The 57,671-nt window shown below is 35.3% G+C and carries 45 protein-coding genes and 1 other RNA gene (1 of these 46 running past the window's edge); 23 read left to right on the forward strand and 23 right to left on the reverse strand.

The features are described from left to right. The 3 genes in view from GQN54_RS08955 to GQN54_RS08965 are tightly spaced (at most 3 nt apart) and all read left to right on the forward strand, a layout consistent with a single transcriptional unit that may run on beyond the window. Nucleotides 1–2,226, forward strand: partial view of a DUF7948 domain-containing protein gene (locus tag GQN54_RS08955; RefSeq protein WP_160633204.1) — the 3' portion only. The gene continues 1,767 nt to the left of window position 1, outside the view; only the last 2,226 of its 3,993 coding nucleotides appear in the window; its start codon lies beyond the left edge, outside the window; the stop codon is at nt 2,224–2,226. Beyond that, nucleotides 2,223–3,239: a PorP/SprF family type IX secretion system membrane protein gene (locus tag GQN54_RS08960; protein WP_160633205.1), complete on the forward strand. Its 1,017-nt coding sequence runs from the start codon at nt 2,223–2,225 to the stop codon at nt 3,237–3,239. The genes GQN54_RS08955 and GQN54_RS08960 overlap by 4 nt, the downstream gene beginning before the upstream one ends. Nucleotides 3,240–3,242: 3 nt before the next feature. Then, a complete protein-coding gene (locus GQN54_RS08965) occupies nt 3,243–5,414 on the forward strand; it encodes an Ig-like domain-containing protein (protein ID WP_160633206.1) in 2,172 nt (723 codons plus the stop codon). Between the two features lie 2 nt (nt 5,415–5,416). Here GQN54_RS08965 and GQN54_RS08970 read toward each other — a convergent pair whose 3' ends face one another. Beyond that, nucleotides 5,417–5,923 (reverse strand): transthyretin-like family protein, encoded by a 507-nt coding sequence (locus GQN54_RS08970; protein ID WP_160633207.1) that lies wholly within the window; start codon nt 5,921–5,923, stop codon nt 5,417–5,419. A gap of 267 nt (nt 5,924–6,190) precedes the next feature. Here GQN54_RS08970 and GQN54_RS08975 point away from each other — a divergent pair, with 267 nt between their 5' ends. Continuing rightward, the gene (locus tag GQN54_RS08975) at nt 6,191–11,842 is read left to right on the forward strand and encodes a fibronectin type III domain-containing protein (RefSeq protein WP_160633208.1); all 5,652 of its coding nucleotides are present in this window, start codon (nt 6,191–6,193) and stop codon (nt 11,840–11,842) included. Nucleotides 11,843–12,089: 247 nt separating this feature from the next. After that, entirely contained in the window at nt 12,090–19,307 is a 7,218-nt protein-coding gene (locus GQN54_RS08980) for a GEVED domain-containing protein (RefSeq protein ID WP_160633209.1), read from the forward strand. 55 nt (nt 19,308–19,362) lie between these two features. On the opposite strand, the gene rnpB is transcribed toward GQN54_RS08980, so the two are convergent. Next, an RNA gene (gene rnpB, locus GQN54_RS08985) (RNase P RNA component class A) lies at nt 19,363–19,712 on the reverse strand. An 11-nt stretch (nt 19,713–19,723) separates the two neighbouring features. Then, complete coding sequence (locus GQN54_RS08990) at nt 19,724–20,287, reverse strand: Smr/MutS family protein (protein WP_160633210.1); 564 nt, start codon at nt 20,285–20,287, stop codon at nt 19,724–19,726. A gap of 59 nt (nt 20,288–20,346) precedes the next feature. Here GQN54_RS08990 and GQN54_RS08995 point away from each other — a divergent pair, with 59 nt between their 5' ends. After that, entirely contained in the window at nt 20,347–20,901 is a 555-nt protein-coding gene (locus GQN54_RS08995) for an NUDIX domain-containing protein (protein ID WP_160633211.1), read from the forward strand. Here the strand turns inward: GQN54_RS08995 and GQN54_RS09000 are convergent. The 8 genes from GQN54_RS09000 to surE form a co-directional block, all read right to left on the reverse strand. Beyond that, on the reverse strand, nt 20,898–21,764 hold the full coding sequence (locus GQN54_RS09000) for a DUF2279 domain-containing protein (protein WP_160633212.1): 867 nt from the start codon (nt 21,762–21,764) through the stop codon (nt 20,898–20,900). The two genes, GQN54_RS08995 and GQN54_RS09000, sit on opposite strands and share 4 nt — an antisense overlap. 29 nt (nt 21,765–21,793) lie before the next feature. Beyond that, nucleotides 21,794–22,150: a Rieske (2Fe-2S) protein gene (locus GQN54_RS15440; protein ID WP_160633213.1), complete on the reverse strand. Its 357-nt coding sequence runs from the start codon at nt 22,148–22,150 to the stop codon at nt 21,794–21,796. Nucleotides 22,151–22,249: 99 nt separating this feature from the next. Beyond that, complete coding sequence (locus GQN54_RS09010) at nt 22,250–25,786, reverse strand: M4 family metallopeptidase (protein ID WP_160633214.1); 3,537 nt, start codon at nt 25,784–25,786, stop codon at nt 22,250–22,252. A gap of 97 nt (nt 25,787–25,883) precedes the next feature. Next, complete coding sequence (locus tag GQN54_RS09015; RefSeq protein WP_160633215.1) at nt 25,884–27,932, reverse strand: ComEC/Rec2 family competence protein; 2,049 nt, start codon at nt 27,930–27,932, stop codon at nt 25,884–25,886. Between the two features lie 35 nt (nt 27,933–27,967). Further along, nucleotides 27,968–29,110: a SpoIID/LytB domain-containing protein gene (locus GQN54_RS09020; RefSeq protein ID WP_160633216.1), complete on the reverse strand. Its 1,143-nt coding sequence runs from the start codon at nt 29,108–29,110 to the stop codon at nt 27,968–27,970. After that, nucleotides 29,111–30,229, reverse strand: a complete 1,119-nt coding sequence (gene lpxB / locus GQN54_RS09025) for a lipid-A-disaccharide synthase (RefSeq protein ID WP_160633217.1) — start codon at nt 30,227–30,229, stop codon at nt 29,111–29,113. Next, the gene (locus GQN54_RS09030) at nt 30,230–30,532 is read right to left on the reverse strand and encodes a hypothetical protein (RefSeq protein ID WP_160633218.1); all 303 of its coding nucleotides are present in this window, start codon (nt 30,530–30,532) and stop codon (nt 30,230–30,232) included. It abuts the gene before it with no gap. Then, entirely contained in the window at nt 30,522–31,301 is a 780-nt protein-coding gene (gene surE, locus GQN54_RS09035; protein ID WP_160633219.1) for a 5'/3'-nucleotidase SurE, read from the reverse strand. The genes GQN54_RS09030 and surE overlap by 11 nt, the downstream gene beginning before the upstream one ends. Before the next feature lie 99 nt (nt 31,302–31,400). On the opposite strand from surE, the gene GQN54_RS09040 reads away from it, so the two are divergent. Then, nucleotides 31,401–32,576: a BaiN/RdsA family NAD(P)/FAD-dependent oxidoreductase gene (locus GQN54_RS09040; protein ID WP_160633220.1), complete on the forward strand. Its 1,176-nt coding sequence runs from the start codon at nt 31,401–31,403 to the stop codon at nt 32,574–32,576. On the opposite strand, the gene GQN54_RS09045 is transcribed toward GQN54_RS09040, so the two are convergent. From GQN54_RS09045 to GQN54_RS09055, 3 genes are all read right to left on the reverse strand, one after another. Continuing rightward, nucleotides 32,553–33,704 (reverse strand): lycopene cyclase family protein, encoded by a 1,152-nt coding sequence (locus tag GQN54_RS09045; RefSeq protein ID WP_160633221.1) that lies wholly within the window; start codon nt 33,702–33,704, stop codon nt 32,553–32,555. The two genes, GQN54_RS09040 and GQN54_RS09045, sit on opposite strands and share 24 nt — an antisense overlap. A 120-nt stretch (nt 33,705–33,824) precedes the next feature. Beyond that, nucleotides 33,825–35,726, reverse strand: a complete 1,902-nt coding sequence (gene dnaK / locus GQN54_RS09050; RefSeq protein ID WP_160633222.1) for a molecular chaperone DnaK — start codon at nt 35,724–35,726, stop codon at nt 33,825–33,827. Between the two features lie 162 nt (nt 35,727–35,888). Next, nucleotides 35,889–36,908, reverse strand: coding sequence for a DUF4249 family protein (locus tag GQN54_RS09055; RefSeq protein ID WP_160633223.1), 1,020 nt, complete (start codon nt 36,906–36,908; stop codon nt 35,889–35,891). A gap of 86 nt (nt 36,909–36,994) precedes the next feature. Here GQN54_RS09055 and panB point away from each other — a divergent pair, with 86 nt between their 5' ends. Both panB and GQN54_RS09065 read left to right on the forward strand, forming a co-directional pair. After that, complete coding sequence (gene panB / locus GQN54_RS09060; protein ID WP_160633224.1) at nt 36,995–37,816, forward strand: 3-methyl-2-oxobutanoate hydroxymethyltransferase; 822 nt, start codon at nt 36,995–36,997, stop codon at nt 37,814–37,816. Further along, the gene (locus tag GQN54_RS09065; protein WP_394350982.1) at nt 37,803–38,501 is read left to right on the forward strand and encodes an RluA family pseudouridine synthase; all 699 of its coding nucleotides are present in this window, start codon (nt 37,803–37,805) and stop codon (nt 38,499–38,501) included. Before panB ends, GQN54_RS09065 begins: the two co-directional genes overlap by 14 nt. On the opposite strand, the gene arfB is transcribed toward GQN54_RS09065, so the two are convergent. Next, nucleotides 38,498–38,902: an alternative ribosome rescue aminoacyl-tRNA hydrolase ArfB gene (gene arfB, locus GQN54_RS09070; protein WP_160633226.1), complete on the reverse strand. Its 405-nt coding sequence runs from the start codon at nt 38,900–38,902 to the stop codon at nt 38,498–38,500. The genes GQN54_RS09065 and arfB overlap by 4 nt on opposite strands. A gap of 80 nt (nt 38,903–38,982) precedes the next feature. Between arfB and GQN54_RS09075 the strand changes: the two genes are divergently transcribed. Genes GQN54_RS09075 through GQN54_RS09085 form a run of 3 tightly spaced genes read left to right on the forward strand, consistent with a single transcriptional unit; the run spans nt 38,983 to nt 40,420 of the window. Then, nucleotides 38,983–39,450, forward strand: a complete 468-nt coding sequence (locus tag GQN54_RS09075) for a hypothetical protein (protein ID WP_160633227.1) — start codon at nt 38,983–38,985, stop codon at nt 39,448–39,450. A 22-nt stretch (nt 39,451–39,472) separates the two neighbouring features. Continuing rightward, complete coding sequence (locus GQN54_RS09080) at nt 39,473–39,946, forward strand: SixA phosphatase family protein (protein WP_160633228.1); 474 nt, start codon at nt 39,473–39,475, stop codon at nt 39,944–39,946. 30 nt (nt 39,947–39,976) lie between these two features. Then, entirely contained in the window at nt 39,977–40,420 is a 444-nt protein-coding gene (locus GQN54_RS09085; RefSeq protein WP_160633229.1) for a DUF1569 domain-containing protein, read from the forward strand. Between the two features lie 75 nt (nt 40,421–40,495). On the opposite strand, the gene GQN54_RS09090 is transcribed toward GQN54_RS09085, so the two are convergent. Genes GQN54_RS09090 through GQN54_RS09110 form a run of 5 tightly spaced genes read right to left on the reverse strand, consistent with a single transcriptional unit; the run spans nt 40,496 to nt 45,236 of the window. Next, entirely contained in the window at nt 40,496–41,275 is a 780-nt protein-coding gene (locus tag GQN54_RS09090; protein ID WP_394350984.1) for a (Fe-S)-binding protein, read from the reverse strand. A gap of 22 nt (nt 41,276–41,297) precedes the next feature. Then, the gene (locus GQN54_RS09095) at nt 41,298–41,729 is read right to left on the reverse strand and encodes an LNS2 domain-containing protein (protein ID WP_160633230.1); all 432 of its coding nucleotides are present in this window, start codon (nt 41,727–41,729) and stop codon (nt 41,298–41,300) included. After that, nucleotides 41,719–43,044, reverse strand: a complete 1,326-nt coding sequence (locus GQN54_RS09100) for a 4Fe-4S dicluster domain-containing protein (RefSeq protein WP_207554866.1) — start codon at nt 43,042–43,044, stop codon at nt 41,719–41,721. The genes GQN54_RS09095 and GQN54_RS09100 overlap by 11 nt, the downstream gene beginning before the upstream one ends. 51 nt (nt 43,045–43,095) lie before the next feature. Then, complete coding sequence (locus GQN54_RS09105; RefSeq protein WP_160633231.1) at nt 43,096–44,070, reverse strand: MlaD family protein; 975 nt, start codon at nt 44,068–44,070, stop codon at nt 43,096–43,098. Between the two features lie 5 nt (nt 44,071–44,075). Next, complete coding sequence (locus GQN54_RS09110) at nt 44,076–45,236, reverse strand: N-acetylmuramoyl-L-alanine amidase family protein (protein ID WP_160633232.1); 1,161 nt, start codon at nt 45,234–45,236, stop codon at nt 44,076–44,078. A 152-nt stretch (nt 45,237–45,388) separates the two neighbouring features. Between GQN54_RS09110 and GQN54_RS09115 the strand changes: the two genes are divergently transcribed. From GQN54_RS09115 to GQN54_RS09125, 3 genes are read left to right on the forward strand one after another with little or no spacing between them, the layout of a single operon-like run. Next, on the forward strand, nt 45,389–47,923 hold the full coding sequence (locus GQN54_RS09115; RefSeq protein ID WP_160633233.1) for a putative LPS assembly protein LptD: 2,535 nt from the start codon (nt 45,389–45,391) through the stop codon (nt 47,921–47,923). 5 nt (nt 47,924–47,928) lie between these two features. Further along, nucleotides 47,929–48,306, forward strand: coding sequence for a RidA family protein (locus tag GQN54_RS09120; RefSeq protein WP_160633234.1), 378 nt, complete (start codon nt 47,929–47,931; stop codon nt 48,304–48,306). Next, nucleotides 48,306–48,938 carry a WbqC family protein gene (locus GQN54_RS09125; RefSeq protein WP_160633235.1) on the forward strand — a complete coding sequence of 211 codons (633 nt, stop codon included), beginning with the start codon at nt 48,306–48,308 and terminating at the stop codon, nt 48,936–48,938. The genes GQN54_RS09120 and GQN54_RS09125 overlap by 1 nt, the downstream gene beginning before the upstream one ends. Here GQN54_RS09125 and GQN54_RS09130 read toward each other — a convergent pair. Beyond that, complete coding sequence (locus GQN54_RS09130; protein ID WP_160633236.1) at nt 48,935–49,408, reverse strand: DUF4293 domain-containing protein; 474 nt, start codon at nt 49,406–49,408, stop codon at nt 48,935–48,937. The genes GQN54_RS09125 and GQN54_RS09130 overlap by 4 nt on opposite strands. 145 nt (nt 49,409–49,553) lie before the next feature. Here GQN54_RS09130 and GQN54_RS09135 point away from each other — a divergent pair, with 145 nt between their 5' ends. Further along, nucleotides 49,554–50,483, forward strand: a complete 930-nt coding sequence (locus GQN54_RS09135; RefSeq protein ID WP_160633237.1) for a GNAT family N-acetyltransferase — start codon at nt 49,554–49,556, stop codon at nt 50,481–50,483. On the opposite strand, the gene bshB1 is transcribed toward GQN54_RS09135, so the two are convergent. After that, a complete protein-coding gene (bshB1, locus tag GQN54_RS09140) occupies nt 50,480–51,196 on the reverse strand; it encodes a bacillithiol biosynthesis deacetylase BshB1 (RefSeq protein WP_160633238.1) in 717 nt (238 codons plus the stop codon). The genes GQN54_RS09135 and bshB1 overlap by 4 nt on opposite strands. A 3-nt stretch (nt 51,197–51,199) precedes the next feature. Further along, on the reverse strand, nt 51,200–51,727 hold the full coding sequence (locus tag GQN54_RS09145) for a glutathione peroxidase (protein WP_394350985.1): 528 nt from the start codon (nt 51,725–51,727) through the stop codon (nt 51,200–51,202). 109 nt (nt 51,728–51,836) lie between these two features. Between GQN54_RS09145 and GQN54_RS09150 the strand changes: the two genes are divergently transcribed. The 7 genes from GQN54_RS09150 to GQN54_RS09180 are packed head-to-tail and all read left to right on the forward strand — an operon-like array spanning nt 51,837 to nt 57,588. After that, on the forward strand, nt 51,837–52,493 hold the full coding sequence (locus GQN54_RS09150; protein WP_160633240.1) for a heme exporter protein CcmB: 657 nt from the start codon (nt 51,837–51,839) through the stop codon (nt 52,491–52,493). 39 nt (nt 52,494–52,532) lie between these two features. Continuing rightward, nucleotides 52,533–53,180: a cytochrome c biogenesis protein gene (locus GQN54_RS09155; RefSeq protein WP_160633241.1), complete on the forward strand. Its 648-nt coding sequence runs from the start codon at nt 52,533–52,535 to the stop codon at nt 53,178–53,180. 2 nt (nt 53,181–53,182) lie between these two features. Next, nucleotides 53,183–53,386: a CcmD family protein gene (locus GQN54_RS09160; protein ID WP_160633242.1), complete on the forward strand. Its 204-nt coding sequence runs from the start codon at nt 53,183–53,185 to the stop codon at nt 53,384–53,386. Between the two features lie 11 nt (nt 53,387–53,397). Beyond that, complete coding sequence (locus GQN54_RS09165) at nt 53,398–53,805, forward strand: cytochrome c maturation protein CcmE domain-containing protein (protein ID WP_160633243.1); 408 nt, start codon at nt 53,398–53,400, stop codon at nt 53,803–53,805. Nucleotides 53,806–53,814: 9 nt separating this feature from the next. Further along, nucleotides 53,815–56,238: a cytochrome c biogenesis protein CcsA gene (ccsA, locus tag GQN54_RS09170; protein WP_160633244.1), complete on the forward strand. Its 2,424-nt coding sequence runs from the start codon at nt 53,815–53,817 to the stop codon at nt 56,236–56,238. Between the two features lie 6 nt (nt 56,239–56,244). Next, nucleotides 56,245–57,033, forward strand: coding sequence for a Rossmann-like and DUF2520 domain-containing protein (locus GQN54_RS09175; protein ID WP_160633245.1), 789 nt, complete (start codon nt 56,245–56,247; stop codon nt 57,031–57,033). Continuing rightward, a complete protein-coding gene (locus GQN54_RS09180; protein WP_160633246.1) occupies nt 57,034–57,588 on the forward strand; it encodes a KdsC family phosphatase in 555 nt (184 codons plus the stop codon). Nucleotides 57,589–57,671: the final 83 nt, after the last annotated feature.

Below are 57,671 nucleotides of genomic sequence, written 5' to 3' on the forward strand. Positions count from 1 at the left end.
CTTTCTACCAATATTTTCTCAACTACAGTAGGTAGTCGTTCTGGAACAGGTAAAATTGACTTCTCTCCTACTGCCTTTTTAGTGGATAGATGTCAGAATATTTATATTAGTGGATGGGGAGCTCGTAACTCCACCTTCCCCGGGCTTTCATTATCACAGGCACTCAATTCTTCCATGCCAATTACTCCTGATGCATTTAAACCTACAACCCATGGCGGAAATTTCTATTTTATGGTATTGAGGAAAGATGCCGACAGTTTAGTTTTTGGTTCTTTCTTCGGTGGAACATCTCCCTCAAGAGAGCATGTAGACGGAGGTACGAGTAGATTTGACCAAGACGGAGTAATTTACCAATCCGTTTGTGCAGGATGCGGAGGTAATAGTAACTTTCCCGTTAAAAATGCCTATTTCCCGACTAATGGATCTTCGAATTGCAACAATGCCCTGTTTAAAGTGTCGTTAACTGTAAATCCAGAGGCTAAACTTTATGTGGAAAAGGATAGTGTTTGCGCTCCTGCGAATATTGAATTCAAAAATACAAGTACCAATAGTAATTATTTCTATTGGCATCTTGGAAATGGAGAAATAGACTCCACCAACAAAGTTATTAGTAGAACTTTTTCCCAACCAGGAGTGTATTCTATCAAGCTTGTAGTTGGCGATTCTATTTGTGGGACTTCTGATACCTTAGTTAAAGAGGTTAAAGTGTTTAGTAACGATTTGAATATGGTGAAATTGAAAGACACCATATTGTGCTCAAGTGATAGCATTCTGCTTTACCCGAACTTTAATGGAACTGTACTTGATATCATTTGGAGTGATACTAGGGATTTTAAGGATAGATTAAATCCAATAGGAGACTATTTTATTAATGTTTGGACACCCTTCCAGAAAAAATACTATTTAGAATTAAGAGGTCCGGGATGCAGTATTTTTGACTCTATCACTGTTACAAACAATGTACTAGACAACAACTTTATCCTAAGTGATACCGCAGGTTGCAGTCCACTTAAAGTAGACTTAACCAACCTAAGTACCAATTTTGATTCGCTTGTATGGAGTTTCGATGGGCAAGTTGTTTATAATTTAAATTCCATTACTCATGCCTTCAACACCCCGGGCTCCTATTCCATTGAACTAAAAACCATAAGTCAGGTTTGTAATAAAGAATTAACCCAGACTAAAAACATTAACGTTTTCCAATCGATTCAAATAAAATCATTGAATGATACTTCAGTCTGTGAAGGAGAAAACCTCACAATTAATTTAAATGACTTTAATACAGCGAATCATTTTATCTGGTCATCTGATTCTAAATTCACTGATACTTTATCTACTACCAAACAATTAGTTTTAAACAATGTAACTATTCCACAACAAATTTATTTACACCTTTCCAATGACCATTGCGATACAATCGTTTCATTTTCAATTGCCGTTCCGATTGTGAATATATCCCTGCTAGATTCCATCAACAAATGTAAAAATGATACCATTGAAATTAAATCTAATACTGGTAATAGTTCCTCGAATTTAACTTACAAATGGACTCCTATGCAAAACATCATAAATGGAGCCAATACACCTCAAATTATAACTAATACGAACAACAACACCACCTATTACTTAGATGTCTCCAATAAATTAGGATGTCATTATAAAGATTCTGTATTTGTAAAAGTTACTACTCCTATAACCAATCAATTACTCCCCTTTAGTCTTAGCGATAGTGTTCCTATCGGTAAAACCATCGTTTTAGAATCAGATATTATAAAAGACAGTTTTATCTACCAATGGCAACCTGAACAACTAGTTGAATCTCCTCATTTACCTTTAACTAAAGCTGTCGCAAAAACAGATACCATTTATCGACTTTATATATTTGATCCTTCTTCAGGTTGCTCCTATCAAGGAAAGCTAAGAATTAGGGTTTATGACGATGAATGTAATTCTCCTCACATATTTGTACCCTCAGCATTTACGCCAAATAATGATCTTAATAATGATGTGCTTCAAGTTAGAGGAGACCTAATAGAAACTTTCACCTTTCAAATTTTTAACAGATGGGGAGAATTAATTTTTGAATCTAATGATCTAACCATCGGCTGGGATGGCACCTATAAAGGAGAAGAAGCTGCCGAAGGAGTTTATGTTTTTCAGCTTAAAGCTAAGTGCTACAGCGGCCAAGAATATTTCTTAAAAGGGGACGTAACGTTAATAAGATGATAAGGTGTTCTAAACATATCTTATTACTTCTAATAGCGTTTCATTCTCTACTATCAAACGGACAAGATTTGCACTTCTCACAATTTAATCAATCTCCATTGAACCTCAACCCATCTCTCACAGGAAACTTTAGCTCGTCCTACCGATTAATAGCAAATTATCGAAATCAATGGAGCAATGTTGGTGAACCTTATAAAACCTTCTCATTCTCTGCAGAGGCTCGTGGACTATTTGGTATTAAAAAGTTAAGCTATGGAGCTTTATTTTACAATGATAAAGCAGGAGCAGGAGAGCTCGCGAAATCAAATTATGGGATGAGTGTCAATTACAGTCAAAATTTGAATTATGACTCTAGTTTATCTATAAGCATTGGTGCGCTATTAGCATTCCAACAATATAAAATAGATTTCAACCAACTTTCTTTTGATCAGCAATATGATGGTTACTCATTCAATTCAAATTTGGGAAATGGTGAAAATTTCGAACAAAATAGTTTTGCTCAATTCAATCCCTCATTTGGTGTCCATTTGAATTATGTAATCAATTCTCGAAATGCAATAAAAATAGGTTATTCAATTCATAACCTGTTGACTCCTAGAAATTCCTTTTTTGATGAAGAGAGTGTAATTTTGCAACAAAGGAATACCATTCACTTTTCCTCTAATTTTGGAGTCAACCAATTGTTAGACATTCAACCATCACTATTGTATATGACACAAGGGAAGTATAGAGAATTCGTAATTGGGACTAACTTTCGGTATTACTTAGAGCGCACAAAATACTCCAAGAAAGCGCTAACTGCAGGAATATATTACCGAAATCAAGATGCGGCTTTTGCTTCGATTGGAATGGAAGTAGCAAGAACATCACTCGGACTGAGCTACGACTTTAATATTTCTGAATTAAATACCGCAACTAATAAAAATGGAGGCTTCGAAATTTCAATTGTTCATTTAATCTCCAATTATAAACCTTCTTACAAAAGAGGAACCAAGTGTCCTAATTTTATGTAATCCATGAGAGTATTTCTTTTTGCTTTTTTAATTGCTCTGCAACTTTCGGTCTATTCTCAAACTAAAAAACAGCTACTTCAAATAGCGAATAAGGCATACCTTCTACAAGATTACTACTCCGCCATAAACCTCTATCAAAATTATTTAGAAGCATACCCTTCCGAGATAGAAGTAAAATACAAATTATCAAAATCATATATTGAACTGAATGATTTTGATAAAGCGATTCCTCACCTATTGGATATCTATAAAACAGACAGAGATAAAAAGTTTCAAGAGACGAGTTTCTTATTGGCAAATGCTTATAAACAAACTGCAAATTATAGGTATGCTAAAAGATATTTTCGAAGAGCATTAATCCAACATAGAAGACATAAAGAGAGTTATGAATATAAAAAAATCAATCAAGAAATAAAGTCTTGCGATTTTGCCCAAACCAATTATAAACCTATTAAAACAAAAGAGTTGACCAATCTTGGAAGTTCAATCAACTCTACTAATGCTGACTTTGCATTTACACTTATCGATAACAATACCGCTATATTTGCTTCAACGGATACTTTTGGTACTGCTAATGGGACAATAGCTTATTCTAAACTATTTTGGGCCAATAAAATAAATGAGCAATGGAGCCGTGGTGGATTAGTCCAACTGCCAAAAAGTTATGCTGATCACAATGTCGTTAATCCATTTTATGATGATGAAAATCGACAATTATACTTTAGTGATTGTGACACCATGTTGAGATGCATGATCAAAAAAGGAGATATCGTAGGACAAAGTTTAACCAATATCATCACTTTAAATAATAAGATTAACCTTCCGTTTACAAATAATACTCAACCAACTATAGCAATTACTGACTCAGCAAAATACTTGATATTTAGTTCTGATAGAACAGGTGGTTTTGGAGGGATGGACATTTGGTACTCTAAAATATCAGAAAGCGGCTATGAGGAACCTATTAATATAGGTGAAAACATTAATTCTCCCGATCATGAAATATCTCCTTTTTATAAAAACAATACGCTCTATTTTTCAAGCAATTGGCATCTTGGTTTTGGAGGATTCGATATCTTTAAAAGTGAAGGAAATATAACCTCCCATAAAAAACCCGAAAACCTATTAAGTCCCATTAATTCGATTTCAAATGATTTATATTTCCAAGAATTTGAAGAGCATTTCTACCTAACTACCAATCGAACTGGTTCATTGACCTTTAAAAATGATAATTGCTGCAACGACATCTATTATTCTCCCATTGTTGCAGACACAAATAATACTATTGTAGAAAACACCTATCAAAGTATCAACAACTTACTCCCATTAGCTTTGTACTTTGATAATGATTCACCTAAAAAAAATAAAACTGACACTACTACCAATGCAATCTACACAGATCTGCTAAATGAATACATGAATAGAAAAGCAACCTATATTTCACAAAACCTAAAGGGCCTAAATAAAAACGAAGCGATGGATAAAGAGGATGACCTAATCGACTTCTTTGAATTTCAATTAATAAATGGGTCAAATCAATTAGACGAAATCACCAAATTTGTAGAAAAACAAATATCAAATAATGAACAAGTAAAACTAATTGTTAGAGGATATTCTAGTTCTCTTTCGAATTCGGACTATAACTTTAAACTAAGTCAAAGAAGAATAAATAGCTTACAAAATTATTTCAATAAAGTTATCGAGAAAACAAATGCGTTGGAAATATTAGCCCTACCAATGGGTGATTTGATTTCTACAGAAAAGAGTCAAGACAATAAGCGAGATCAAATTTATGGATTAGATGCTGTTTACCAGAGGAAGATAGAGATCGTTGGACTTGTAGGAAGAAGCATTTTTACTGAAAATCAATCAATCAGTCCGAAATTAGTTTTACCAAACCCAATAATTAACTTAGGTAAAATAAAGTCTAATGTGGTGAAATATAGCTTGACTATAAAAAATACGGGTAATACGGACCTACAATTAATTAAAATTGTAGGCTCCCATTTAAGTAATGCTATATTCCCTCAACTCATAATCCCCAATGAGTCGACCACAATAGAACTTCAATTTAATTTTGATAGCGAATTAGAAACGAGTAAATCTTCTGTTTACTTCATTTCCAATGAAACTGATAAGGTAAAAAGTATTGAATTTAGGTATCAATTTGAGTAACCTTAAAACTCAAATTTTAATGACAATTGCTCAATAACCTTATCTTGTTCTTTAGCCATAGATTTGGTGTAAGAAGAAACATATTCAAATTGGCCCTTTCTTTCGTTCAACTGAATAATTGTAATTGGAAAATCCAATTGAGAAGCGTCAATTCCATCTTTAAATGGAATAAGTTCACAAAAAAAGTCGAAATTCTCAACCCTTTCTTTAATCACTTTTTTTGAAGTTGCATTTACCGCTAATCTTTTCGTAATGTAACCTTCTTTTTCTACTTCAAAAGTATAACTATTCCCCAGTTCTATCTTTACTTCGAAATTCCCAGAAGCATTAGTAACAATTGTATTAACTAATTCGTTTCTTTTATACAATTTGATTGTCACGTCAGCCAGGCTGTTATCTTCGATAATAACTTTCCCTTTAAATTTTACTTCCCCTTGGTTAGACCCATAAGAAGATTGAACAAATAAGATTAAAGAAAGAATAACAAAAGTTTTAAATATATTTTTCATATCCGGATTGTTTTAGGTTTCGATTCAAAAGTAGCCTAGTCCATTTCCTAAAATTTCATGATTTATCCTAAATTATTAAAATAGGCAAAATACCTAAAGCGAAAGACTCACTTATTAACTCATTAAATCTCAATAATATTCCAAAAAATAACTCTGTTAAAAAATGTAAAACAATTAAATAATTCATTAGCTTTACGCTTGCCTATAAAAATTCCCGTTTTTATAGTCTTAGATAAGTAAACTATTATTCATTATAACCTCGTAATTATGAGAAGAAAAATTATCTCAGGATTGCTAATGGGCCTAGCTTTCTTTGGTCTCAGGCAATCATTAAGTGCGCAATGCACACAGGTCTCTCCATATTTGGAGACCTTTGCGTCCTACACTCCTAGTTGTTGGACAGAAGCACAAGGTCGACTTGGTTCATCAACCTCACTAACAGGCACTTCATCAGCATGGACCAGTGATGGTTTCTTAAACGCAGGAACTTCAGGTTCAGCTCGTATAAATATTTTTGGAACTTCTGCCGATGAGTGGGTAGTATCACCCATCATTGATCTAGGTAGTGGTGCCTCATCTTATCAATTGGAATTTGATGCCGGACTAACTGATTACTCAGGATCAGGAACTGATTTAATGGGAGTAGACGACTCATTAGCTGTAGTAATATCATTAGATAGCGGAGATACATGGTCCAATGCTAATATTTTAAAACTATACACCTCAGGAAATCAACCATCAAATAATGGAGAGTCAGTTGTCATTGATTTAACTGGCTATACTGGAAAAGTTAAAATTGGTTTTTATGCCGCATCTTCGATTAGTAATACAGATTATAATGTATACATCGATAACTTTGCTATTAACCCTTTAGCCACCTGTCCAAAACCAAATGCCTTCATTGCATCTGCAATTACTAGTAATAGTACTAGCTTAAATTGGAATGAAAATGGTTCGGCTACTTCTTGGCAAATTCAATACGGTGTAACTGGTTTCACATTGGGAACTGGCACACTAAATGTTGTTACATCTGACAGTGTAAACATATCAGGTTTAACATCAAACACAATGTACCAAGCATATGTTAGAGCTATTTGTAGTTCTTCGGATTCTAGCGTTTGGGTAGGGCCAATTTCCTTCACCACTTTATGTACTCCATTCACAGCTCCATATTTCGATGATTTTGAGTCAGCAGCAACAAGTTCAACTCCTGATTGTTGGACTGAATACAAAACGTATTCTTCCAGTTATGCTGAAGTAAGAGCAAGTAGCCCATTTTCAGGATCAAATGCTATAAACATGTATAGCAGTGGAGCTTCCACTACAGGAAATGACAGTTTAATTTTGGCTACTCCTCAATTTTCTGATTTAGTACTAGGCGACAAACAAATTTCATTTCAGGTGAGTTCTTCTAGTACTCAGAATGCCTTAATAATTGGTACGGTCGCTGCAACAGATCCGTCATCAATTTTCAACCCTATTGATACTATTACTTTTAGTTCAACAAATAGTTATTCAGAAGTTATCATTCCATTCACAACAGCAAATGGATATAATGGTACTGATCAATTTATTGTTTTCGCTAGCAATTTGGGTTCTACTTATACCTACATTAGAATTGATAATTTTAACTATACAATCATTCCTTCATGTCCTAAACCAAATGGATTAATGACATCAGCTGTCACTAATAGTAGCGTTAGCTTCAATTGGACAGAAAGGGGTTCTGCTACTTCTTGGCAAATTCAATATGATACTGTAAACTTTCCTATTGGAACAGGTACCAAAAGTGTTGTGGCTTCTGATAGTGTAAACGTTACTGGATTGATCGCTCAAACAGACTATGATGTTTATGTAAGAGCTATATGCGGTTCATCAGATACTAGTGTTTGGTTGGGACCAATATCTTTCACTACTTTATGTAACGCAGTTAGTACTTTCCCTTTCTTTGAAGATTTTGAATCAACAAATACGGCCTCTCTTCCTAACTGTTGGTCAAGTCAAGTAATCAGTTCAACTCAAGATTGGGCAGTAAGATCTGGAAGCACAGGAGATATTTCAGGGCCCTATGCTGGTACTAAATTCATGGAAAAAAATTATTCTAGTTCTGAATCAATTCTATTTTCTCCAGCATTAGATTTAAGTGCTATAGGTTCAGCAAGCAGACTTAATGTTTGGTTACATAGACATGCATCTGCACATGCAAATGATGAATATATCATTCTCATTAATAATGCTAAGACTTTAGTTGGTGCAGACACATTGTTACGTTTATATTCTAAAACAACTATTGCTCCTACTGAGCCTTCTACAGGCTGGTATAACTATAATATTTCTATTCCTGTTTCATATAGTAATAGCGCAGGCGCATATATCATGTTCCTTGGTAAAACATCAGCGGGCTTTTCATCCTATGATTTAGGTATCGACGACTATACCATTGAGGCTCTACCTGCTTGCGTTGCTCCAAGTGCTTTAACAACAGCTAATTTAACTCAGACATCAATTGATCTTTCATGGACTGAAAACAATTCGGCAACTGAGTGGGAAATTAGTTATGACATAACAGGATTTACAGCAGGACAAGGAATACAAAGTATCGTAACCAATAATCCTACTTCTATAAGTAGCTTATCTCCAAATACTACTTATGACTATTATGTAAGATCTATATGTTCTCCTGGAGATACAAGTGCATGGTCTACGAAAGGATCTTTCTATACTGGCTATTGTACGGTTTCTACTACTTATTCGGGTGATTACATTTCGTCTTTAACGAGTAATGGAGGAAACACTAACGTATCTTATACTGCAAGCTCTAATCCTGCAGGATCATACTCAGATGAAACGGCGCAAACACTTACTAGCTATGCTACTGGTACATTTGATATAACTACAACTTATGTAGGTGGTGCAAATGGAGTTAAAGTATGGGTTGATTGGAATAACGATCTAGTATTAGATGATGCTACTGAATTGGTTGGTGCGCAAGCTTCAAGTGCTGCCTCCAAAACTATAATAGGCTCAGTACCAGCTTCCGCAAATGTAGGAAACTATAGAATGAGAGTGAGAGCTCAGTACGGATCATCAGCCAATCCACCTCCATGCGGTAATGTTAGTTATGGTACTACCTTAGACTTCACACTTACCTTAGTTACACCACCTTCGTGCTTATCTGTTTCTAATTTTTCTAGTGCTGAAATCACTTCTAGCTCTACAGATTTATTCTGGATAGAAAATAACAGTGCAACTTCTTGGCAATTAGAGTATGATATTGCAGGATATACTCAAGGTTCAGGAATAAAAAGTGTAGTAATGTCTGATAGTATTACTTTAGGTAGCTTACTCTCAAATACTTCTTATGACGCATATGTTAGGTCAATTTGTAGTTCTTCTGATACCAGTTCATGGGTTGGTCCGATTACATTTACTACCTTATGTGCTCCATTTAGCGCTCCTTTTGTTGAGGACTTCTCAACTTTTGTGCCTTCTTGTTGGTTCGAGGCTGCTGACGGAACACCAAACTCGGGAGTAACCAACCTTAACTCTGGCGACTGGAGATCAACAAATTACCTAAACACAACAGGTATAGGAAAAGGTGCTGCCTTAAATCTATATTCTAATGTAGACAAGGAATGGATAATCTCTCCAGTACTTGACCTATCCGTGGGTGCACCTTTAGAATTGGTTATTGGTGCAGGAGTAACAGACTTTGTGAGCTCATCTCCAGCTACTATGGGGTCTGATGATGAAGTTTTAGTGCTTATCTCTGAAGATAACATGACAACATGGGATACCTTATACACCTGGAACTTAGCTAATCAGCCTACCAACACAGGTTCTGATTACAGAATCAGTTTATCAGGTTATAGTGCAAGCAATAGTATTGTTGCTATATGGGCTACAGATGGTTCTGTAGATGATCTAGAAGATTACGATTTCCATATTGGACGATTTGAATTAAGAACTGTACCATCTTGCTTAGAACCAACATCTTTAGCTACTGCAAATGCTACAGGCTCTACTGTTGATTTGTCATGGATAGAAAATAATTCTGCTACAGAGTGGCAAATTACTTATGACACAGTAAACTTTAGTCCATCAACAGGTAATAAAATAGTCGTTACATCTAACCCATATACCTTAACAGGTTTAAGTAATGGTACTAATTTAGAATGGTATGTTAGAAGTATTTGTGCAGTTGGAGATACAAGTACTTGGTCGAATGTATCTAGTTTAGCTACTATTTGCCCATCACCATCAACTGCAGCTGTACTGCCTTTTGTTGAAGATTGGGAGAATTATTCTGGCACTAATAAGGACTCTAGTATTGTACACTGCGACGCATCCTATAAATGGTACTTTAATACCAGCGATCCTAATGGTAGGGTTCGCTATGGTGCAGACTCTGAAACAGGTTCTACAGCCCCAGGTGCAGTTACTTTAGATAGAGATCCTTCTGGTTCTGTAGTAATTAATCACCTTGATCTTACTCTTAACCTAAGTAATTACACCACGGATAATATTCAGATGTTTTTTGACTACAAAGAACACGGGGAAGAAAATCATCCAAACGATAGTGTATGGATAAGAGGTAGTGATGCTGACACGTGGATTGGTGTTTATGATTTGTTTGCCAATAAATCAACAACCTTCAAAACAGTTGGCCCTATAAATATTGACAGTATCTTAGCGTCTAAAGGTCAAACTGTTTCGGCTACATTCCAAGTTAGATTTGGACAAGAAGATGATTATCCTGTTAGTTCAGATGGATTTACTTTTGATGATATCATCGTAGAGTTAGCTCCAACTCCACCTCTACCTTATTACCCAATTGGAACCATCAATACAGAAGATGTGACAACTGGTGTTGCTGACTCTTTAGGAGTTTTCTGTTGGACATCAGGAACCGTTGCAGGTATCGATTTAGATGGTAATGCTGGACTTTCTTTCACTATTATTGACCAGTCAGGTACTAATCCTGAAGGAATCAATATCTACAACTTTGCAGACGTTAGCAACTATGTGGTTAACGAAGGTGACTCCATTATGATTAGAGGAGAAGTTCAACAATTTAACGGGTTGACGGAATTATTCCCTGACTCTATTGCAATTATTAAAACTGGTGCTTCTTTACCCAATGCTGTTTTGGTAACTACTCTAGACGAATCTACAGAGTCTGCTCTAATTCGTATCGAAGACCTTACTGTTACCGCTGTTCCTACCGGAACTTCTATTAACATTAGTTTAACTGATGGTACGAACAACTTCATAATGAGAGTAGATGCAGATACCGATGTTTTGGATAGCTTAACATTCGTAGTGGGTGATAAACTTTGCTCTGTAAATGGTATTGGTGGGCAGTTTGATAGCTCTAACCCCTATTTAGATGGTTATCAAATCTTCCCTATGAGTTATGCAGATGTAGTTTTTGCTCCTACTGTTGATTTGGGTCCTGATACTATCGTTTGTGATACTAACAACTTTATGTTAGACGCAGGCAATTTCGCTTCTTATGTTTGGAGTACAGGTGCATTGACTAGAACCATCACTCCTACTACTGCCAACTCTGTTTACAGTGTTATAGTAACGGATGCCAATGGTTGTGCTGGGACAGACACTGTTAATGTAACTGTATCTGTATGTGTTGGAATTAATGAGAATAAGCAAAACAATGCTTCTATCAAGTTCTACCCCAATCCAAACAATGGTCAGTTTAAATTGCAAATTGACAATGTGAATGCGCCTAGTTCTAAACTTGAAGTAATGAACATCAAAGGGCAAATAGTTTATAATGAAAACCTAATTATTAATGGTTCTATCAGTAAAGACATCAACATCAATGTTGAAAAAGGTGTTTACTTCGTAAGATTGATTAATAAAAATGGGGTGAAAGTTGAAAAATTAATCATTGAATAATGCATTAATCTATTTCGACCAACCATAGATTAAGCCTGTTTCGTTTCGACGAAACAGGCTTTTTTTGTGACCAAAGTATCTTTTAAGACTCTTTTATTTAAAAAAGTTATTAACAAATAACTGTCATTAATTTTGAAAATCATTTTAAATACAATAGATTTGAGTTGTTCCTTCCCGGAATAGACTCCTGAATTCTGACTAGATAGGTTTATTAAATTGTAACTAATTATTTATTAAACTTTTATTTATGAAGAAATTATCCTTATTGATTTCAGCATTTATTCTTTCCATCATTATGTATGGTCAAGTATTAAATGAAGGCTTCGAAGGTACTTTTCCTCCCACAGGATGGACACTGGATACTATATCTGGTAATGCAAGCTGGGTGGCAAGTGCCAATAATAACAATTCAACGGTTTCTGCCCGAACGGGTAGTAATATGGCCTATTTTTATTCAGGAAATTATAACGACGACCAAACGTTATTGATTACTCCTTCATTTGACATTTCAACTACCTCCTCTCCGGAATTACGGTTTTTTCATACTCAAGTTGATTGGTCAGGCGATCAAGATTCTTTGAGAGTATTTTATAAAACCTCAGCTGCTGGCACATGGACACTTCTAGCTAGTTATACAAATGCACAGCTTTCATGGATAGAGCGAGTTCTTCCATTACCTGCTCCTTCAAACGATTATTATATCGCATTTGAAGGCACTTCTGGTTATGGTCGTGGAGTGACAATAGACGATGTTACTGTAGGTGCAGCTCCTAGTTGTCTTGCTCCTATGGCTAACTCATCTACGTATAGTTTGACTTCCAATTCAGCAGGTGTAAGTTGGATTGAAAATGGAACAGCAACTTCATGGAGAGTTGAATGGGACACTGCAGGATATGCTGCTGGTACAGCAAGAAATTCTATGGTAGTCGTTTCTGATACTTTTTTATTGATTACAGGACTTACCGCAGAAACCGGTTATGATTGGAAAGTAAAAGCCCTTTGCTCACCTACAGATTCAAGTGTGTTTAGTAACTCTTCGTTCTTTACAGGCTATTGTGCTGTAGGTTCTTCATCAGGAGATTATATTTCATCAATTACTAGTGTAGGTGCTTCACAAAATATTTCTTATACTGCTTCTAGTCAGCCTTCAGGGGCATATTCAAATGAAACTTCTCAACTTTTTTCTTCATTCCAAGGAGCTACGTTTGATGTCAATACTAATTATGTTGGTGGTAATAATGGCGTAAATATTTGGGTAGATTGGAACAACGATTTGGACTTTGACGATGCAGGTGAGATTATTGGTAATTCATCAGGAGCTTCTGCTCATACTATTTCAGTAACCATGCCCGCTATGGCACCTGTAGGTACATACCGTATGAGAATAAGAGCTCAATGGGGAGTAACAAGTCCTCCTTCTTGCGGAATTGTTAATTATGGTTCTACAGTTGACTTCGAATTAAATTTAACCGCTCCCCCTGCATGCTTAACTCCCTCTCCTGCAGCGGAAACAGGTTTAAGCGCTACAAGTGCAACTTTAAATTGGGTTGAGAATGGTTTTGCTACTCAATGGGAAATAGAGTGGGATACTGCAGGTTTTACTTTAGGAACTGGAAATTCTGTTATTGTAAATACGGATACCTTCACTACAATAATGGCTTTATCAGCTCAGAGCACATACAATTGGTATGTAAGAGCGATATGTGGATCAAACGATACCAGTGGTTGGACTTCAGTTTCCACTTTCAATACTCCATGTGCACCAATTTTGGCGCCATTTACAGAAAGTTTTGATAATACCACGGTACCGAATTGTTGGTCAAGATATCAAGTAACAGGTTCTGGATGGGTATTTGGAACACCAGGATTTTCATGGAATAACTCAGGTTGCCCTAGTTCAACACCAGCTGACCATACAGGAAATAGTGGAAATTATGCAGCTTTAGATTTTTCTGTACCTGATGCAGGTGTAGTATTGGAGTTGCCTACAATAGATGTTTCTGCCTTGAACAACCCGATGCTTAGTTTTTACTTTCAAATGTGTGGCCAAGGATATTCACCACTAAATGTTCTTTTTATTGAAGCGTATGATGGCACCAATTGGAATATTGTTACTACCATTCAGCAAGGAACCACAGGTTGGGAACTCTTTGAATTTGTTGTTAGCTCAGCAATTATAAATACTAACCAAGTTAAATTAAGATTTAGAGCCGAAGATGGCGGTGGAGTGCAATACTATGGTGATATGGCTATTGATGATGTTTCGATAATCGAGGCTCCATCTTGTCCTGACCCAACCAATTTATCTGCTTTAATTGCTTCAAATACAAGCGCAGATTTAAGTTGGACTGAAAATGGTTCTGCCACTACTTGGCGTGTTGAATATGGGGCTCCAGGTTTTACACCAGGAACTGGTACTCAAACTGGCTTGGTCGGAAATCCATTTACCCTAACAGGGTTAAATACAAATAATAGTTATGATTATTATGTTCGATCTATCTGTGGAGCTTCAGACTCAAGTCAATTAGTTGGACCATTTACATTTACAGTTGGAATGCCGCTTTCAGGTATTTATACTATTGATTCTTCAATGAGTACAAATGGAACTAATTTCCAAAACTTTACTGACTTTACTGCTGTAATTAATCACTTTGGTGTTGCGGGTCAAGTAACTGTGAATGTTGTTGCAGGTTCTGGACCATATAACGAGCAAGTTATTTTCAATACAATCCCAGGTGTTTCTGCAACAAATTCAGTGACGATTAATGGAAATAACAATACTATCAACTACGAAGCTGTTTCAGGCGATTATAGACAACTTGGTTTCGATGGTTCGGAATACATTACCGTTAGAAATTTAAATATAACAAGTTTAAGCACTACTTATGGATATGGAGTTCACTTTACAAACGGGGCTTCTAACATATTTATTGACTCTTGTAACTTTGATTTGAGTTCAATTACTAGTACAAGCTCTTCAAATTCTGGTGGCGCAATTAGTAGTTCTAGTGTAACATCTACTACAGGTGGTGCAGGATCTAACTACATTACAATTGCAAATTCAACCTTTGATGGAGGCTCTGGAGCAGGGATGTATTATGGAATGCGATTTAATGGAGCTAGCTCTTCTGCTATGGATAGCAATATTAGAATTATTAACAATCAAATTAGTAATTTTTATATCTATGGAATTGCTTTAGATGATGTTTCCGCTTCATATATTGAAGGAAATGATGTCAACAGAGCAAGTAAAATTTCAGTTAGTTCTTTTTATGGTTTGTATACCACAGGAGGATGTGAAAGAGATACTATAAATGCAAATGCATTTCATGACTCACACACCTCAGCTTCAAGCCTTACCGGACTTTCCTATGTTATCTATAATTCAGCTAACGATGCCCCAGCTAGCGGACCAAATATATTTGTTAACAATTTAATTTATAACATCAATAGCAACGGTACTACATATGCGATCTATAACTCTGGTAGTGATTACCAATATTATGTTCACAACACTGTTTCTTTAGATGATCCTAATGCAACAGGTGGTACAACAAGAGGTGTTTACCAAACTACTGCGGCAACTGGCGTCCTTGTCCAAAACAACATTATTTCTATTACCAAAGGTGGTTCAGGAGTAAAACATGGATTGTACTTTAACACATCGACGTCTAGCATTATTTCTGACTACAACGACATCTATGTAAATAGCTCTGGAACAGGAGCTCAATATTATGGTTACACAGGTGGAAATAAGTCTTCATTAGCTGACTGGCAAGCCTCTAGTTATGGATTAAATAGTTTAGATGTTGACCCATTATTTGTAAGCAATGTATCTGATTTAACTCCAGGTAATCCATTAATTAATAATATGGGTACTAATTTAGGTGTCCCTACTGATTTCTATGGAGTTGCAAGAACTGCAACACCAGACCTTGGAGCAATTGAATTTGTTCCTCCTGCATGTATTCAACCAAGTATGGCTTCTGCTTCTGCTATTGGAACAGATAGTGCCATTGTTTCATGGGTTGAAGGTGGAAATGCAACTAAATGGGAAGTTCAATTTGGAATTACTGGTTTCACATTAGGTTCAGGAATTTCAACTATTGTTAATGTCGATACTTTTATGATCATAAATGGATTGACATCAAACACTAGCTATGATTTTTATGTGCGTGCAATATGTGGGAGTAGTGATTCAAGCGCTTGGACAAGTGCAACCACTTTTTCTACTTTATTCCAAACATGTGGGCCTTCATCAGCAACTACTCTGCCATTTATCGAAGGATGGGAAAATTTAAATGATACTGCGACTGGTCCTGCAAATATTATTTGTAATCCAGATTATACTTGGTACATATTATCTAACGATCCAAATGGAAGAGCTAGATACGGAACTGCTGCTGTATTAGCTTCATCAGGTTCTGGTGCAATTACTCTTGATGCGATTACAACTTCAGCTGTTATTGCGAACGACCTAATTCTAACATTGGATATTGCTGCCTACAGCTCTGCAACTGATTTAGAGTTATTGTTTGATTACGCAAATCACGGAGAGGAAAATCAAGCAAATGATAGTGTTTGGATTCGTGGTAGTCAATCAGATTCATGGGTTGGAGTATATGATTTATATGCGAATAGACCGTCTACAGGTGCATACGCAAGTGTTGGACCTATTGATATAGATGCTGTATTAACGGCTGCAGGTCAAACCGTTTCCTCTACTTTCCAAGTACGATTTGGTCAGGAAGATAACTTTCCTGCAACTTCTCCAACTGCTTCAGACGGTTTTTCTTTTGATAATATCTCAGTAAGACAAACCCCACTCTGTTTGGCTCCAACTACTTTATTTACTTCGGTGATAACAGCAACCTCAGCTGACTTTAGTTGGACTGACCCTAATGCTTCTGCTGCTCCTAATTACCAATACAGTTATGGGCCAGTAGGATTCACAGCAGGACAAGGAACACAAATGGTTGTTGCTTCAGATTCAGTTACAGTTAGCGGATTGGCTGCTGCTACGACGTATGATTGGTATGTTCGTTCACTATGCGGTGGAACAGATACTAGTGCATGGTCTTCTGTTTCTACATTTACAACGAGCTGTGCTACTTTTACTGCTCCTTATACCCAAACATTTGACGGGAATACTACGCCTATATGTTGGTCGCAGTCTGCAGTATTAGATGGACCATGGGTATTTGGTGGACCAGGGTTTAGTTGGAACACACTTGGTTGTTCATTCGTACCAACTGATCACACAGGAAATTCTGGAAGTTTCGCAGCGCTAGACTTCTCTGGTTCAGGCGTTACCGATGTAGTTCTTGAAATGCCTGTGGTAGATGTATCTACTTTAACTAACCCATATTTAGAGTTTTACTTTGTAATGTGTGGAACGGGTTATACTCCAATCAATAAATTATATGTTGAAGCTTTCAATGGTACTTCATTTGTGGCCATTGATTCCATACAGCAAGGAACGAATGGTTGGAAGTCGTTTGGTTACGATTTAACGAACTTTAAATACAATACCAATGATGTTAAAGTTAGATTTAGAGCTTCAAGTGGTTCAAACACTGTGACTATGTATTTAGGAGATCAAGCTATAGATGATGTTTCTATTAAAGAAGCTCCTGCTGATAACTTAGCTGTAACTGCAGTTGTAAATCCTAACAGTGGTTGTGGCTTAAGTGCGACAAGTACCGTAGAAATGACAATTGCCAATTTAGGTGCAGTTGCACAAAGCAATTTCTCAGTTGGTTACGCTGTAAATGGAGTATCAATAACTCCTGAAACGTATACGGGTACAATTGCTCCAAATACATCAGCAAACTATACCTTCACTACTCCTGCAAACTTAAGTGCAGGTGGAACTTATGTAATTGATGCGTATACTTCTTTAGCAAATGACTATGATATGTCAAATGACACTATGACCAAAACAGTGATTAGTTTAACTTCTGTAAGCACATTCCCATATAGTGAAAGTTTTGAAACTAACGCTGGTGGTTGGATAGCAGGTGGAGTTAACTCTTCATGGGCTCTAGGAACGCCTACAGGCTCCCTTATTGATACTGCTTCAAACGGAACGCAAGCTTGGGTAACAAATCTGACAGGTAATTATGGTGCCTCTGAATTTGCATATGTAAATAGTCCTTGCTTCGATTTTACATCAGTAGCAAATCCATACTTGGAGTTAGATATTTTCTATGACATCGAATTTCAATGGGATGGAGCATTAATTCAGGCCTCTAGTGATCAAGGTGTGACTTGGAGCACTGTAGGAGCACAAGGTGATACAGTTAATTGGTATAATGATACGGCTGATGCAGTTGCGGCGGTAGACCCAACCGGTCAATCTTGGACAGGTGATGCTACTTTAGGTAGCCAAGGCTGGATTACTGCAAAACATGCTATTGATGGTATGGGAGGATTGCCTTCTGTACAAATTAGAGTATTGTTTATTTCTGATGGATCTGTATTTGCTGAGGGTTTTGCATTTGATAATGTGAAAATCTACGATAAAGCCCCTCCTGTTGCAACACTTCCATACTACCCTATTGGTACTATTAATACCGTGGATCCTATAACAGGTGTAGCTGACTCAATAGGTGTTAACTGTTGGACTTCAGGTACAGTTGCAGGTGTTGACTTGGATGGTAATGCAGGGTTGTCATTTACTATAATCGATCAGGTTGGATCATCTCCACAAGGAATCAATATTTTCAACTTTAACGATGTGAGTAATTATGTGGTTAATGAAGGTGATTCTATTATGGTGAGAGGTGGAATTCTTCAATTCAATGGATTGACAGAATTATCACCTGATTCAATTCGAATTATTGCCACAGGAAGATCTCTACCTCCACATCAATTGGTAACCTCATTGAGTGAGGCTACTGAATCACAACTAATTGAAGTGAGAGATTTTGTAGTAATTACTCCTAGCGGAAGTGGTTCATACAATATGACCGCAACAAATGGAACTGATACTATAACAATTAGAGTGGATGCCGATACAGACGTAAATGATAGTTTGTCTGTGGCAGGAAGAGCTCTTGTTGCAGGAGACACGATTTGTTCATTAAAAGGAATTGGTGGTCAATTTGACAGTTCAAATCCTTATACAAGTGGATATCAAATTTTCCCAATGCGATTCTCTGATATTGACACTACGTCGTGCTTAACAATAACAGGAATTGTTCAAAAGGATGAGACTGGTTCAACTATCAACTTCTATCCGAATCCGAACAAAGGACAGTTTAAATTGAGTATATCAGGAGTAAATGCAAACCATTCTACTTTAGATATTGTAAACATAAACGGTCAAATTGTTCATTCTGAAAACCTAATAATTAATGGATCTTTAAGTAAAGACATCAGCATTAATGTTGAAAAGGGTGTTTACTTTGTTAGATTAATAAATGAAAATGGTGTAAAAGTTGAAAAACTGATTGTCGAATAGATTCCGCTTTCTTTAAAATTAAAAGCCCTTCCCGCATGTGCAGGAAGGGCTTTTTTAATAAAACAAACCTATAAGCCGGGTTCTGTTTCCACCTAAATGGACTTCTATCATTTATCTAATCGGTCTACCCTCCGGGATCAGGCGAGCAACCCTCAAGCCCCGGTTTATTTGACTTTTCAACCCGCAAGGTTTACCTAGCTATCACCATTACTGATAATACTGGTGAGCTCTTACCTCACCGTTTCACCCTTAACTCGCCGAAACGAGACGGTCTACTTTCTGTTGCACTTTCTGTCATGCTTTATTTCGAAAGCATGCCCTTAGTTTCTCTAAGGTGCGGTGCTCTTTGTTGCCCGGACTTTCCTCTCTAATTATTTCTAATAGAGCGATAGAATAGTTTGCTCTGCAAAACTACATTATTTATGAAGATTTCTGATCGTTATTTCAGTGGCACCAAAACCATACTTTCGTGTATTGGCATCCATATACTCTATATTGGGGTAATTGTCTCTTAAGATGGTTCTTATATTCTGCCTTAAAATCCCTTCACCTACACCATGAATCACTACTAATTTTGAAATCTTAAAGGCAATAGCTTCGTTGATACAATCTCTAAAATGTCGAATTTGAGTCTCTAACATCTCGCCAGGAGTTAATTTCTTCGGTTCTTCCACAAGTTCCTCTATGTGCAAGTCAATTTCAAATGGTGCGTGATTTTTGCGAACATCACTATTATAAGGAATAGAAGAGGTGAACTTTTTTTTAGATTGCTTTAACGACTTACTTTCAATTACTGCTTCTCTCTTTTTGTAGGTTACCGTATTATCTTCATTTAACTTTAATAAGTCATCTTCGGAAAAAGGTAATTCCATACCCATATCGGTTTCTACCATTATTTGCGAAGGTGAAATAATTTCAACAATAATCCCTTCTCCAACTTCATTCAATAACCTAACTTTATCGCCAACAGTAAAAATCATTATTTATCTTTTCTGAACTGCAAATATCGAATTCATTTGCTTCAGATGAAAATATTCTTATGAAACAAAGAGGATCTTGGAAAATAAAATCATCAAAAGAAATCTATGACAATGCTTGGATCAATGTGACTGAGCATAGCGTTATTAATCCAGGTAATGCAGAAGGAATTTATGGTGAGATTCATTTTAAAAATATTGCCATCGGTATAATTCCATTAGATGAAGAATACAATACGTGGATTGTAGGTCAACATCGATTCCCTATTGACCTTTATAGCTGGGAAATAATAGAAGGTGGTGGTCAGATTGGCGTAGACCCAATAGAATCTGCAAAGAGAGAATTGGCAGAAGAAGCAGGTATTGTGGCTGAAAACTATGAATTAATTCTGCGCATGCACCTTAGTAATTCAGTCAGTGATGAATATGGATTAATTTACATTGCAAAAGGATTGAGCTTTCAAGAGTCTTCACCTGAAATAGATGAGGAATTAGTTATCAAAAAAGTTCCTTTCAATCAACTCTATAAATCTGTAATGAATGGAGATATGACAGACAGTCTAACTGTTGCAGGTGTTCTTAAAACAAAAATTTTAATCGATCAAGGAGTAATCTAAAAATAAATAGGATAAAATGTTATGCCCTTCTCCTCTTGAAAACGAAGGGTAGGCATAGGAATTTTGATAAAATTAAGTGTTCTAAAAGCGGTTTTCAATACTTTTGATTTCGTAGGAATTCGCTCCAAATCAATATCTAATGACAAATAATACTGTCGATATCGATTAACCAATGGTATAGAGTTACCTGCTGCGTTTATTGTTGGGTTACTTCCACCTCCAAACATTCCTGTGGCACTATACCCCCCACTTACACTTAACCATTCGGGAATATAAGTTAGATGTGTAACATCCTTTAAATTCAAAGATATCCAGTATGTTTGTCCGTTATAATCCTTTAGAATTGAAGCAGTAGCATTTTCTCCCAAAGTCTCAGGTCGATACTCAGGAAATTCTGTGGAATGATAGGAAAATTTCACAATCGCAATTTGCTTATGGAATAATAATTCTTGACTAATCGCTAAAGAGGCTCCGAGAGTGTTTGCAGCCATATCCCCCCAAGAAAAACCCCACTTGGACGAAAAACCATCTAAAACCTCTACCCCACTCAGAAATGCTAATCCCAGTACACCGCCATAATATGCCGCCTTTTTTTGATTTACTCCACTCCATTTTAATACATCAATCCCTAACTTTCCTGTTTGATAAGCCGATGCTAAATGACCTACCTTGTCCATTTGCAACCATTGGCGATTATCATTAAAGAAATGAAAATTCCCTTGTTCATTATCTGCATACCATTGAGTACTTAGGCCTGCCAATACTCCAACATACAAAACAGATTCGGTTAGGATTACCGCTTTTAATCGCTTCTTATTAATAGCAGTAGAGTCTTGACAATAACAATTTAATGTAATTGTCATACCTAATAAATATGTGAGAACTGACCGAATCAAAATCCTAAAAAATTCTTTTTGAAACCTATCCAATACTTGTCATCATGCAATATAACAGGGTAATTTTCTAAATAAAGTCCGTGTCCTCTTCCAGTTTTGAGATCAAATCCATACCTATGGATTGGACATACCACCTTCCCGTCCTTACATTCTGAGCGAAATAATGAAGCACCGGCATGTGGACATTTATCTTTAAACGCATAAATTTCATCATCGTACTTTGTTAAACAAAGCCATTCATCTTCAATAAAACACCTAATGATTTTCCCCTCAGCTAAATTATCCACAATGGATCTTTCTTCCGATGTATATATGACTTCCCAATTGTATTTATTAATCTCTATTTCTTTCACTTGATAAATATAGTCAGATTTATATTTGTATAAAAAACAAAAGCGTCTTACAAAATTATTGCAAGACGCTTCTATTCTATAAATAAAGATTAAATTGTATTAATCAATTACCACTAATTTCATAACTCTATTTATGTTTTCACTTTGAAAAGAAACAAAATAAATTCCTTTCTCAAAAGTATCAGTGCTAACACTTATGGTACTTTTACCGGCATTTATAGTTCCATTATGGATTTTCTTAACTAATTGACCATTAATATTCGTAATAAAAACATTTGCTTGCATCGTCATGTTTAAGTTCATATAAACCTTGACATCACCATTCGTTGGATTAGGCATCAATTTCATTGAAAGGCTATTCGTATTAGCTACAATTGAAGTCGCTATACAATTAGGATCGTAATAAGCTGTTACCGGTATTCTTGAAAACTTACAAACTTCTTGTACTTCCCAATCATAGAAGAAATAATAGTAATCTAACGCAGCTCCCGAAGCACTATTGCTAGTAATACTAACTATTCCGTTATCGTAGGGATACTTTGCACCAGCGTTATTCCTAAATAAATTAGGATTTGAATTTAACGCCACACCTAACTGATAATCAACCCCTACTGGAACATCAAAATCTAAAGTTACTCGTTGTGTTCCATTAGGAATGTTAACAACTTTACTTTCTAAAATAGCTCCATTACTATTTCTTAACTGGATAGTTCTGTTCCCTGCTCCATCAGCATAAACAAGAACTGATTTCAATTTAAAAGCTTTTAAAGCAGTAAAATTTAGATGCTGATTTCCTGCGAATGAAGCTCCCGTTCCAAATGAGTTGTTTTTTGGACCTACAGATACTCTTCCAGCAGAACTAGTTGCCTCTGCGTAATAGGTGACATCATTAGTTACCAATGGAGCAGTAAAAGGATTTCCGGTACCAACCAAATTTCCTCCAGAGGAAGCATCATACCAATTAATTGTTCCAGTACCCGTTACTGAAATCACTGCAGCTCCATTTGGACAAGCCGTATCAGACTTAAAGTTGGTGACTCTAGGACGCCTTACGGTTACATATGAATTTCTTACAGTTGAGTCTGTACCAAATGAATTGGAAGTAACTAATTTAACATTATAAACTCCATTAGTAGTATATGCTTTATTTGGATTTTGCTGAGTAGATTGAGTTCCATCACCAAAATCCCACGCCCATGTTGATGGACCATTTAATGAATAATCAAAGAATTGAACGCTTCCTGAGCAAGTTGTATCCTCACTCACATAAAAACTTGTGGTTGGTGCTGCTGTTGGTAAAATACACGTCCAATTAATTTCAAATCCTCCCTCAGTTTGACCTACATCAGTAATAAACCTTAAAGTAATTGCACTTCTTGTTGAGGTTATAGTCGTTGGAATATTATTATTACAGAAAACCCCTAAACTAGGGTTATTTACTGAAGGGCCATCAAAAACTTCTAAATAATCATAATTACACGAATTTCCTTGTCCGGCCTCCACATCAAAATTGATAAAATCTAAACGAACAGCACTTGCTCCTGTAGGTGCAATAGTTATTGTAGAATTGGTATTATCCTCATAATTTGCAGAAGAACCACCTGAGTCAAATAGCTTCCCACTACAACCAGTTTGAGTTACGTTTACTCCATTAGTTAATTTAGTATTACATAGGTTCATGGTATCAACTGAAATATAACCCAATTTCACTATGGAATCGATTCCACAAGTTCCTCCGTCGGTTATTAATGTAACATCAAAGTTTCCAATTGAAGTATAATTTTTTACAGGGTTGTAGGCTGTAGAAGAAGTACCATCACCAAATCTCCAAATAAAACTAGAACCATTATTACTGTTGTTTTGAAAAACAACTCGGTGTGGTGCAATACAAGAAGATGTATCTGTAGAGTTAAAGTCAGAAAGGACTCCTGGTTGATAAGCATTACCAACACCAACTGCATACCATGCGTTGGTTACAGATTCCACTTGACGTGAACAAGCTCCATATAAATCTATTGCAGAACGAATAGAATAAAACCTTGCATCTGCAAAATCAGAATTTTGTGATAAATACACTGTTAAAGTTCTAAATGCGATTTTACTAGCAGTATCAATTCCTAATCCATTCACGGAGTAGTTATTGGATAAATCATTCGTTCCAGTTCCTCCGTTTGTTAACAAATAAAACCAAAAATTTTGAACCCCACTATTGGAATGCACTCCACAATAATCATTTGATTGAAGAGGAGTACCACAATTAGGATTCGTCCAAGAATTTCCTCCATAAGTATCTGGATCACCAAACGCATTAGGATTTACCATACTTCGAATGGCATTTCCTAAATCGTCTCCTATTAACCAATCTGCATTAGTAGGACGCGCATAAAATTCAATCGCAGTACCAAAAATATCAGAGAATGACTCATTTAACGCGCCGGATTCTCTTTGGTAAATAAGGTCCGCTGTATTAGAGGTTAGTCCATGAGCAATTTCATGACCCGCAATATCAATAGCTGTTAAAGGTGAATTTAAGCTTGAATTAGGATTCCCATCTCCATAAGTCATACGTTGACCATCCCAAAAAGCATTGGCATAATTTTGATCATAATGCACATAACTATATAAGGCAAAACCATTTCCATCAATACTATTTCTATTGTGAATATTCAAAAAGTAATCATAGGTTTGCTCAGCTCCCCAGTGCGCATCTGTTGCATATTCGTCTTGCTGCGCATTCACATTATTCCAAACATTATCAGTGTCTAAAAAGTCAACAGCTGATCCATATGAAGTTCCGGTATTGCAATCTAATGTAATAATCCCATTTCCACGTTCTGCTTCTCTTAACCTGAAACTGTTTACTGCCGTACTGTCGGTAGTGATTACTCTTGTGCCACTATAAGCTGTATTAGCTGTACCTTTAGAATCGCCAGTATGAATTTGACCATTCATAAAAATCAATTCACCACTTGTAGCATCAATATAATATTCAGCTCTTGACATAGGTTCGTGGGCGTAAATATTAAATTTCCAAGCCGTTCTATAGTCCTTCTTTTCATAATCAATATGATGAGGAATAATTACCAATTCCCCGCTTGGGTAATAAGTGGCATCTGCATCATTCATAATTATTTTAAGATGCCTTTCCTCTTCTTCAACTTCCCATTTGTATCGATTAGCCCCGATATGGTTTAATGCAAAAAGTAATCCTCTCTTTTCTGATAGAGAAGTATTCAAATTATAATTAGATAACATTAATGCAAATCCATTAATTGACTCTATTCTGCCATTTTTTGAGTGAACAATGTATCTAGCATGTTCAACTTTAACACCTTTGTAAAATTGCTGATAGGTGGCGTGAGTATAACCAAGACCATCTCCTTCTGTCTTTAGGAGTTTAAATGTAGTACCAGGACTTCTCTTAAAAATAATTTTTAAGATAGACTCTAATTGAGTGTCAGATGGTTGACTAAAATCATTAAATCTGATATACGCTGGTGCTTCTGTTTTAGCGGTATACCTTATTTCTACTGCTCCGTTTATTTTAGCTTGAGCATCTGCACCTGTTAAGGTGTTTGCTGACAATGTAATGGATAAAACAAAAAGGAAGAATAGAGTTAAAAACTTATTATTCATATAATTAAACTATGTATGTGTAATTGCTTAATATAAAGCGACCCTAAATTAACAATTTATTTACGAAAGGGTTTTGTAAAGGGATTGACAAATGGGATTATCTCGTTATAATTACTCCTTTTTCTAACAGTGAATGAGTCATATTTAGATTGACTTCCCAATTTCTGGCATCCCATGGTTTTAAATTTGAAGAAAGGTATATCATCTTTGCGTTCTTAAATACCTGATTATTGTATTTTAAATCAATTATTTGTTCAAATTCATTGTCCAAAAAGTAGTTGAATAGCAATTCATTTTCATGTATAATAATAGAGCTAAAATCACTAATTACGATACTATTACCACTTATCTTATCAGCGTATACCCAATCTAATAAATTGGGAGAATTGATATAATATCTAGATACGCCAAGACTATCTAAAACCGGCTGAATGGAATAATTCCAATCTGACGAATTCTTTATGCTATCTACATCTGAATATAAAAAAGCCTCATCAGATCTGACAAGTGCGATGACATTTGCTTCTCGAATCGAGTAAAAAATAACATTCTCCTGATTAAATGAACGATACGATTTGTATAAGAATGAGGTAAAAAGCAGTACAACTAAAGTTAAACTTATAAAAATTCCCTTTTTCCAATACAACTGAAAAGCACAAATCATAAAAAATAGGATGAAATAAATTAGAAAAAGTTGTAAAGAGTCAATCCATAAACGATCTATAGAAGCATATGGTAATGAACTTATATTATTGATGCCATATGCCAAAAAGTCGCCCAAATGGTCAATCAACCAACCACAACCTTTTGCCAATTCAGAAGATAGAAAATGAACTACAATTAACAGCAAACCACCTACTAAAAGCATAAATGCCATAGGAATTGCTAAATAGTTAGATAATAAAAAATAGGTAGGAAATTGATGAAAATAATAAAGAGCGATTGGGAAAGTTGAGATTTGTGCCGCAAAAGAAACGACAGTCAATCCCCAAACAGAATTCCAGATTCTATTATTGGTTTTTAAAAGCTTAAATAGTAATGGATAAATGGAAACAATGCCTAACACTGCAATATAAGATAGTTGAAAGCCAACATGAAATAGATAGTTAGGATTCATAACTAAGATAAAAAATGCTGAAGCCGCCAAAGTATTGTACACATTTGGATGATTTAACTTCAGGTTAGCAATAACTATAAATGAAAACATCCAAACCGCTCTTAATACTGAGGGTGATAATCCAGTAATAAAAGCGTAACTCCATAAGAATATGAGAATTATAATTGCTTGGAGACGCTGATATTTTTTATTCTTAAATAAGAGGTTGAACAAAAATTCCAACACCTTATAAATTATTCCTACATGTAAACCCGAAACTGCTAATACGTGCATCGCACCAGCAATAGAAAAGCCTTGTTTTAGTTCTACCTCCAACTCAGATTTATCTCCTACAACCAACGCGCTCACTATTGCCAGTGCTTCTTTTTTCTTTAGATATTTTTCAAAAATGTATTTAACTTGACGCTGAACTTTTTTAGCGATAATGATGGGAGAAAAGTATGTTCCGACTTCTGCATTTGACCAGTTTTCAGAGGAAAGGTAGGTTTGTTGATAAATATACTTTCTTTTCATAAAGTTAGCATAATCGAATGTAGCAGGATTTTTACGCCCTTGTATCGATTGAAATTGCGAACGAAAATAGATTTTATCCCCAACTTCTAATTCCAATGCCGCACGATCCTTCTCCAGGTATACTAGAACATCATTGTTAATAAATCTACCGGCATCCCCTTCTGAAGAAATAATATTTGCGATAGCTTGCACTGAATTTTCCTTTTCTAAAGGATGGTCTATTATCTGTGCATAATAGATGTTGTTATCCTCCTCTGAAAACAAATAAATGTTTTGAGTATGAAAAGCACTTGCAAAATACCCTCCGATAAAAGAAGACATTAAATAAAATAGTCCAGGAATCCATCTATTATAATAGCTGAACTTTAATCTTAAGGAAAGTAAAAGTAGGGGAACGAATATCAATGCAATACTGAGTACTACATTGAATTCGATGTAAAAATTATCACAACAAACTATACCCAATGCAAACGCAAAGAACAACCGAACTAATGGAATTTTTCCCCAATGAAACACTGCTATTTGAATTTAATAGCAGACAAGTTAATAAATTAATCTTCTCTAAAGAACTCTAATGCAGAAAGATTGATTAGATGAACCCCTTTATAATACTTGTGAAGAATATCTGAATAGGAAAATCCAAGACGTGCCATTTCCATTGCACCTTGTTGGCAAAGCCCAACACCATGGCCGTATCCTCTTCCTTTCAAAACCACTTTATCGCCTCTATTGTACACTGAAAAAAAAGTAGAACGTAGTTTCCAGTCATATCGAATATCTTCAACAGGTAACATTGATTGATTCATGTAGCTTAATGCTCTGGTGGTCTGGTTAAAATCCTTTCGTAAATCTTCTCGCGAAACCTTTGGCGCCTTTGACATAACGTAGTTATACCAGCTGTCCTTCGCAATTTCCTTTTCCCAGAAGGCATTAGATGTTTTAATGCAAAAAGTGTCCTTTACAACGTCTAAGTAGTACAAATTTTTACTCCACACATCTCCTGATTTTACAGTTTGTCCTCCGCAATTACTGTGAAATGCAGCAGTAATCAAATCGATGTCGCTATCTACAATAACGATACCTCTGGTACTCAGACTTGCTTTGGTGATTTGTTCAAAAAATGTCTTTCCATGATATGCTTGACAATGAACTCGATCGCATAAGTTATACCCATCAGCGTAGTGCTTGTTTAAATTAGCTAAAGCATAAGTCCGGCAAATGATTGCTTGTAGTTTATGATACTCCTCTACTGGTTTTCTACCAACCTCAGCTTCAACAACACCTGCAATATAGTTATCTAAGTCAATATTGTTGACCAACTGAAGACCTTTATTAGTCAATTGGATTTTTAAATTGTCATCATATCGCGTATCCTTTACGATTGGAGACTTTATTGAAATTTTAAAATGATTATACCACCCTGTTCCAATAAAGTTTACTTTGCTAAAACTCCCAACCACACGGTTATTTTGAATCAATTGAATATGGGTGTCTACATACTTAACTACAACAATATCTTGTGAATTAATTTCTTTTAAACGGCCCTTTTCTGTGAATATAGTATAGCTACCTGCACGTGGATTAAACTCAAAATGACTCACGGAATAATCTGCAAAAATGCCAATATTGATCAATTCAGCATGAATCAATAAGGTGTTAAAAAACAAGAAGAGAATGCAAATCAGCGACTTCAATTATTGTAAGTTTTCTAGCATTAATCGAGCAGTCAATTCCGACGCTCCTACACCACCAAGAAGCTCAATTAGCTCTTTGTAATCTGCTTGCAATTTATTCCTCTTTTCTCCACCTATCAATACCTTACCTAATTCTTCTTTCAACATCTTGGTGTTAAGTTCTCCTTGTATCAATTCTTTTACCACTTCTCGATCCATAATTAAGTTAACCAAGGAAATATACTTCACCTTTATTAACTGCTTTGCAATGTGATAAGAGACAAAACTCCCCTTATAACAAACCACTTCAGGCACTTGAAATAGCGCCGTTTCTAATGTTGCTGTACCAGAAGTTACTAACGCCGCTTCAGATTGCTGCAGTATATCATATGTTTTCCCAAAAATGACAGAGATTGAATTATCTTTTAAAAATGGTCTGTAAAGACTTTCATCTTGAGACGGAGCTCCTGCAATTACAAATTGGTGATTTGGATAATCCTTGACGACACTCAACATAATTGGCAACATCGTTGAGATTTCTTGCTTTCTACTTCCGGGTAAAAGAGCAATAATTGGCTTTTTTGTCAAATCATTTGTCCTTAAAAAATCCTCGAAGGTTGGTTGTTCTTTTCGCTCATTCTCAATAGCATCAATCAATGGGTGACCTACAAAATCAACCTCTACTTCAAACTTCTTATAAAAATCCTTTTCGAATGGTAAAATAACAAACATCTTGTCTACCACTTTTTTAATCTTGTGAACTCGATTTTGTTTCCAAGCCCAAATTTGTGGAGAGATATAATAGAACACCTTTGTATTTAATGCCTTAACGTACTCAGCAATACGTAGATTAAATCCAGGATAATCAATCAAAATCACACAATCAGGCTGAAATTTGACAATATCTTGTTTACAGTGGTCAATATTCTTCAAAATGGTTCTTAAATTCATTACCACCTCAATAAACCCCATAAATGCTAAGTCTCTATAGTGTTTTACGAGAGTACCACCTTGCTCCTGCATCAAATCACCACCCCAAAAACGAAATTCAGCATTCGCGTCTTTTTTCTTTAACTCTTTCATCAAGTTAGAGCCATGTAAATCTCCCGAAGCTTCTCCAGCAATTATATAATACTTCATTTAAAGTGTTCCATTAACTAGTTTATAAACCACCACACCAAAAGCATATAAGAAGGTAGAAAATACAACACCTCTAGCAGCTTTGTCCATTTCTTTGTAATAAAATAAAAAGAATATTCCCATGTTGGAAATAGCACACAAACTCAAAATTTTCACCATTGTTTCTGCAAATGCCAACTTTCTTAAAAAATCAGGAACTTGAAGATATGCATATGTCGAGAGGTAAAATCCGCCTAAAACAAGAAGTGGTAATATTAGTCCCACAATTATTCCAAACAGTATCGTATCTAGTTTATCCCTCATTTTCCAACTCTTTTAATTGATCAATCGATTTGTAAGCAGTTACGTCATACTGAACAGGAACGATGCTAACAAAACCATTTGCTAAGGCCCATTCATCAGTATCCTCATTGTTCGGCTCATGATTGACAAATTTACCACTTAACCAATAATAAGGTTTACCTGATGGATCATGACGTTCGTCAAATTCCTCCTCCCAAACTGCATTAGCTTGACGACATACTTTAATCCCACGAATTAAGTCTGAAGTAAGAGCCGGAAAATTAACATTCCAGCAGGTGTGTTTTTTCATTGGGTTAGCTAAGGCGAACTTGATGATTCGCTCAATATATGCTGTTGCAGGTATAAAATCAGCGTCAATACTATGATCGCACAATGAAAAACCTATGGAAGGAATACCTTCAATGGCACCTTCTACTGCAGCTGACATCGTTCCGCTATATATTACATTAATAGATGAATTAGAACCATGATTAATTCCTGAAATGATTAAGTCAGGTTTGGATTCCAACACTTTTGCCATCGCTATTTTAACACAATCGACTGGAGTGCCCGAACAACTAAAAGCCTTTACTCCCTCAATTGGAGCAGGCACTATTCGTAGCATCGAATTCATCGTGATGGCATGTCCCATTCCACTTTGTGGTTTATCGGGAGCTACAACAACAATATTATTGGTTATTTTTTTAGCCGTTTCAATCAATGTTAAAATCCCTGGAGCAGTGATTCCATCATCGTTTGTTACTAAAATTAATGGATTTTCTATCGACATAATTCAACCTCTATAATTGAGTTACAAACTTAAGTTTAAAATAATAAAAAGCGATTGCTACAAGAAGGGTATAAACTATAGTTTTTCTAAGTTTGTAGTGTGAAGAAAAAGGTAGCTATAATCGGAGGAGGACCATCAGCATTAATCGCTGCATTCTTTCTAAGTGAGCAGTTCGAAGTTCATATTTATGAGAAAGAGAAAACAATAGGAAGAAAGTTTCTAGTGGCAGGTAAGGGTGGATTTAATCTAACCAATGCAATATCTCCAAAGGAGTTACCATTTAAATATACTCCTGAACCAAAGTTAGTCAGTGCACTTGCTGCCTTCACTAATAAATCTTTAAGAATGTGGTTGGCTCAGCTATATATTCCAACTTATGAAGGAACCAGTGGTAGAGTATTTCCTGAAGAAGGTATAAAACCGGTAGAGGTATTAAGACGGATTGAATACACATTATTGGAAAAAGGTGTGAAAATCCATACGGGCTTCGAATTAATTGATTTCGACACTGATTTGTCTCTGCAATTTAAAAATCAAAAAGAAAGGAAAGTAGATTTTCTAATTTTAGCATTAGGTGGTGCTTCATGGAGCAAAACTGGAAGCGATGGTAATTGGATCGACTGGATCAATAAAAAAGGGGTTACAACTGTGCCCTTTCAAGCGTCTAACTGTGGAATCGAAATAAACTGGCCTTCGTCCATTTTAGAAGCCCATGAAGGAAAACCTTTAAAAAACATTGCTGTCAGTTGTAATGGAACGACGCTAAAAGGAGAAGCTGTTATCACCAAATACGGGTTAGAAGGCAATGTAATTTATCCTATTTCTGCTCTAATTAGAGAGCTTATCCATAAAAAATTATCATTAGAGATTCTTATTGATTTGAAACCTCAAAATACTATTGAAGAATTGATTCACAAAGCATCAAACGCGAAGGAATATAAAAGATGTTGGCAATTAAACACCTCTCAAATAGCTCTATTTAAAGCATATTCAGACAAAGAGAGTTTCCTTTCGGTAGAAAAAGCCGCTGAAATAGTGAAAAACCTTTCCATTCCAATTAAGGGGCTTCGTCCAGTTGAGGAAGCCATTTCAACTGTTGGAGGAATCAGCTTTGATGCAATTGAAGATGACTTTTCTCTAAAGTCTAATTCCAATGTATTTGTAATGGGTGAAATGTTGGATTGGGACGCCCCAACTGGCGGTTTCTTACTACAAGGTTGTTTCTCTACAGGTTTTTGGGTCGCTAAAAAATTATCTAAAAAGCACTCGGAATAAAGCCTTCAAGAATGGGATTGGCGGAAAGGAAAGTATAATTTTCAACTCATCAATTAAGTTACTTTCCTCGTCCAAAAACCTAAAAATAAGATCAATCGAATTTCGTGTATACATGGTTTCAAAAAGTTTGGAGCCACTTTCATTTTCTTGTCTAAGCACCTCTAAAAAGATAGCGTCATACCATCGACCTCTCTTCTTCCATGGCACTTCATTTAATGGTTGATGGTGAATGATTCGCTGTGTCATCGCTTCTGCAAACTTCATTGAAGTTTTAAAAGAATAACCTGTAGATGGTTTCACCCATCCACCAGCCGTTCCTATTAGCGTAACATTTGGCAAATGATGTTTCTCAAATGGGTAATCACTCATAGGAATTACTCCTTGTTCCGTTTCAATGATTTTATATTGTTGACACTCTATATTTTCCTCTAAATAGTTTTGAATGGCTAAATCATATACCTCGTCTCTCACCAAAGTGGAATTAAAAAAGGTAAACTCCAATAATGCTCGATTGGCAGAGAAAGGCAACACATACATAAAACTACAACTGTTCTGATAGTTAACAGAAAAATCCATCATGGCAAATGAAGAATCGTCAAATACAGCCTGTTCAGTCTCAACAATCCATCCTTTAAAATGCTGCTTTAAATGAGTGAATTTATGTTCCTTAAAAAAATCCTCTGGTACCCGACTATCGAAAACGTGTGAAGCAACGAACTCATTTGAACTTGTTCTTATTCTAATTCCTGATGAAATCTCAATGATCTCCTGAACTTCAGACAATTCAAATGAAAATTGAGGTTTTGTTTTTAAGCTCTGATAAGCTGAGTTTAAAAATTTAGATGCATCGATCGTATAATAAGTATAGTCGTTCAGTGCAATTCTCCGCTCAAGATTTTCTGATTTAAATTGTGTGAACTTCCATTGCTTTTCAATTGAATCGGGGTATTCAAATGGTTCTTGCTGCCAAAAACTCCACTTTTTATTAACCTCCTTCCCAATATTAGAATCTAGAATTAGGATTCTTTTGTTGTCAAAAAAAGGTTCATTAGCAAAAGATAGTGCAAGGTTCATTCCTGCTGCACCTGCTCCAATAATTGCAAAATCGTATGTAGACTCTAAATTCAAAGCTTGTTTTTAATAGTACTCAAATTTAAACTAAAGCAGATGAAAAGCTATTTTGTTTTGGCTTAAATTAAAAAGGGCCTATTTCGTATGAAATAGGCCCTAGTATATATCTAAAAAGAATTATTTTTTCTCTTCAGTCACTTCTTCGAAGTCAACATCAGTCACTTCATCATCACCCTGAGCAGTTTGGCCTTGACCTGCATCAGCTCCAGGATTTTCACCTGTACTTTGATACATGGTTTGAGCAGCTTCTTGGAAGATTGAATTCAACTTATCCATTGCTGGGTCTAAAGCATCTAAATCTTGAGCTTCATGAGCTTTTTTCAATTCAGCCAAAGCAGCTTCAATTGGCTCCTTCTTGTCAGCTGGTAATTTATCACCAAACTCTTTCAATTGCTTCTCGGTTTGGAAAATTAAAGTATCTGCTTTATTCAGTTTTTCTACCTTTTCTTTTGCTTTAGCATCTGCATCCGCATTTTCTTCAGCATCCTTCTTCATCTTCTCGATTTCCTCGTCAGTTAAACCTGAAGATGCTTCGATACGAATAGACTGCTCTTTGTTTGTAGCTTTATCTTTTGCAGAAACATTCAAAATACCATTTGAATCGATGTCAAAAGTTACTTCAATTTGAGGAACTCCTCTTTGCGCTGGTGGAATACCATCTAGGTGGAAACGACCAATTGTTTTGTTTCCGCTAGCCATTGGACGTTCTCCTTGCAATACATGTATCTCAACTGAAGGCTGGTTGTCAGAAGCTGTAGAGAAAGTTTCAGACTTCTTCGTAGGGATTGTGGTATTTGCTTCGATTAATTTAGTCATCACACCACCCATAGTTTCAATACCCAATGATAATGGAGTAACATCTAATAAAAGAACATCTTTCACTTCTCCTGTTAATACACCACCTTGAATAGCTGCTCCAATTGCAACAACCTCATCAGGGTTTACACCTTTCGAAGGCTCCTTCCCGAAGAATGCTTTAACTGCTTCTTGAATAGCTGGTATTCTGGTAGATCCACCAACTAGGATTACTTCGTCGATATCTCCAACACTTAGTCCAGAAGCTTTCAGTGCAGACTTACAAGGCTCAATTGTTCTTTTGATTAGAGAATCTGCCAATTGCTCGAACTTAGATCTTGATAAAGTTCTTACAAGGTGCTTTGGTCCAGATGCTGTTGCTGTAACATATGGCAAGTTAACTTCTGTTGAAGAAGTACTAGATAATTCTATCTTAGCCTTTTCAGCAGCTTCTTTCAAACGTTGCAAGGCCATTGGGTCTTTTCTTAAGTCGATCGACTCGTCTTTGATAAATTCTTCAGCTAACCAATCTATGATTACTTGGTCGAAGTCATCTCCACCTAAGTGAGTATCACCATCAGTAGATTTCACTTCAAACACGCCATCTCCTAACTCTAGAATAGAAACGTCATGAGTACCTCCACCACAGTCAAAAACTACGATTTTCACATCATCCATTTTTTTATCTAATCCATAAGCCAATGCTGCTGCAGTAGGTTCGTTAATGATTCTTCTCACTTTCAAACCAGCGATTTCTCCTGCTTCTTTCGTTGCATGACGCTGAGAATCGTTAAAATATGCTGGTACAGTAATAACAGCCTCTGAAACTGTAGTTCCAAGATAATCCTCTGCCGTTTTCTTCATTTTTTGAAGAATCATTGCAGAAATTTCTTGAGGAGTATATTTTCTGTCATCTATTTCAACTCGAGCAGTGTCATTATCTCCTTTTACTACTTTATAAGGTACACGTCCAACTTCCTTCTCAATTTCGCTAAATTTATTACCCATAAATCGCTTAATCGAATAGATTGTCTTGGTTGGGTTTGTGATTGCTTGTCTTTTAGCAGGATCTCCTACTTTTCTTTCTCCACCTTCTATAAAGGCTACAATCGAAGGTGTTGTTCTTTTTCCTTCGCTATTAGGGATTACAACTGGTTCGTTACCTTCCATTACGGATACGCAAGAGTTGGTTGTTCCTAAGTCGATTCCAATTATTTTACTCATAACTTATTGTTTTATTCGGTTTTCAAAAATTCAAATTGATTTCGTTTCGACAATAGTCAATGACTATGCCAATAGAAAATCTTTTCTTAAAATTGAAATAATGACATAAAACAACGGGGAGAAGTCACTTTGGGATGGCAGTTTGTGACAAATAGTCAGTTATTAATTGGTTCTAAAGTTCAAATGTTTGGTCAAATCACTTTCAATTAACTTTTGAATACTTTGAGGGTTGAAGGGTAACTGCTTTTGAGCCACATTTCTATAATTCCTGGAAGAAAATAAACCAATACCATTACTAAGATTAGAATAACTGGGCTTATTTTGATTAATATCATTAGATGGCTTAGTAGCATCAATATAGAGGGATAAATCTTCGTGAGCGGCAGCAATTAAAACTTCTACTCTTGGAAGACGTTTTACGGTGTTGGGAGGTGTTTCAACTGACCTACCGATTACCGTATAAAATAGTTCAGGTGAAAAATCAACTGTCATTACAGTACCTGAGTTAGCTCTGGTATTTGAATTTGCACCTACATAAAAATCAAAATATTTACCCACAATAGTATCATTGGTCGATAAATCAATTTCGTCATAAACCAACCTCAAGGTTACTTCATATTTTACAGCATTTTCACTAGATCTCCAATTAATAGTGAAACTTCTCCCAAAACAATATCCTTCTTCAGAACAGTTTCGAATAAAGCTAACATCAAAGTTTGGATTAGGATCGTTCAATGTCAAGTTATCAATCAAAGATGTTTTACCAGTTATTACTTCTCCAGTTAAATTATTAGTCACTCTAAGTTCATAAAGTTTATCTGCTGATGAAAATGTAATTGGGGCAGTTGTATAATAAACGATATAATCCGAATTATTAAAATATCCTGCCTCTTTACTTACTAAATCACCTTCTAACCGGATAACATTTCCTTCATCAATTATCTCAACATTCAAATCACCCGACTTATAGTTAATAGAATCCTCATATTTAACCATATCATCTGCACTGTTAGAACCAAGAAAAGCTCTATTAACTCGTACAAACTGAGTATCTGCGTTTTGATCCAATAAACAAAAAACATATGAATTAAATTCATAGTCATCATTTAGTTCTACTTCAGTTTCACAACCTACTATAAAAAAGCTAATAACAACTAATATCGACAAGGAGATTCTTTTCATAAGCGCTAAATTACCAATTTTATATTTTCCCAAAATAGATTTTGTAGTTTTGTTAAAACATACTCAAGACACATAAAATAGAGGAAATGTCTACAGGAAAATCAAAAAACACAAAAAGAATTACCACACATACGCTTCATGAAATGAAAGCTCGTGGAGAAAAAATATCAATGCTAACGAGTTATGATTATTCGATGGCAAAAATTGTAGACAAAGCTGGAATTGATATCATCTTGGTGGGAGATTCAGCATCGAATGTGATGGCAGGACATGAAACTACTCTTCCAATTACTTTAGATCAAATGATTTATCATGCATCTTCAGTGGTTCGTGCAATTGAGCATTGTTTGGTTGTTGTCGATTTGCCTTTTGGTACTTATCAAGGTAATTCTAAGGAAGCATTATCATCGGCTATTAGAATAATGAAAGAATCAGGTGCACATGCCGTAAAATTAGAGGGTGGGAGTGAAATTTTAGAATCCATCAGTCGAATACTTTCTGCAGGAATCCCAGTGATGGGTCATCTTGGACTAACGCCACAATCTATATATAAATTTGGAACCTATGTAGTAAGAGCTAAGGAAGAAGAAGAAGCGAAAAAACTGATAGAAGATGCCAAGTTGTTAGAAGAAGCAGGTTGCTTTAGTATTGTACTTGAAAAAATTCCTGCGAAATTGGCCCAATTGGTTTCAGAGTCGGTTTCCATTCCTATAATTGGTATCGGTGCTGGTAATGGTGTAGATGGTCAAGTCCTAGTTATTCATGACTTGTTAGGGATTACCAATGAATTTAACCCTAGATTTATAAGAAGATATAACAATTTATATGAGCAAATTGAGCACTCCGTATTGAGCTATATCAAAGACGTAAAATCCAAAGACTTCCCAAATGAGAATGAGCAATACTAAAAAGTTGAGAGCACATTCTTTGAACGTTCTATATGAAGATAATCACCTTATAGCAGTCAACAAAAGGTCTGGAGATATTGTACAAGGAGATAAGACTGGCGATCAACCCCTAAATGAAATAGTAGCTTCTTTTTTAAAAGCTAAATACAATAAACCTGGAGATGCTTTTGTGGGTACGATTCATCGTATAGACAGGCCAGTAAGTGGCGTTGTTCTTTTCGCAAAAACAAGTAAGGCGCTTGCACGAATGAATGCTCAATTTCAAGACAAAGAGGTACAAAAAACATATTGGGCAGTTGTGAAAAATCAACCACCTCAAACAACTGAAACAGTCACCCATCACCTATTGCGAAATAGGCAGAAAAACAAGTCTTTCGCTTATGCTCATAAATACAAAGATTCAAAAGAATCTAGTCTTAAATATGAAATTATAAAGAAGTTAGACCGTTATTTTTTATTAGAAATAACACCTTATACAGGTCGGCATCATCAAATTAGAGTACAGCTTTCAACTTTGGGATTCCCGATAAAAGGAGATGTAAAATATGGATTTGATCGGACTAATCCTGATGCCTCTATCCACTTACATGCTAGAAAGATTTTCTTCGCACATCCAGTTACAAAAGAACCTGTTGAAATAATCGCACCTACACCTGATGAAGTCATTTGGAATGCTTGTGATTAAAAGTCCTTTTTTCGCAAACTCTTTTTTTCGGATAGCCTTTTCTTCTTGAGTAATCGTTTAGCATTAGCGGCTTTACTTGGTTTACTTGGCTTTCTCTTTTTATTCACTAACAACGCTTTTTGTAGAATTGAATACAATTGCTGTGTTACCAACTCCTTATTTTTTAATTGACTTCTCGATTCAGAATTAGAAATAATTAAATTGCCTTCTTGAGAAATACGATTTCTCAATTTTAAAAGAATTCGCTCCTTTTGAATAGCTGTAAGCAAATTAGAATTTTGAACATTAAATACTAATGTCACTTTAGTTTCTGTCTTATTGACATGCTGTCCCCCTTTACCTCCACTTCGACTCGTTTTATAGCTTATTTCGGCAGAAAGATCGACATCATCAAAATTCATAATTCTTTATAGTTTTAAAGGTGTATTTTAAGAAACTAAATTATATTTGTCTACAATTTAAAGTAACAAAAATACAGATTATGCCAACAGAAATAGAACGTCTATCTGAAGAGGATCAATTGATATTATTAAAATCTCCAGCCATCGTGGCTTTATTAGCAGCCATATCAGACGATGGTGTAGTTAGTAAGCATGAAAGAGCAGAGTCTATTAAATTGGCTCATGTGCGCACCTACTCTTCTCCCGAAATATTGAGAAACTTTTACACCATGGCTGAAAGTCATTTTGTAGATGCATTTGAATCAGAATTAGCTAATTTACCAGAAGGACAAGAAGAAAAAGAAGCTTATTTGGAAAACAAACTAACTGAATTGAATCAGGTCTTGCCAAAACTCAACCAAGTTTATGCAAAAGAACTAGTGGCTAGTTTAAAAAGTTTCGCAAAACATATTTTTGAGTCTGACTCTTCTGTATTAGAATATTTCATACTTCCTATTTTCATGAATAAAATTGAAAAAGAAAGTTTTAATCCAAAAATTGGAGAATAAAACTACCAAAACTTTACTTTTAGTGAGGCACGCAAAGTCCGATTGGACAACAAAGTGCCCTGATTTTGATCGTCCATTAAATCATAGAGGAGAAAGCGATTTAATAGTAATGGGAAATCAATTATCTCAACTTGATTTGAAGATAGAATTAGTTTTAACTAGTCCCGCAAAAAGAACACTATTAACAGCAGAAAGTATTGCAAAATCTATTGGTTATCCAACTAAAAACATTCTAAAAGAGCCTTCCATTTACGAAGGCTCTTTTTATAATTTGAATACTATTATTGAGCAATTAAATAACGATTTGTCTACTGTATTAATAGTTGGACATAACCCCACATTTACCACATTAGTTGAATATTATTCAGGCTCAGCAATAGGAAATTTGCCAACTTTAGGAGTTGCAATTATTACTTTTGATATTACAGAATGGGGAGCCATATCATCAAATGCAGGAACCTTAAATCAGTTTATCTATCCTAAACAATTTGGCTAATCAATAGCTTTTAATCACCTCTATAAAATTATGTTCGAAAAAGAGAAAGTTGACAGCATCATCGCTAGAATAAACTTATTGACCACTAACAGTCAACCAGTTTGGGGCAAAATGTCTGTCAGTCAAATGTTAAGTCACTGTTGCGTTTCTTATGAGTTGGTTTATGAAAACAATCATCCTAAACCAAAAGGAATAAAGAAGTGGTTGCTGAAAAAATTTGTCAAGCCAATTGTAGTGAGTGAAAAGCCCTATAAAAACAACAGTAGAACGGCACCTGAGTTTATTATCGTTGCTGAAAAAGATTTTGATGTAGAAAAAAAGCGATTAATCGAGTATATAATCAAAACGCAAACACTCGGTGAGGCCTACTTTGATCATCTTGAGTCGCATGCTTTTGGAAAATTAACCGTACGAGAATGGAATACACTTTTTTCTAAACACCTAGAGCATCACTTAAAACAATTTGGTGTATGAAACAAATTCCCCTTCTCCATTTATAAAAAAAAGGGAATCATCTGATTCCCCTATTTATATTAAAATTTCAACGCTCTATAAATCATTTGCTTGAGCTATCAACTCAGACAAATCGAAAACTTTCAAGTCTTCTTCTTTATTCTTCGTTTTTACTCCGTCTGTCATCATTGTCATGCAAAAAGGGCAACCAACAGCAACGATATCAGCTTTTGTTTCTATCGCTTCTTCCGTTCTTTCAACGTTAATTTCCTTATTTCCTGGTTCAGCCTCTTTAAACATTTGAGCACCGCCCGCACCACAACAAAGCCCTTTACTTTTACAACGCTTCATTTCAACTAATTCAGCGTCTAACTTTTCAACAAGAGCTCTAGGGGCTTCATACACATCATTCGCTCTTCCTAAGTAGCAAGGGTCGTGAAAAGTGATTTTTTTTCCTTTAAAAACACCACCTTCAACTGTTAGTTTACCTTCATTAATTAATTGTTGTAAAAACTGAGTATGGTGCATTACTTCATATTCCCCTCCTAAAGATGGATACTCATTCTTTAGTGTATTGAAACAGTGAGGACAAGTCGTTACAATTTTCTTTACCTCATAACCATTTAAGACTTGAATATTTCCCATGGCCTGCATTTGAAAAAGGAATTCGTTTCCTGCTCTTTTGGCGGGGTCACCAGTACAACTCTCTTCTGTTCCAAGAACAGCAAAGTTTATCCCAACATGATTCAATATTTTTACGAAAGCTCGTGTTATTTTTTTAGCTCGATCATCAAAACTTCCTGCACATCCTACCCAAAATAATACATCTGCCGTTTCTCCTTTGGCCATCATTTTAGCCATTGTATTCACTTTCATTCCGTTATTGCTCATAATAATACTATCTTTCAAATACTTGTATCTTTTTTTCTATATCAACCAAATCAGTAAACTTTCCGTTGTATTTAGTTGCTCTCACCATATGGTTATCAATCCAATGATAGTTTCCCCCCCTAGGTTTTCCCATTAATAAACCATGAAATTTAAACCCCTTTTTGTTTAACCACTTTTCAGTTACCTCTCGATGCTCTTCTGTTCTGGAAGTAAAATAGGTAATGAAATGTCCTTCATCGTACCACCGATTTATGGTAGTTAGTGCATCTGGAAAATGTTCAGCCGTTTCCATTCGTTCGGGCTCCTCATTTGGGATATCATCACCAATTGTCCCATCAATATCAATCAAATAATTTTTAACATCCGCTGGCAAAACAGGACTGATTTTTTGTCCGTTTACTTCAACCTCCTCTAATTTATTATTCAATTTAGTTTTCATCTCTCCAATTTAATCTATCATTGGTTGCAAACTGCCATGGAGCTCCATTGTTTTCTATATTACTAAGCATAGAAGTTAACTCACTCGGTGCCTTAGAATCTTCCATGATTAGTGAGCGTCGCATATCTACAATAATCGACAATGGGTCAATTCCTACAGGACATGCTTCTACACATGCATTACAAGTGGTACACGCCCACAACTCTTCCTCTGAAATATAATCACCTAATAATGACTTTCCATCTGTATAGTCCTTACCATGGGTATCTATATTCTTACCAACTTCTTCAAGTCGATCTCTCGTATCCATCATAATTTTTCTGGGAGACAACAACTTACCTGTTATATTGGCAGGACATTGTTGCGTACATCTTCCACATTCAGTGCATGAATAGGCGTCCATTAAGTTCTTCCAACTTAAATCGGTTACATCCTTCACGCCAAATCGCTCAGGTTCACCAACGGGTTCTGCTGGGGCTGCATATGGATCCGCTTCTGGATCAAACATCATCGCTACTTCCTTCTGCACTGACTCCATATTACTAAACTGCCCTTTAGGACGAAGCTTGGAAAAGTACACGTTCGGAAAAGCAAGTAGTATATGAAAATGCTTAGAATAAGGTAGGTAATTCAGAAAAGCAAAAATTCCGATAATATGAAACCACCATGTCGCTCTTTCAACGATTATTAATGAGTTAATAGACATTCCATCAATTAAAGGAGCTACCAAGGTTCCACTCACTGGGAATGCTCCTGCTTGAATATAATGATCAGCATTTAATCCTTGTAATAGATAATCTGAGGCATTCATTGTTAAAAAAGCACCCATTAAAAGAATTTCAGCAATTAATATAATGTTTGCATCAGTTTTTGGCCATCCCAACATTTCCTTCAGTCCAAATCGGTTGATTTTCAACACATTTCTTCGAATTAAAAATATAACACACGCCAACAATACACCTAAAGCTAACCATTCAAATGAAAAGATGAGAACATTGTAGAATGGACCCAAAAAGCTAGCAAAAAATCGATGAGTTCCGAAAATTCCATCAATAACAATTTCTAGTACCTCTATATTGATAATTACAAATCCAATATAAACTACAATATGCAGTATACCTGAAACAGGTTTTTTTACCATTTTAGATTGTCCAACAGCCACCATTAGCATTTTCTTCCATCTCTCAGCCTTATTATCTGATAAATCAATATCTTTTCCTAAATTGATATTCCTCGCAATAGTTTTAATGTTTTTTGAAAAAAGCAAAACTGCACCAACGGCAATTAAAATAAAAATGATGTTATCAATTCCCATAATTCGAATCTATGTTAATATTTTTTGTCTCTCTATAACTCTATTCTAGCTCTAGTCTTTATCCTTATTCTTTCGTCCAAAGATAGAAAAATGAACATATCGCTCAGGATTCAATCTCAAATCCAAAAACAATTTATCCAAATCCTTTGCAGCAGCTTCGAGATTAGTATATAATGTGTCATTATTCAGCAACTGGCCTACTGTACCCTCTCCATTTTCAATTTGTTTTAAGACTATTGAAGCCGACTCCATTGCAAGTGCTGCATTATTAATGGTTTGTTTTAAATTTGATTGCGCCAAGGAATCACTGATCTGATTTATGTTAGAAATAGCCTCTGAAAGGTTTTCATTATTATTCTTTAGATTGGTTGATATGGATTCAACATTTGCAAAAATAGCACTAAAGTGTTCCTTCTCTTCTCTGATCATATCATCAATGCGTTTTGCAGTCATTTCAAAAGTTAACAATGACCTTTTTATACTTCCAAAACTTTGATTTAAATCATTCCTGGCATCTTTATTAAAGATGGCACTAACAACCATAATCGCAGAGTCAACAGTTTGAATTAAATCTTCTGCCTTTCTTTTCAAAGGTAGAATTTGCTGATTAACTTCTTCGCTAAGAGAAGCTTCTATATCCGAGTTTAAAGTATCTCCATTTTGAACATAGGTTAGTGAAGTTCCTAACACCAGCTCGATTGATTTTGAGCCCAGAATATCAGCACTAACAATTTTAGCTCTAGTATCAGATGGAACCTCAAAATCTGTATTGTCTATAGAAAATTGAACAATTAAATCTCCATTCATTTTGGGGTCAAAGTAAATTTTTGTTACTCGACCAATTTTAAATCCATTTATAATTACTGGATTGGACACTCCTAACCCATCAACCCTTGGATAGACTCCATAAAGTTTGATTTCTTTAGAAAAAACATCTTTCCCCTTCAGAAAGTTCGCTCCCCAAAATAATAATCCAATAGACAGAAGAACTATAAAACCAACTTTAACTTCTTTCTTTACTTTCATTTATCTTATTTTAAATGCTTTAATGCTTCATTGACAGAAATTCTTTTTCCATCTTTAAATGCAATTACGAACGCATCTTTAAACCCTTTTTCAATGGCGTCTTGTTGTAATTTAGATATCTTATCTAATGAGTTTTCACTACCATAAGTATATCTATACAATCCTCCGGCTTCATAATATTCAACCCCTGAAAGTTGTTTAAAGTTTTCAGGTTTTGTTTCTACCAATTTGGATGACGTCGCCAATTGGACCATAAAGGTAATACCTTCATTTGAGGAGGCACTATTATTCTCTAACTTTCGTTCTGATTTTGTATTCTTTTTTTGGTCCTCTACCATCATTTCAGCTTTCCTTTCAGCCTCATTTATCAGTTCAGCTCTATGTTCAATTTCTGCATTATATTCCTTAAATGCTCTGTAAATTGCTGAGGCTAAATAATCTTGCCCTACATCAGATAATAAAAATTTTTCCTCTGAATGATTGGTTAGAAAACCAGTTTCAATTAATACTGAAGGCATTGTAGTTTGATGCAAAACCAAAAAAGGTGCTTGTTTGACACCTCTATCTCTACGACCTACTCGTTCTCTAAACTGTGTTTGAACCTTCTCTGCAAAAGCGATACTCTGTTGTTGGTACGCACTTTGCATTAATGTTAATGCGATGTACGATTCAGCAGAATTAGGATCAAAATTATCATATTTTGCTTCATAGTTTTCTTCTAAAAGAATAGAGGAGTTTTCTCGTTGCGCCGCCTTTAAATTTGATTCAGATTTTGCATTACCCATCACATAGGTCTCCGTACCAAAAGCATTTGCACCTCCTGCGTTAGCGTGTATGCAAATAAACAAATCAGCTTTATTTTTATTCGCGATTTTAGCACGTTCACTTAGCTCAATAAAAACATCTGTTTTGCGAGTATAAATAACCTGAAGATTTGGAAATGTTTCTTCCAAATACTTCCCTAGTTTAAGTGAAATTGAAAGTGCTACATCTTTCTCTTTTCCAATTGAACCAAGACAACCAACATCCTTTCCACCATGGCCTGCGTCAATTACTACAGTTTTAATCCCGCCAAAAAAATTGTCATCGTTCCCATTTTGAGCAAACAAGAAATTAATATTAGTTAAAAGTACAAGAAATAAACCTAGAATACGTTTTGATTTCATTCTGTAAAATCTGAAATTGATTTAATTTAATTAGCTTTGGCACCTCTAAAATAGAGTATTAGTCTAACAACAAAAATAGTATTATTACCTTGTTATCTAGGGCATTTTTCACACAGTTTTTCATCTTCTCAATGTTAATAACTCAACTATTTTTGAGCGAGGCACTGGTTGCGAAAACTAACGATGCTCCTATTTTTCATTTTCTTCATTTGGATACCAATCAATCTAAAATTGATAGCAATCAGGTAATCAAAGTTGATACCACAATTTCTAAAGACGCTGTAGAACAAAAAACGAATTATAAAGCAAAAGATTCTATGCGGATAGATTTAATTTCTCAAAAAATCTATCTTTTTGGAAGTGCAGAAGTTACCTATGGAGACATCAACTTAAAGGCAGATACAATTATTGTTGACTTACACAATGATTTAGTTTTTGCAAAAGGAAAAACAGATAGTTTGGGAAAGCCTGTTGGGCAACCCGTATTCACCGAAAGTGGATCTTCTTATACAGCTAATGAAATGACCTATAACTTCAAAACTAAAAAAGGAACTATATCTGAAGTGACTACCCAAGAAGGAGAAGGTTATGTAAAAGGTGAAAAAGTAAAAAAGACAGCGACAGATGTATTGTATATAAAGGATGGTTATTACACCACTTGTAACCTTGATGAACCGCATTTTTCTTTAGCTACTTCGAAACTTAAGATAATTCCAAACGATAAAATTGTAACAGGTCCAACTGTTTTAAAAATAGGGGATGTTCCTACTCCCCTTGGTCTACCATTTGGCCTTTTCCCCAATAAAAAAGGTCGATCTTCAGGAATCTTAATTCCAGCCTATGGAGACTCTCCAAGACTTGGTTTTTTTCTGAAAGACGGTGGTTATTATCTGTCCTTTGGCGAGAAAGCAGACTTAAAGCTCACAGGAGACATTTATTCAAAGGGAAGTTACTCAGGAAGAGTAGAATCTAATTATAGAAATAGGTATAAATATAACGGTAATTTTTCACTTTCCTATTCTAATATCAAGGATGGTTATCGAGAATTCCCAACCTACTCTGAAAGTAGAGAATTTTGGGTCAACTGGAGGCACTCCCAAGACCCCAAAGCTCGTCCAAACAGCAACTTTTCAGCTAGTGTCCAAGCGGGTACTAATAGCAACTTTACAAACAACTTAAATAGTGCACCCAACAATTATTTATCTAACAATTTTCAATCGTCTATTACATATAGTAAGCTTTTTCCTAATTCTCCTTTCTCACTAAATGTAGGGGCAAATCACAGTCAGAATACTCAAACCAAAATAGTTTCGATTAGTGCTCCAAATGTTGGTTTAAATATGTCTAGAATTTTTCCTTTTAAAGGAAACAGCACTAAAAATAATCTAGGGAGGAATATCGGAGTTTCTTATTCAGGAAACTTCAAAAATTCGATTGCTGTAGCTGATTCCAATCTATCCATAAATCGATTGGATGATATCATAGCCAATGAAATGCAAAACGGAGTAAAACATAATATTCCCTTGAGCACCTCTACTAAGGTATTGAAGTACTTTACTTTTAACCCAGCTATTTCTTACAATGAGTTTTGGTATTTCAAATCAATTTCTAAGGAGTTTAATACTTCAGCAGGACTCATAGATACCAATGGAAATCCTATTCAAACCTTGGATGTAGACACTACCTTTGGGTTTCAAAGTTCAAGAAATGTCCAATTTTCAGCAGGATTAAGCACTAAGTTATACGGCCTCCTCCAGTTTAAAAAAGGCAAATTAAAAGCCATAAGGCACGTAATGACACCTCAAATTTCATACAGTTTCACACCAGAGGTTAGAGATGGTTTAAGAAGCTATACCGACACATCAGGATCAGAAATTGAATATTCCATTTATGAGAGTGGTGTCTTCGGACGACCAAACACCAACAGGTCTAACCGATTAAATTTCAATTTAATCAATAATTTAGAAATGAAACTAGCAAAACGCAGTGATACAGGTATGACTGTAAAAAAAGTTTCTATTTTCGACAATTTAGGCTTAAGCACCGGTATTGACTTTGAAAAAGACTCGCTTAAGTGGGATGCAGTTCGGTTGAGTGGAAGAACAAGAATTTCAGAAATTTTAAATATCGCATTTAGCGGAACGTTTGACCCTTACGCAATTGATGACTCAACAGGAGTAAGAATAAACAAAACCAACTACTCTGATAATGGAAAGTTTTCTCGATTTACAAATGGTAATATCTCTTTTCAATTGCAATTTAAAGGTGGCGATAAGAAAAAGAAAACAAGTGATAATGCAACTGAAGAAGAGCTTGAATACATAAACAATAATCTAGATCAATTTATCGATTTCTCTATTCCATGGTCCTTTGGAGTTTCCTATGTTATCAATTATAGCAAGCCAGCTTTTGATGAAACGATTACTCAAACCCTAAACTTTAATGGAGAATTAAAGTTGACCGACAAATGGAAGATCGATTTTAATTCAGGATATGACTTTGAACAGAAAGATGTAACTTATACCAATGTAAATATATACAGGGACCTACATTGTTGGGAATTAAGTTTCAATTGGATTCCACTGGGTTTTCAAAAAAGCTATTCTGTAACTATCAACGTTAAAGCTTCAGTTTTGCAAGATTTAAAGCTAAACAGAAGAAGAAATTATTATGATTTAATTAATTAAAAAATATGAAAAGAGTAATCAAGTCAGCTAACGCACCAGCACCCATAGGCCCATATAGCCAAGCAATTTTAATTGAAAACACCCTTTATATTTCTGGACAAATAGCATTAGATGCTAATACGGGAGAACTAGAGAATGAAAATATTCAGAAAGAGACCAAAAAAGTGATGGACAATCTTGGTTCTGTTTTGAATGAGGCCGGAGCAGACTACAGCAACATAGTAAAGTGTAGCATCTTTGTCTCTGATTTAAATAACTTTGCAGCAATAAATGAGGTATATGCTAATTATTTCACCTCCGATTTTCCGGCTAGAGAAACAGTAGAAGTGTCTAGATTACCCAAAGATGTAAATGTCGAAATATCTGCAATAGCTGTTATTTAATGCCTACTCTTTTTTCCACTTCTTACTTCCCTCCCGCTATTCAATATAGCGAATATTTAAAAGCAGATACTTGTTTGATTGAAGCATATGAACACTTCCCCAAACAGACATTCCGTAATAGGACCTATATAATGACAGCAAATGGGGTTTTTATGCTATCTGTTCCACTAGAGAATAGAAAAAACCACCAGTTTACGAAAGATGTTAAAATTTCGTATGCTGAAAATTGGCAAAAGCTACATTGGAGAACCATCTCGAATGCATACCAACGCTCCCCGTTTTATGAATATTACGATTATAAAATAGAACCTCTTTTTAGTCAGAAAAAGCATACCTTTTTATTGGATCTCAATTTAGACATTGAAAACACAATCAGTCAGATATTGAAAGTTGACATTATCAGACAAAAAACAACTGACTTTCACCCAATAGGAACAGATACTTTTAGAGATTTTAGAACTATAATAAGCCCCAAAAATAAATCACTTCAATCCAATATTAGTGAACCGAGCTATCTGCAGGTTTTTGCTGATAAATATCCATTTCAGCAGAATCTAAGTATCCTCGATGTAATTTTCAATCTAGGACCTGAAAGCATATCCCATCTGAAGCAAATAAAATCAACATTTTAACGTAGACGATCAGCTGCCCTAATCATCTTTTCATCCTTCTTTATTGCTTTAATAGCGAGGAAAAGGAAAATTAGTGGAAACAAAGCTAACCAACTACCAGACTCATAATTAACATCCACGTCTATATTAGCAGATTCAGCTAGTTTGGTAGAAACTTGATCTACGAAAAAGAAAATTGCAGCAACAAATGCAGTTTGAAAAAATAAAGCCAATTGAGCTGTTTTGATCTGAATATTGCGTTTTTTAAATAAAAATATAGCTAGTAAAGTAACTAATATCGAAGAGATTGATAAGGCTGGAATCAACCAGTTCTCAAATAGCATTTCTCCAGTTTCTCGATCGATCAACCCAAACAAAGAAAAAACATTTGAGAGTTCCTGATAATTAAAGGTGGCTAACGTTAAACTATATACGAAAGCATTGATTGCCAGTGCAACTAATAAATAAATGGTTTGAATTCGTTGTATCATAGCTCAAAAATAGTTGTTTTTCTTCCAATCAGAAATAAGAAGGATTAAAATTTTACCTTAAAATAAGTTATCGATGCTGACCAAGTAGCAGTCCTTACTTCGTAAAAAAAAGTAGATTTGTGAAAGCAACAATTTAAGTTTCACAATGACCGCCAAGGAAGAGTTCAAATTATTCTGTGAACAAAATGAGGTAGATTTATTCACCTCTTATTGGTGGTGGGCTAATGTTATTGAAAACAATTGGGATGTAATTACTTACAAAAAAGGCAACCAAGTATTAGCCTGTTTTCCTTTTCATTTTAGAAAAAAACTAGGCGTTTCTGCTATTATTCCTCCAGTCTTAACTCCTTATCAAGGAATTGCAATCGCTAAGCAACCAGGCGCTAAAATGGATAAGCAAATCTCACATATTCGAAAAGTACAAGAAGCTATAATTGATCAAATCCCCAACAACTCCTTATTCATTCGACAGTTTAGAGTCAATGACCACTACTTACTTCCTTTTTACTGGAATGATTATGAATTAAAAGTGAGATACACCTACCTACTAAGTACAGAAAAATCTGAGAATGAATTATTTTCTAGCTTAAAAGATACCTTAAGGAAAGAAATAAATAAAGCTAAAAATTCATTACACTATTCAATTTCTGACGATGTAAATAACCTATTCCTATTGAAGCAAAAAAACCACAAAGTAAATTCAGAACCAATAGCTTACAACTTAGAATACTTAAACAAGATCTGTCAGTTGATTCCACTTCAAAAGGCTCAATTAATGGAAATAAAAGAGGGCAATACCGTAATTGCAGCATTGTTAGTAACTTGGGATCACACTCAGATGTATTACACTTGCGGAGCGGTAGACCCTAAATATAAGAACTCTGGGGCTTTAAGTTGGCTTCTATGGGAAGCTCTTCTAAAAGCCAAAAAGCTTCAACTTTCATTCAATTTTGAAGGGAGCATGATCAAACCTATTGAACGATATTTTGCAAGTTTCGGTGGCACACCCACCCCTTTTATTGAAGCAAGAAAAATTTCAACAAAGGTTTTAGAACCATTGCTCAAAAAGTTCTAAAGTAATGATGTTATATCATCTACACCAATCGGCCGTTCAACAGTAAACCCCTCAGCATAATCCACATTGATTAACCTTCCAAAATTAGCCCATCTTCCTTTAATGTGTTTGATGAAATTCTCAGAGGAGATTGGAGATTCCGGCTCTTTTGAATTAGGATCATAAAACTGTGAAGAAAAAGCCATTATCGCTTTCAATTTTGTTTCTACAAAAGGAGTGATATCAACAACAAAATCAGGCTCTAAGTATCTATCTTGAATATAATTAAATATAGACTTTGGTCGCCAAGGCAATTGTTTTTTACCATCCAATTCAGTTTCTACTTTCACCAGACCAGAATAAAAACAAGCATCAGAAATTAATTTACAAGCTCTACCATGATCAGGATGGCGATCTTGAAAAGCATTAGAAAGTACCACGTCGGGCTGGTATTTTCGAATTATTTTTGCGATTTCTATCTGATGTGCCTTATCATTCTGAAAAAAGCCGTCAGCCATTCCCAGGTTTTCTCTAATTTCAATTCCTTGAATTTTAGCTGAATTTGCAGCTTCTACAAGCCTTAACTCTCCACTTCCTCTTGTGCCTAATTCACCTCTTGTTAGGTCTAAGATTCCAACTTTTTTGCCCTGTGCAATTGATTTCAAAAGAGTTCCTGTAGCACTTAACTCAACATCATCTGGGTGCACGCCAATAGCTAATATATCTAATTTCATTATTTACCTTCCTTCGATCCAGTTGATAATTTCATCACATGCAGGACTTTCCTTAGGACTAACCATTCCCTCATAATCACCATTTTGGTCAATCATGAATTTCTGAAAATTCCAAGTTACAGGAGCGTCTTCTACTCCATTCTGTTCTTTGGAAGTTAACCATTGATACAATGGATGAATATCTTCACCTTTGACAGAAATTTTAGACATCATGGTAAAAGTTACTCCGTAGTTCTTACTACAAAACGATTTTATTTCCGCGTTACTTCCGGGTTCTTGGGCTCCAAAATTATTTGCGGGAAATCCAATAATCGTAAAATCTTCCCCACCATACTCTTGAAAAACCTCTTCTAAAGTTTCATACTGAGGAGTTAAACCACATTCAGATGCCGTATTTACAATTAAAACCTTTTTTCCTTTCAAAGATGAAAAATCAAATTCATCTCCATTAATATCTTTTACTTTAAAATCGTGTAAACTCATTTCTTGAGCGTTAAGTTTGATTAATATCATTGGTAAAGTTACCAACATCATTACTAATAGTTTTTTCATGCTTTTTATTATTGGAACAGAAATAGAACCGAAAGGTTTAGGCAAAGATAAAGCAATTGAATAAATTTGCCCAAATAGTATCATCCACGTGATTAAACACATTTTAGCACTTATTCAGAAGGATTTTTTAATGGAATATCGTCAGCGTTATGCGCTTAATGGTATTTTATTGTATGTAGTATCTACCATTTTCGTAGCCTATTTAATTTTTAACGTGCTCGAAGACACAAAAACATGGAATGCCTTGTTTTGGATTATATTGTTATTCTCAGCCACGAATGCTACATCCAAAAGCTTTCAACATGAATCAGATAATCGATTTTTATACATTTACACTCTTGCATCTCCACAGGCTATAATCATAGCAAAAGCCATTTATAATATGTTGCTAATTGTACTAGTTGGAATTGTTCACTACACCTTTTTTAGCTTGTTAATTGGAAACCCCATTGATGGAACTGGTTTATTCATTTCCGGATTATTATTGGGAAGCATGGGTATTGCAACAGTTTTAACTTTCGTAGCTGCAATCGCATCTAAAACCAACAATAACACTACTTTAATGGCGGTCTTGAGCTTCCCAATTATGCTCCCTTTATTATTAACAGTTATTAAGGTTTCTACCTTGGCAAGTGTAGGCTTTGGTTTTGAAGAAGGTGGCATTTACTTGTTGGTTTTAGGCCTTATCAATATCGTCATTCTCACCTTGTCATATATTTTATTTCCGTACCTTTGGAGAGCCTAAAAATGGCATTTTTATACCGCTCAAAAGGCCAATAGTGATATGAAAAATTGGTGGAAAATACTCGCATTTATACTTCTCCTGTTCACCGTTATAGGTGGTTTTCTAATTGAAGTCCCGAAACAAGTAATTCTATATGAAACCATAAGAAATTTATATTTCCACGTTCCGATGTGGTTTACAATGATTTTCTTGTTTCTAATTTCTGTTATCTACAGTATTAAGCATTTATCAAGCTCAAATATGCACCATGATATTGTAGCTAAACAAATGGTAAACACAGGAATTATTTTTGGTATTTTAGGATTAATTACTGGAAGCATCTGGGCTAAATACACTTGGGGGACCTATTGGACAAACGATGTTAAGTTAAATGGGTCTGCAATTACCATGCTGGTATATTTTGCTTATCTCATATTAAGAAACTCTATGGATGAGGAGCAAAAAAGAGCCAGAATAGCTGCCGTTTATAACATTTTTGCGTTTGTAATGTTAGTTGTTTTCATTGGTATTTTACCACGAATGTACGATTCTTTGCATCCAGGTAATGGAGGTAATCCAGGTTTCAATTCGTACGATACAGATAAGAATATGTTGATGGTTTTTTATCCCGCTGTATTAGGATGGATTTTACTCTCTTTGTGGATAGCAAACATCAATATTCGAATAAATAAACTGAAAGAAAAATAATGATGAAAAAGTTTACACTAACCTTACTTTCAATTTTTACTTTTTTGATATCCAATGCTCAAGAGTCGATTGAAATGGCTGATCAATTGAGGTCAGAAGGTAAAATTTATGTTGTGGTAGCAGTTTTAGTCGTAATTTTAATAGGGCTTTTCATTTACTTATTCACCATTGATAAAAAGGTGAGACAATTGGAGAAAGAAAATTAAAGTATTTCTATATGAAAAAGATACATATAATCGGAATAATAATCGTTGCTGTGTCAATTGGAGTAATTCTCAGTACACTAGCCGATGCTGCAACCTATGCTGAGTTTGCTGTAGTAGAAAACAACCCAGGAAAAGAATTTCAGGTAGTTGGAACCCTTGCGGAGAATAGTGAAATAACTTACGACCCAAAAGTAAATGTAGAATTATTTACATTTAATATGGTTGATAACAACGGGATAGAGAAAAAAGTATTTTTCCATGGTGCCAAACCTCAAGACTTTGAAAGGTCAGAACAAGTAGTGGTTACTGGCAAACTGGAAGATGGTGAGTTTCATGCTAACAAAATCCTAATGAAATGTCCTTCTAAATACAATAATGGTAATGATACCGAATTCACAGAAGTGAAGGCAAACTCTTAATTCTAAATAATGGATATCGAATATATTGGTGAAAATATTATTTCTGGTCAATTAGGAAATTTATTAATCATCCTCTCATTTGTTTGCTCTACATTAGCTGCTTTTTCTTACTTTAAAGCAATTAATTCAAGTCCATTAGATGGTGACACTTGGAAAAAAATGGGACGAACATTCTTCCTGATTCATGTGGTTAGCATCATTGGAATTGTAGTTGTACTTTTCTATTTACTTTTCAACCATCATTTCGAATATTATTATGTTTGGCGTCACTCTTCCTCTGACTTAGCCATGCGTTATGTATTTTCTTGTTTTTGGGAAGGACAAGAAGGCAGTTTTTTACTTTGGTCACTGTGGCATGCGGTATTAGGAGTCATATTAATGAAAACGGCTAAGCAATGGGAAGCAGGAACACTAGCAGTTGTTTCTACCGTTCAGCTATTACTCGGCTCTATGCTCTTAGGAGTTTATGTATTCGATGTTCAAATTGGAAGTAATCCGTTCATATTGTTAAGAGAGCATCCGGATATGATCCATTTGCCGTTTGTTCAGAATCCTGATTATTTGAGTTTTGTGGAAGGAACTGGACTTAATCCATTGTTGCAAAACTATTGGATGACTATTCATCCACCGATTCTTTTTCTTGGGTTTGCTTTAACACTAATACCATTTGCTTTTGCATTTGCCAGTTTAGTTGAAAAAAAATACACAGAATGGCTTAAACCTGCTTTACCATGGACATTCGCAGGAATTGCGATACTTGGTCTTGGTGTTTTGATGGGTGGTGCATGGGCTTACGAGGCGTTAAGCTTTGGAGGTTTTTGGGCTTGGGATCCAGTAGAAAATTCATCTTTAGTTCCATGGTTGATACTAGTAGGTGCTGGACACTTAATGCTAATCAATAAAGTAAAGCCCAACTCTATGTTGAGCACCTACTTGTTTGCTCTATTCTCCTTCTTATTAATAATGTACTCTTCCTATTTGACCAAAAGCGGTATTTTAGGAGAAACATCGGTACATTCATTCGCTGATGGATTACCAGGACAGTTGATTTTTATTCTACTTGTACTTGTAGTTGCAGCAGTTTCTTTATTGGTTCTTCGTTATAAAAATCTCCCTAAACAGCAAACAGAAGAAGACCTATGGTCTAGAGAGTTTTGGATGTTTTTAGGAGCTTTGGTGCTTTTAATTTCAAGTTTTCAAATTACTTTTTCGACCAGTATTCCAGTTATAAATGCCATTTTTGGAACCAATATGGCTCCTCCAACTGAGGCCAACGCACATTATAACTCCTGGCAGTTACCACTCGCCACTTTAATCTCAATGTTCATTGGAATCGGACACTATTTAAAGTACAAGAAAACAGATAAAAAACAGTTCTTAAAAGACACCGCATTTTCAGCTATTATATCCCTTCTGATAGCAATTGTAGTAGCTACACAGTTGCAATTTCAACATTATTATCACGGACTATTAATGTTTGCTGCAACATATGCGGTAGTTGCCAATGCAGACTATTGGTTGCGTATACTAAAAGGAAAAATTAAAAAATCTGGAGCTGCAATCGCCCATATTGGATTTGGGTTATTATTGATCGGAGCTTTAATTTCAGCTGGTAATAAGGAAATCATTTCTGTCAATAATTCTGGTATTGAGATAAAAATGAATGAAAATGAAAATGCCAATAAAGAAAACATTATGCTAATCAAAGGCGATACTGTTTTAATGGGCAATCATTTCATTAGTTATGAGGGCAGAGAAAAGGAAGGACATAACATATATTATAAAATCAATTATTACCAACTTGACGATAACGGTAAATATGATACTAAATTTCAATTACGCCCATTTGTGCAATTAAACGAACAAATGGGTAATGTTCCTGAGCCTGCTACTAAACACTTCTGGAATAAAGATATTTTTACTCATGTAACTTATGCAGATCTGGATGACCCCGCACTTGAAGACCCTAATGCCTTCGAAGAGCCAGATACCAACTTGGTTCGAGTTGGAGATACTTTATTTGCTACTAATAGTATTATTGTAGTTAGAGGTATTGATAAAAATATTGATTTAGAATCCAATAATCTTCAACCAACTGACATTGCCGTAGGGTTAAATTTAGAAGCAATGAATGTGAAAGGTCAAACATTCGAAGCTAAACCCATTCTTGTAATTCGTCAAAATAGACTATTTAGCATCTCATCAGAAGTTGAAAATTTAGGGTTGAAGTTCAACTTTAAAAACATCAACACTGAAACTGGAGAATTCACTATTTTGAAGCAAGAGAAAACATCCAATGCCTCTGATTTTATTATCATGCAAGCCATTGTTTTCCCTTACATTAATATTCTTTGGCTAGGTTGCATTATTATGACAATTGGTAGTATAATTGCAGTAATAAATCGGATTCGTTATCCAAAATTAAAATCATAAGAGAACATGGCTATACCACTTAAAAAGAGGCGAATTACTTTGATTGGAGCAGGAAATGTTGCCACCAATCTTGGAGCAGCTTTAAAAAATAAAGGACATATCATCCATCAAGTTTTTAGCAGAAGTCATCAAAGCGCGATGATTTTAGGCCATACTTTTAATTGTGACTATACCACCAAACTTTCCGATTTAAGCGATAAGACTGATTTAATAATTGTTGCTGTTCATGATGACTCGATAACTAGTATTTTAGAAAACCTAAAAATCAAAGACAAGTTAATTGTACATACTTCAGGAACTACCCCTTTGTCTGTGTTTCAAGAAAATAAATTCAAACAATATGGTATTTTCTATCCTTTGCAGACTTTTTCTAAGCATGACATAGAAAGCTTATTGCCTATTCCAATTAGCTTAGAGGCTTCAAACAAAAAAGTAGAAAATGAACTTATTGAAATAGCAAGCAGCATCTCAAAGAAGGTATTCTTGTTGGATTCAGAGAAGAGAAAGGCGCTTCATGTGGCGGCAGTTTTTGCAAATAACTTTAGTAACTACATGTTCCATATTTCGCAACAAATTTTAGAAGATGAAAACATATCATTCGAGCTTATAAAACCACTAATAAAAAGAACTGTAGAAAAGTTGGACAGCTCAACGCCTGCTGAATCACAAACTGGCCCTGCTTCAAGAAATGACCAGAAAATCATTTCCAACCATCTAGAATTCCTTAAAGGAAAAAAAGAATTTCAACAAGTATATGCGCTACTAAGCGAAAGCATTACAAAAAGCCGTAAATAAATGTCAAATTTCAAGCAGTCGTTAAAAAATATTTCAACATTTATTTTAGATGTAGATGGAGTTCTAACAGACGGCTCAGTGTTAGTTATGCCAGACGGAGACCAAATAAGGAAGTTTAATATCAAAGACGGATACATCCTTCAATTAGCAGTAAAGTTGGGTTACCATATTGAAATCATATCTGGAGGAACATCTGAATCTGTTCGCAAACGGCTAAATGGACTCGGTATAGAACACGTCAATTTAGGTTGTAAAGACAAAATGGCCGTTTTTAATAATTGCTTGAAAAAACATCAAATAAAAGCTGAAAATGTACTTTACGTTGGTGATGACATCCCCGACTATGAAGTAATGCAGGCAGTTGGTCTAGCTTGCAGTCCATCAGACGCAGCCGAGGAGATCAAAGCCATTTCTCATTATGTTTCTCCAAAAAAAGGTGGAGAAGGTTGCATTCGAGATATTATGGAACAAACACTTAAGGTTCAAGATAAATGGTTCAATGCATCCAACTTTGGCGAAAAAGCAAAGGGGATAGGCGAACAGTTTGGTTGGTAATTTTTCAAAAATTGCTTTCCTTCTAATAAAATAAATAAAAAGGCTATATTTAAGCTTCTGAATTACAATTTACTATAATTCTA

The sequence above is a fragment of the Acidiluteibacter ferrifornacis genome, assembly GCF_009909615.1.
GTDB classification, from domain to species: Bacteria; Bacteroidota; Bacteroidia; order Flavobacteriales_E; family Vicingaceae; genus Acidiluteibacter; species Acidiluteibacter ferrifornacis.

Bases quoted from the DNA above. Each gene is read 5' to 3' on its own strand.
- panB (WP_160633224.1), top strand. From the start codon at position 36,995: ATGTCTACAGGAAAATCAAAAAACACAAAAAGAATTACCACACATACG.
- GQN54_RS09145 (WP_394350985.1), bottom strand. From the start codon at position 51,727: ATGTTGGTAACTTTACCAATGATATTAATCAAACTTAACGCTCAAGAA.
- GQN54_RS09000 (WP_160633212.1), bottom strand. From the start codon at position 21,764: ATGACAATTACATTAAATTGTTATTGTCAAGACTCTACTGCTATTAAT.
- GQN54_RS09130 (WP_160633236.1), bottom strand. From the start codon at position 49,408: ATGATACAACGAATTCAAACCATTTATTTATTAGTTGCACTGGCAATC.
- GQN54_RS09095 (WP_160633230.1), bottom strand. From the start codon at position 41,729: ATGAAAACTAAATTGAATAATAAATTAGAGGAGGTTGAAGTAAACGGA.
- GQN54_RS09030 (WP_160633218.1), bottom strand. From the start codon at position 30,532: ATGAGGGATAAACTAGATACGATACTGTTTGGAATAATTGTGGGACTA.
- GQN54_RS09010 (WP_160633214.1), bottom strand. From the start codon at position 25,786: ATGAATAATAAGTTTTTAACTCTATTCTTCCTTTTTGTTTTATCCATT.
- GQN54_RS08960 (WP_160633205.1), top strand. From the start codon at position 2,223: ATGATAAGGTGTTCTAAACATATCTTATTACTTCTAATAGCGTTTCAT.
- GQN54_RS09110 (WP_160633232.1), bottom strand. From the start codon at position 45,236: ATGAAATCAAAACGTATTCTAGGTTTATTTCTTGTACTTTTAACTAAT.
- GQN54_RS09125 (WP_160633235.1), top strand. From the start codon at position 48,306: ATGCCTACTCTTTTTTCCACTTCTTACTTCCCTCCCGCTATTCAATAT.
- GQN54_RS09120 (WP_160633234.1), top strand. From the start codon at position 47,929: ATGAAAAGAGTAATCAAGTCAGCTAACGCACCAGCACCCATAGGCCCA.
- GQN54_RS09105 (WP_160633231.1), bottom strand. From the start codon at position 44,070: ATGAAAGTAAAGAAAGAAGTTAAAGTTGGTTTTATAGTTCTTCTGTCT.
- GQN54_RS08970 (WP_160633207.1), bottom strand. From the start codon at position 5,923: ATGAAAAATATATTTAAAACTTTTGTTATTCTTTCTTTAATCTTATTT.
- GQN54_RS09135 (WP_160633237.1), top strand. From the start codon at position 49,554: ATGACCGCCAAGGAAGAGTTCAAATTATTCTGTGAACAAAATGAGGTA.
- lpxB (WP_160633217.1), bottom strand. From the start codon at position 30,229: ATGAAGTATTATATAATTGCTGGAGAAGCTTCGGGAGATTTACATGGC.
- GQN54_RS09165 (WP_160633243.1), top strand. From the start codon at position 53,398: ATGAAAAAGATACATATAATCGGAATAATAATCGTTGCTGTGTCAATT.
- bshB1 (WP_160633238.1), bottom strand. From the start codon at position 51,196: ATGAAATTAGATATATTAGCTATTGGCGTGCACCCAGATGATGTTGAG.
- GQN54_RS09175 (WP_160633245.1), top strand. From the start codon at position 56,245: ATGGCTATACCACTTAAAAAGAGGCGAATTACTTTGATTGGAGCAGGA.
- ccsA (WP_160633244.1), top strand. From the start codon at position 53,815: ATGGATATCGAATATATTGGTGAAAATATTATTTCTGGTCAATTAGGA.
- GQN54_RS09180 (WP_160633246.1), top strand. From the start codon at position 57,034: ATGTCAAATTTCAAGCAGTCGTTAAAAAATATTTCAACATTTATTTTA.
- GQN54_RS09065 (WP_394350982.1), top strand. From the start codon at position 37,803: ATGAGCAATACTAAAAAGTTGAGAGCACATTCTTTGAACGTTCTATAT.
- GQN54_RS09160 (WP_160633242.1), top strand. From the start codon at position 53,183: ATGAAAAAGTTTACACTAACCTTACTTTCAATTTTTACTTTTTTGATA.
- GQN54_RS08990 (WP_160633210.1), bottom strand. From the start codon at position 20,287: ATGATTTTTACTGTTGGCGATAAAGTTAGGTTATTGAATGAAGTTGGA.
- GQN54_RS09055 (WP_160633223.1), bottom strand. From the start codon at position 36,908: ATGAAAAGAATCTCCTTGTCGATATTAGTTGTTATTAGCTTTTTTATA.
- dnaK (WP_160633222.1), bottom strand. From the start codon at position 35,726: ATGAGTAAAATAATTGGAATCGACTTAGGAACAACCAACTCTTGCGTA.
- GQN54_RS09090 (WP_394350984.1), bottom strand. From the start codon at position 41,275: ATGAAAGTGAATACAATGGCTAAAATGATGGCCAAAGGAGAAACGGCA.
- GQN54_RS09075 (WP_160633227.1), top strand. From the start codon at position 38,983: ATGCCAACAGAAATAGAACGTCTATCTGAAGAGGATCAATTGATATTA.
- GQN54_RS09155 (WP_160633241.1), top strand. From the start codon at position 52,533: ATGAAAAATTGGTGGAAAATACTCGCATTTATACTTCTCCTGTTCACC.
- GQN54_RS09085 (WP_160633229.1), top strand. From the start codon at position 39,977: ATGTTCGAAAAAGAGAAAGTTGACAGCATCATCGCTAGAATAAACTTA.
- GQN54_RS09100 (WP_207554866.1), bottom strand. From the start codon at position 43,044: ATGGGAATTGATAACATCATTTTTATTTTAATTGCCGTTGGTGCAGTT.
- GQN54_RS08975 (WP_160633208.1), top strand. From the start codon at position 6,191: ATGAGAAGAAAAATTATCTCAGGATTGCTAATGGGCCTAGCTTTCTTT.
- arfB (WP_160633226.1), bottom strand. From the start codon at position 38,902: ATGAATTTTGATGATGTCGATCTTTCTGCCGAAATAAGCTATAAAACG.
- GQN54_RS08995 (WP_160633211.1), top strand. From the start codon at position 20,347: ATGAAACAAAGAGGATCTTGGAAAATAAAATCATCAAAAGAAATCTAT.
- GQN54_RS08980 (WP_160633209.1), top strand. From the start codon at position 12,090: ATGAAGAAATTATCCTTATTGATTTCAGCATTTATTCTTTCCATCATT.
- GQN54_RS08965 (WP_160633206.1), top strand. From the start codon at position 3,243: ATGAGAGTATTTCTTTTTGCTTTTTTAATTGCTCTGCAACTTTCGGTC.
- surE (WP_160633219.1), bottom strand. From the start codon at position 31,301: ATGTCGATAGAAAATCCATTAATTTTAGTAACAAACGATGATGGAATC.